The organism is Rhizohabitans arisaemae (assembly GCF_025996515.1).
Taxonomy (GTDB): Bacteria; Actinomycetota; Actinomycetes; order Streptosporangiales; family Streptosporangiaceae; genus Rhizohabitans; species Rhizohabitans arisaemae.
Window position 1 is genome coordinate 56,867 of sequence record NZ_BLRH01000014.1, and the last position, 57,671, is coordinate 114,537.

General features: G+C 70.0%; 44 protein-coding genes (1 of these 44 cut by a window edge). 25 read left to right on the forward strand and 19 right to left on the reverse strand.

Annotated elements, in window-relative coordinates; genetic code table 11:
- The 3 genes in view from RUR_RS06925 to RUR_RS06935 are tightly spaced (at most 28 nt apart) and all read left to right on the forward strand, a layout consistent with a single transcriptional unit that may run on beyond the window.
- Window positions 1–1,110, forward strand: the 3' portion of a protein-coding gene (locus RUR_RS06925; RefSeq protein WP_283134348.1) for a glycosyltransferase family 4 protein. The gene continues 138 nt to the left of window position 1, outside the view; only the last 1,110 of its 1,248 coding nucleotides appear in the window; its start codon lies off the left edge, out of view; the stop codon is at window positions 1,108–1,110.
- Between the two features lie 28 nt (window positions 1,111–1,138).
- Window positions 1,139–1,858 carry a class I SAM-dependent methyltransferase gene (locus RUR_RS06930; protein ID WP_283134077.1) on the forward strand — a complete coding sequence of 240 codons (720 nt, stop codon included), beginning with the start codon at window positions 1,139–1,141 and terminating at the stop codon, window positions 1,856–1,858.
- Complete coding sequence (locus tag RUR_RS06935; RefSeq protein ID WP_283134078.1) at window positions 1,855–2,886, forward strand: glucosidase family protein; 1,032 nt, start codon at window positions 1,855–1,857, stop codon at window positions 2,884–2,886. Before RUR_RS06930 ends, RUR_RS06935 begins: the two co-directional genes overlap by 4 nt.
- 113 nt (window positions 2,887–2,999) lie before the next feature.
- On the opposite strand, the gene RUR_RS06940 is transcribed toward RUR_RS06935, so the two are convergent.
- From RUR_RS06940 to RUR_RS06955, 4 genes are all read right to left on the reverse strand, one after another.
- On the reverse strand, window positions 3,000–5,261 hold the full coding sequence (locus RUR_RS06940) for a heavy metal translocating P-type ATPase (protein WP_283134079.1): 2,262 nt from the start codon (window positions 5,259–5,261) through the stop codon (window positions 3,000–3,002).
- A gap of 30 nt (window positions 5,262–5,291) precedes the next feature.
- Window positions 5,292–5,498, reverse strand: coding sequence for a heavy-metal-associated domain-containing protein (locus tag RUR_RS06945; RefSeq protein ID WP_283134080.1), 207 nt, complete (start codon window positions 5,496–5,498; stop codon window positions 5,292–5,294).
- 260 nt (window positions 5,499–5,758) lie between these two features.
- Entirely contained in the window at window positions 5,759–6,439 is a 681-nt protein-coding gene (locus RUR_RS06950) for a TetR family transcriptional regulator (protein WP_283134081.1), read from the reverse strand.
- Between the two features lie 155 nt (window positions 6,440–6,594).
- Window positions 6,595–7,743: an RNA polymerase sigma factor gene (locus RUR_RS06955; protein ID WP_283134082.1), complete on the reverse strand. Its 1,149-nt coding sequence runs from the start codon at window positions 7,741–7,743 to the stop codon at window positions 6,595–6,597.
- A gap of 317 nt (window positions 7,744–8,060) precedes the next feature.
- On the opposite strand from RUR_RS06955, the gene RUR_RS06960 reads away from it, so the two are divergent.
- The 4 genes from RUR_RS06960 to RUR_RS06975 are packed head-to-tail and all read left to right on the forward strand — an operon-like array spanning window position 8,061 to window position 11,412.
- Window positions 8,061–9,140, forward strand: coding sequence for an ABC transporter ATP-binding protein (locus RUR_RS06960; protein WP_283134083.1), 1,080 nt, complete (start codon window positions 8,061–8,063; stop codon window positions 9,138–9,140).
- Window positions 9,133–9,795 (forward strand): ABC transporter permease, encoded by a 663-nt coding sequence (locus tag RUR_RS06965; RefSeq protein ID WP_283134084.1) that lies wholly within the window; start codon window positions 9,133–9,135, stop codon window positions 9,793–9,795. Before RUR_RS06960 ends, RUR_RS06965 begins: the two co-directional genes overlap by 8 nt.
- The gene (locus RUR_RS06970; protein WP_283134085.1) at window positions 9,792–10,457 is read left to right on the forward strand and encodes an ABC transporter permease; all 666 of its coding nucleotides are present in this window, start codon (window positions 9,792–9,794) and stop codon (window positions 10,455–10,457) included. The genes RUR_RS06965 and RUR_RS06970 overlap by 4 nt, the downstream gene beginning before the upstream one ends.
- A 40-nt stretch (window positions 10,458–10,497) precedes the next feature.
- Window positions 10,498–11,412: an ABC transporter substrate-binding protein gene (locus RUR_RS06975; protein WP_283134086.1), complete on the forward strand. Its 915-nt coding sequence runs from the start codon at window positions 10,498–10,500 to the stop codon at window positions 11,410–11,412.
- Between the two features lie 604 nt (window positions 11,413–12,016).
- Here the strand turns inward: RUR_RS06975 and RUR_RS06980 are convergent.
- The 8 genes from RUR_RS06980 to RUR_RS07015 form a co-directional block, all read right to left on the reverse strand.
- Window positions 12,017–12,496, reverse strand: a complete 480-nt coding sequence (locus tag RUR_RS06980) for a flavin reductase family protein (RefSeq protein WP_283134087.1) — start codon at window positions 12,494–12,496, stop codon at window positions 12,017–12,019.
- 25 nt (window positions 12,497–12,521) lie between these two features.
- On the reverse strand, window positions 12,522–14,231 hold the full coding sequence (gene sppA / locus RUR_RS06985) for a signal peptide peptidase SppA (protein WP_283134088.1): 1,710 nt from the start codon (window positions 14,229–14,231) through the stop codon (window positions 12,522–12,524).
- A gap of 80 nt (window positions 14,232–14,311) precedes the next feature.
- Entirely contained in the window at window positions 14,312–15,082 is a 771-nt protein-coding gene (locus RUR_RS06990; protein ID WP_283134089.1) for a hypothetical protein, read from the reverse strand.
- A gap of 588 nt (window positions 15,083–15,670) precedes the next feature.
- Complete coding sequence (locus RUR_RS06995) at window positions 15,671–17,827, reverse strand: S8 family peptidase (RefSeq protein ID WP_283134090.1); 2,157 nt, start codon at window positions 17,825–17,827, stop codon at window positions 15,671–15,673.
- A 383-nt stretch (window positions 17,828–18,210) separates the two neighbouring features.
- Window positions 18,211–20,343 (reverse strand): 1,4-alpha-glucan branching protein GlgB, encoded by a 2,133-nt coding sequence (gene glgB / locus RUR_RS07000; protein WP_283134091.1) that lies wholly within the window; start codon window positions 20,341–20,343, stop codon window positions 18,211–18,213.
- Window positions 20,344–20,434: 91 nt separating this feature from the next.
- Window positions 20,435–21,733, reverse strand: coding sequence for a maltokinase N-terminal cap-like domain-containing protein (locus RUR_RS07005; protein WP_283134349.1), 1,299 nt, complete (start codon window positions 21,731–21,733; stop codon window positions 20,435–20,437).
- A gap of 152 nt (window positions 21,734–21,885) precedes the next feature.
- Window positions 21,886–23,592 (reverse strand): maltose alpha-D-glucosyltransferase, encoded by a 1,707-nt coding sequence (gene treS, locus RUR_RS07010; RefSeq protein WP_428846976.1) that lies wholly within the window; start codon window positions 23,590–23,592, stop codon window positions 21,886–21,888.
- Window positions 23,593–23,686: 94 nt separating this feature from the next.
- Window positions 23,687–25,855, reverse strand: coding sequence for an alpha-1,4-glucan--maltose-1-phosphate maltosyltransferase (locus RUR_RS07015; protein ID WP_283134092.1), 2,169 nt, complete (start codon window positions 25,853–25,855; stop codon window positions 23,687–23,689).
- 322 nt (window positions 25,856–26,177) lie between these two features.
- Between RUR_RS07015 and glgP the strand changes: the two genes are divergently transcribed.
- The 9 genes from glgP (at window position 26,178) to RUR_RS07060 (ending at window position 39,742) form a co-directional block, all read left to right on the forward strand.
- Window positions 26,178–28,763, forward strand: a complete 2,586-nt coding sequence (gene glgP / locus RUR_RS07020; RefSeq protein ID WP_283134093.1) for an alpha-glucan family phosphorylase — start codon at window positions 26,178–26,180, stop codon at window positions 28,761–28,763.
- Window positions 28,763–30,148 carry an FAD-dependent oxidoreductase gene (locus RUR_RS07025; RefSeq protein ID WP_283134094.1) on the forward strand — a complete coding sequence of 462 codons (1,386 nt, stop codon included), beginning with the start codon at window positions 28,763–28,765 and terminating at the stop codon, window positions 30,146–30,148. The genes glgP and RUR_RS07025 overlap by 1 nt, the downstream gene beginning before the upstream one ends.
- Before the next feature lie 77 nt (window positions 30,149–30,225).
- Complete coding sequence (locus tag RUR_RS07030) at window positions 30,226–31,107, forward strand: NAD-dependent epimerase/dehydratase family protein (RefSeq protein WP_283134095.1); 882 nt, start codon at window positions 30,226–30,228, stop codon at window positions 31,105–31,107.
- Window positions 31,104–32,510 carry a hypothetical protein gene (locus RUR_RS07035; protein ID WP_283134096.1) on the forward strand — a complete coding sequence of 469 codons (1,407 nt, stop codon included), beginning with the start codon at window positions 31,104–31,106 and terminating at the stop codon, window positions 32,508–32,510. The genes RUR_RS07030 and RUR_RS07035 overlap by 4 nt, the downstream gene beginning before the upstream one ends.
- Before the next feature lie 141 nt (window positions 32,511–32,651).
- The gene (locus tag RUR_RS07040) at window positions 32,652–33,674 is read left to right on the forward strand and encodes an iron ABC transporter substrate-binding protein (protein ID WP_283134097.1); all 1,023 of its coding nucleotides are present in this window, start codon (window positions 32,652–32,654) and stop codon (window positions 33,672–33,674) included.
- Between the two features lie 18 nt (window positions 33,675–33,692).
- Complete coding sequence (locus tag RUR_RS07045) at window positions 33,693–35,192, forward strand: ABC transporter permease (RefSeq protein WP_283134098.1); 1,500 nt, start codon at window positions 33,693–33,695, stop codon at window positions 35,190–35,192.
- 2 nt (window positions 35,193–35,194) lie between these two features.
- Complete coding sequence (locus tag RUR_RS07050; protein WP_283134351.1) at window positions 35,195–36,223, forward strand: ABC transporter ATP-binding protein; 1,029 nt, start codon at window positions 35,195–35,197, stop codon at window positions 36,221–36,223.
- Between the two features lie 131 nt (window positions 36,224–36,354).
- On the forward strand, window positions 36,355–38,460 hold the full coding sequence (locus RUR_RS07055) for an amylo-alpha-1,6-glucosidase (RefSeq protein WP_283134099.1): 2,106 nt from the start codon (window positions 36,355–36,357) through the stop codon (window positions 38,458–38,460).
- 58 nt (window positions 38,461–38,518) lie between these two features.
- A complete protein-coding gene (locus RUR_RS07060; RefSeq protein WP_283134100.1) occupies window positions 38,519–39,742 on the forward strand; it encodes a styrene monooxygenase/indole monooxygenase family protein in 1,224 nt (407 codons plus the stop codon).
- Here the strand turns inward: RUR_RS07060 and RUR_RS07065 are convergent.
- The 3 genes from RUR_RS07065 to RUR_RS07075 form a co-directional block, all read right to left on the reverse strand.
- Window positions 39,723–41,270, reverse strand: a complete 1,548-nt coding sequence (locus RUR_RS07065) for a sensor histidine kinase (RefSeq protein WP_283134101.1) — start codon at window positions 41,268–41,270, stop codon at window positions 39,723–39,725. The two genes, RUR_RS07060 and RUR_RS07065, sit on opposite strands and share 20 nt — an antisense overlap.
- Before the next feature lie 217 nt (window positions 41,271–41,487).
- Window positions 41,488–41,865, reverse strand: a complete 378-nt coding sequence (locus RUR_RS07070; protein ID WP_283134102.1) for a hypothetical protein — start codon at window positions 41,863–41,865, stop codon at window positions 41,488–41,490.
- 13 nt (window positions 41,866–41,878) lie between these two features.
- Complete coding sequence (locus RUR_RS07075; protein ID WP_283134103.1) at window positions 41,879–42,754, reverse strand: CdiA C-terminal domain-containing protein; 876 nt, start codon at window positions 42,752–42,754, stop codon at window positions 41,879–41,881.
- A gap of 193 nt (window positions 42,755–42,947) precedes the next feature.
- Between RUR_RS07075 and RUR_RS07080 the strand changes: the two genes are divergently transcribed.
- A complete protein-coding gene (locus RUR_RS07080; protein WP_283134104.1) occupies window positions 42,948–43,721 on the forward strand; it encodes an enoyl-CoA hydratase/isomerase family protein in 774 nt (257 codons plus the stop codon).
- Here RUR_RS07080 and RUR_RS07085 read toward each other — a convergent pair.
- Window positions 43,708–44,355, reverse strand: coding sequence for a response regulator transcription factor (locus tag RUR_RS07085; protein WP_283134352.1), 648 nt, complete (start codon window positions 44,353–44,355; stop codon window positions 43,708–43,710). The two genes, RUR_RS07080 and RUR_RS07085, sit on opposite strands and share 14 nt — an antisense overlap.
- The gene (locus RUR_RS07090; protein WP_283134105.1) at window positions 44,355–45,860 is read right to left on the reverse strand and encodes a sensor histidine kinase; all 1,506 of its coding nucleotides are present in this window, start codon (window positions 45,858–45,860) and stop codon (window positions 44,355–44,357) included. Before RUR_RS07090 ends, RUR_RS07085 begins: the two co-directional genes overlap by 1 nt.
- Before the next feature lie 168 nt (window positions 45,861–46,028).
- Here RUR_RS07090 and RUR_RS07095 point away from each other — a divergent pair, with 168 nt between their 5' ends.
- The 8 genes from RUR_RS07095 (at window position 46,029) to RUR_RS07130 (ending at window position 55,638) form a co-directional block, all read left to right on the forward strand.
- On the forward strand, window positions 46,029–46,922 hold the full coding sequence (locus tag RUR_RS07095; protein WP_283134106.1) for an ABC transporter ATP-binding protein: 894 nt from the start codon (window positions 46,029–46,031) through the stop codon (window positions 46,920–46,922).
- The gene (locus RUR_RS07100) at window positions 46,919–47,650 is read left to right on the forward strand and encodes an ABC transporter permease (RefSeq protein WP_283134107.1); all 732 of its coding nucleotides are present in this window, start codon (window positions 46,919–46,921) and stop codon (window positions 47,648–47,650) included. The genes RUR_RS07095 and RUR_RS07100 overlap by 4 nt, the downstream gene beginning before the upstream one ends.
- Before the next feature lie 359 nt (window positions 47,651–48,009).
- On the forward strand, window positions 48,010–48,537 hold the full coding sequence (locus RUR_RS07105; RefSeq protein WP_283134108.1) for a YbaK/EbsC family protein: 528 nt from the start codon (window positions 48,010–48,012) through the stop codon (window positions 48,535–48,537).
- 138 nt (window positions 48,538–48,675) lie between these two features.
- The gene (locus RUR_RS07110; protein WP_283134109.1) at window positions 48,676–50,514 is read left to right on the forward strand and encodes a serine/threonine-protein kinase; all 1,839 of its coding nucleotides are present in this window, start codon (window positions 48,676–48,678) and stop codon (window positions 50,512–50,514) included.
- 3 nt (window positions 50,515–50,517) lie between these two features.
- The gene (locus tag RUR_RS07115; protein WP_283134110.1) at window positions 50,518–52,350 is read left to right on the forward strand and encodes a serine/threonine-protein kinase; all 1,833 of its coding nucleotides are present in this window, start codon (window positions 50,518–50,520) and stop codon (window positions 52,348–52,350) included.
- Between the two features lie 16 nt (window positions 52,351–52,366).
- Window positions 52,367–53,590, forward strand: a complete 1,224-nt coding sequence (locus tag RUR_RS07120; protein ID WP_283134111.1) for a serine/threonine-protein kinase — start codon at window positions 52,367–52,369, stop codon at window positions 53,588–53,590.
- 298 nt (window positions 53,591–53,888) lie between these two features.
- A complete protein-coding gene (locus tag RUR_RS07125) occupies window positions 53,889–54,674 on the forward strand; it encodes an electron transfer flavoprotein subunit beta/FixA family protein (RefSeq protein ID WP_283134353.1) in 786 nt (261 codons plus the stop codon).
- Window positions 54,675–54,684: 10 nt separating this feature from the next.
- Window positions 54,685–55,638: an electron transfer flavoprotein subunit alpha/FixB family protein gene (locus tag RUR_RS07130; RefSeq protein ID WP_283134354.1), complete on the forward strand. Its 954-nt coding sequence runs from the start codon at window positions 54,685–54,687 to the stop codon at window positions 55,636–55,638.
- A gap of 253 nt (window positions 55,639–55,891) precedes the next feature.
- Here RUR_RS07130 and RUR_RS07135 read toward each other — a convergent pair whose 3' ends face one another.
- Together RUR_RS07135 and RUR_RS07140 are read right to left on the reverse strand one after the other, a co-directional pair.
- The gene (locus RUR_RS07135) at window positions 55,892–57,091 is read right to left on the reverse strand and encodes an MFS transporter (RefSeq protein ID WP_283134112.1); all 1,200 of its coding nucleotides are present in this window, start codon (window positions 57,089–57,091) and stop codon (window positions 55,892–55,894) included.
- Window positions 57,092–57,114: 23 nt separating this feature from the next.
- A complete protein-coding gene (locus RUR_RS07140) occupies window positions 57,115–57,633 on the reverse strand; it encodes a TetR/AcrR family transcriptional regulator (protein ID WP_283134113.1) in 519 nt (172 codons plus the stop codon).
- Window positions 57,634–57,671: the final 38 nt, after the last annotated feature.

Consider the following 57,671-nt stretch of genomic DNA (forward strand, 5'->3'; position numbering starts at 1 on the left):
CAGCCCTACCCCGAGCTCGACGAAGGCGTCGTCCTCAACAAGGTGCCCAGTCTCGACCTCTACCGGGACGAGGACCCGTTCCGGACCCCCGCCCTCGGCGAGTACCGGGACCTGATCGACCTCCTCGAGGTCGCCACGATGTGGACCGGCGGGTTCCCCGAGCCGCTCACCTTCAGCCTGCGGGTCCTGCGGGAACTCCGCAAACGCCGCGGCGACTTCGACGTCGTCCAGGACAACCAGGTCCTGGGCTACGGGATGCTCGGCATCGGCAAGCTCTTCCCGCTGGTGGGCACCGTCCACCATCCGATCAGCGTCGACCGCAGGATCGAGCTGGAGGCCGCCCGCGGCACCCGGCGCCTGAGCCTGCGCCGGTGGTACGGATTCGTCCGGATGCAGCGCCGGGTCGCCCCCCGGCTCAACCCCATCCTCACCGTCTCCGGATCCTCGCTCGACGACATCCACCGGGACTTCCGGGTGCCCCGGGAGAACATGCGCCTGATCCCGCTCGGGGTGGACACCCGGTACTTCCGGCCCCGCCCCGAACTCCCCAGGGTCAAAGGCCGGATCATCGCCGTGGCCAGTGCCGACTCCCCCATGAAAGGGGTGGCGACGCTGCTCCGGGCCGTCGCCAAACTCGCCACCGAACGCGACGTCACCCTCACCGTGGTCAGCAAGCCGACCCCCGGCGGCCCCACCGAGTCGCTCGTCTCGGAGCTGGCGCTCGGCGATCGGGTGCGGTTCGTGCACGGGATCTCCGACGACGAACTCGGCGAGCTCATCGCCACCTCGGAGATCTCCGTCGTCCCCTCGCTGTACGAGGGTTTCTCCCTCCCCGCGGTGGAGCACATGGCGTGCGGGACGCCGCTGGTCGTCTCACGGACCGGCGCGCTCCCCGAAGTGGTGGGGGACGCGGCCGTCCAGGTGCCCCCGGGCGACCCGGAGGAGCTCGCGGCCGCGCTGCGCGGGCTGCACGACTCGGCCGCGCTGCGGGAACGGGTGGGCCAGGCCGGATACCGGCGGGTCCAGGAACGCTACACCTGGCGCGCGGTCGCCACCCGGACCGCGGAGATCTATCACGAGACCATCAAGTCACGTACGGCTGACGCATGACAAACCTCTGAACGAAAGGATCGGTCTCGTGCTGACCGTCGACTTCGCCCATCTCCCGCTGGGGCCGGGCGATCGGGTGCTGGATCTCGGGTGCGGTGGCGGGCGACACGCCTTCGAGGTGCTGAAGAGAGGCGCCGACGTGGTCGCCTTCGATCAGGACCCCGAGGAGCTCGACAAGGTGGCCGGGATGTTCGCCGCAATGGACAAGGCGGGGGAGGTACCCGAGGGGGCGACGGCCGAGACGGTCGCCGGGGACGCGCTGAGCATGCCGTTCGAGGACGGCGGATTCGACTGCGTGATCGCGGCCGAGGTGCTTGAGCACATCCCCGACGACATGGCGGCCATGCGGGAGATCGTGCGGGTACTCAAACCGGGCGGCCATGTCGCGGTCACGGTGCCGAGCTTCCTCCCCGAGCGGGTTTGCTGGGCCCTGTCCGAGGCGTACCACACCGCCCCGGGAGGGCACATCCGGATTTACACCCTGGCGGAGCTCAAGGCGAAGCTTAAGGCGACAGGGCTGGAGATCGGGATCCATCACCACGCGCACGCCCTGCACACGCCCTACTGGTGGATCAAATGCGCGGTCGGGCTGGACAACGCCGACCACCCGATCGCCAAGGCGTACCACGACCTGCTCGTCTGGGACATCATGCAGCGGCCGGCGGTGACCAGGCTCGCCGAAACCGTGCTCAACCCCGTCCTCGGCAAGAGCGTCGTCCTCTACGCACGCAAACCGGAGACCGTGTGACCCCCGAGATACCCGGCATCGTCTCCGCCGCGGCCGTACGCGCCACAGCCGGGAGCATCGCGGCGGTTCAGGAACCGGACGGCGGCATCCCCTGGCCGGAAGGCCACGTCGACGCGTGGAACCACATCGAGTGCGCGATGGCGCTGACCGTGGGCGGCCTGCGGGACGAGGCCCGGCACGCCTACGACTGGCTGGTACGGCATCAGCGGCCCGACGGCTCCTGGCCGATCAAGGTGGTCCGCGGGGAGGCCGTCGAGCGGGGCGGGGAGAGCAACCACGCCGCCTACATCGCGGTCGGCGTCTGGCACGAGCTGCTGATCACCGGGGACACGGGGTTCGCCCGGCGCATGTGGCCCCATGTGCGGCGCGCGCTGACCTTCGTCGTCGGGCTGCAGACGGCCGAGGGCGACATCATCTGGAAACGCGACGAGGACGGCGCGCCGAGCGACCAGTCCCTGCTCACCGGATGCTCCTCGATCCATCAGGCGCTGCGCTGCGGGATCCTGCTCGCCGAATGCATGGGCGACCCCCAGCCCGACTGGGAGCTCGCCGCGGACCGGCTCCAGCACGCGCTCGTCGCCAGACCGGAACTCTTCGCCGACAAGAGCCGCTGGTCGATGGACTGGTACTACCCCATCCTGGGCGGAGCCGTACGGGGGGCCGCGGCGTTCGAGCGGCTGGCGGCGTCGTGGGACACCTTCGTCGTCCCGGGGCTCGGCGTACGCTGCGTCGCCGACCAGCCCTGGGTCACCGGGGCGGAGTCGAGCGAGCTGGTGATGGCCCTGGAGGCGATCGGGGACCGGGAGCGCGCGGTAAGGATCTTCGCCGAGATCCAGTACCTCCGGCACGACGACGGCTCCTACTGGACCGGGTACCAGTTCGCCAACGACCGGCACTACCCCGACGAGCGGAGCGCCTACACGGCGGCGGCGGTGGTGCTCGCCGCGGACGCCCTGGCCGGCGCCACCCCCGCGGCCGGCATCTTCCGCGAGGTCGTCCCGCTCTCCCGGCCCTCCCTCTCCTCCTAAAGCCCCGGCCGTCCCGCCGCGGACCCCGTTTCGGTACGGCGTCCGGGGCGGATCGCCGGCGCGGCATGGAACCGGCCCCCCACCCGGGCGGGTGGGGGGCCGGAAGGCCGGGGTCACTTGAAGCGTCGCAACCTGAGGCTGTTGGAGACCACGAAGACCGAGGAGAAGGCCATCGCCGCTCCGGCGATCATCGGGTTGAGCAGCCCCGCCGCCGCGAGCGGAAGCGCCGCGACGTTGTAGGCGAACGCCCAGAACAGGTTGCCCTTGATGGTGCCGAGGGTCCGCCGCGACAGCCGGATGGCGTCCGCCGCGGCCCGCAGGTCACCCCGGACCAGGGTCAGGTCGGAGGCCTCGATGGCGACGTCGGTGCCGGTTCCCATGGCCAGGCCCAGGTCCGCCTGGGCGAGCGCGGCGGCGTCGTTGACCCCGTCGCCCACCATCGCCACCGCACGGCCCTCGGATTGAAGCCGGCGCACCACGTCGACCTTGTCCTTGGGGAGCACCTCGGCGATCACGTCGTCCGGGTCGATCCCGACCTCGCGGGCCACCGAGGCGGCCACGGTCCGGTTGTCCCCGGTGAGCAGCATCGGCCGCAGCCCGAGGCTCCGCAGCTGCTCGATCGCCGCACGTGAGGTGGGCTTGATCGTGTCCGCGACGACCAGGACGGCGCGTGCCCGGCCGTCCCATCCGACCGCCACCGCGGTACGGCCCTCGGCCTGAGCCGACTCCATCGCCTCGGTGAGCTCGGCGGGGAAGTCCAGGCCCTCCTCCACCAGGAGCCTGCTCCGGCCGACCAGGACCCGGTGCCCCTCGACGACGCCGCGGACTCCCAGACCTTCGATGTTGGCGAAGTCCGACAGGCCGGGCAGGGTGCCCGTACGCTCGGCGGCGCCTTGGGCGATCGCCTGGGCGATGGGGTGCTCGGAGGCGTTCTCCAGCGACCCCGCGAGGCGGAGAACCTCGGCGGCGTCCTCGCCCGCCGCGGTGCGGACGTCGGTCAGCGCCATCTTCCCGGTGGTCACCGTGCCGGTCTTGTCGAGCACCACGGTGTCCACCCGGCGGGTCGACTCAAGCACCTCCGGACCCTTGATCAGAATCCCGAGCTGCGCACCGCGACCCGTCCCCACCAGGAGCGCGGTCGGCGTGGCCAGCCCCAGGGCGCAGGGGCAGGCGATGATCAGGACCGCCACCGCGGCGGTGAAGGCCGCGGTCGCCCCCGCCCCGGTCCCCAGCCAGAAGCCGAGGGTCCCCAGGGCGATCACGATCACGATGGGGACGAAGATCCCCGAGACCCGGTCGGCGAGCCGCTGCACCTGGGCCTTGCCGTTCTGGGCGTCCTCCACCAGCTTCGCCATCTGGGCGAGCTGGGTGTCGGAGCCGACCCGGGTGGCCCGGACCACCAGGCGCCCCCCGGCGTTGACCGTCGCACCCACGACGTGGTCGCCGGGACGGACCTCCACCGGAACCGACTCACCGGTGAGCATGCTCGCGTCGACGGCGGACGAGCCGTCCTCGACGACGCCGTCTGTGGCGATCTTCTCGCCGGGACGGACCACGAAACCGTCGCCCGGCTGCAGCCGATCGATCGGAATCCGCTGCTCGACCCCGTCCTTCAGGACGGCGACGTCCTTCACCCCCAGCTCAAGCAGGGCTTTCAGCGCGGCGCCCGCCCGGCGCTTGGATCGCGCCTCGAAGTAGCGCCCCGCGATGATGAACGTGGTGACACCGGCGGCGACCTCGAGGTAGATCGCGGCTCCGCCGTGCCCGGCGGTCAGGGAGAACCCGTGGGTGAGCCCGGGGACCCCCGCGCCGCCCACGAAGAGCGCCCACACCGACCACAGGAAGGCGGCGATCGTCCCCATGGAGACCAGGGTGTCCATGGTGGCCGTACCGAGCTTGAGGTTCTTCCACGCGGCGACGTGGAAGGGCAGGGCCCCCCAGACGATCACCGGGGCGGCCAGGACGAGGGACGCCCACTGCCAGTAGGTGAACTGGAGCGGAGGGATCATCGCGAACGCGATGACCGGCACGGAGAGCACGATGTTGACGAGCAGCCGGGTCCGCAGCGCCGAGAGCGCGCGGTCCTCCCCGGAGTCCTCGCTCTCGCTTGCCGCCTCGGGAGCCGCGGCCCGCGGCAACTCGGCCGAGTAGCCGGCCTTCTCCACCTCGGCGACGAGGTCCTCGGGGGAGTACGTGTCGGCAAAGGTGACCTTGGCCTTCTCCGTGGCGTAGTTGACGGTGGCGGTGACACCGTCCAGCTTGTTGAGGCGCCGCTCGATTCTCGACGCGCAGGATGCGCAGGTCATCCCCTTGACGGCGAGTTCGATCTGGCGGGGGGCCACAGCCCGTGCCTCTCCGGCGACCGTGGTCGTCATCGTGCTTCCTTCCGTGCAGGGTGGTGCTGGCTAGCCCACGAGCTGATAACCGGCCTCGGTGACGGCCGCGCGCACCGCGTCGGTGTCGACGGGGCCCTCGGAGACGACCTTGACCGTGCCGGAGGCGAGGTCGACGTCGATCTCCTTCACTCCGGGGATCTGGCCGACCTCCTCCTTGACCGACATCACGCAGTGGCCGCACGTCATCCCGCTGACCGTGAACTGGCTCTCGCTCATCAGATTGCTCCTTCAGTCGCTGACGACTCAAACCTATACCCCGATGGGGTGTGTTGTCTACCCCAGGGGGGTATCCCCCCTTCGGTTCGCACCCGACACCGTGGACACGCTGGAGACATCGACCCTTCTGTCGCCGTACGGGCTGCTGCGCTTTCGCACCTCAGAAGGCAGACATGCGGTACGGGGGTAAGCGAAAGGTCTAGGCCGCAGATGTGTGACATTCCGTACGGGCGCGATCCGGCTTAGGCCCGTACTTTCGCCTAGAGATCGGAGAAGAGGCGGTGCGCGATTATCTCGATGCGGGTTTGGACCTGGTCCATGGTGCGGCGGGCGCGGAGGAGTTCCAGGAGTTCGTGGAGCCAGACGCCGGCGAGTGAGCCGGCGAGGATGCGCTGCTCCTCGGAGGCCTGGCCGGTGGTGATCCCGCCCGCGGCCACGCGGAGCAGCAGGGCGGCCATCCGGTCGATGAAGGGGATGCCGTCCTCCGCCGTGATCAGCGAGCGGATGAGGGCGTCGGCCAGTTCGGGCTCGCGCATGAGCCCTCGGGTGGCGCGCATGAGGACGTCGACCGCGCGGCCGGAGGCGGTGGGGGCGCCGGGCGGGCGCCGTTCGATGCTCGCCTCCAGCAGGTCGATCTCTTCGGCGACGACGGCGACGACGAGGTCCATCTTGGAGGGGAAGTAGCGGTAGAGCGTGCCGAGGGCGACGCCGGAACGTTCGGCGACGGTCCGCATCTGCATCGCCTCGACGCCTCCCCGGGAGGCGAGGGCCGCCGCGGCGGCGACGATGCGTTTGCGGCGCTGTCGCTGGTTGCGGGATCGGGCTCCGCCGTGGGTGCCCGCGGTGGTCCCGGCTTCCGCATCGGTGCACACAGTTGTCGCGGCGGGGCGGCGCCGTGCCGCCGCCTCACCGTGGTCGGGCGCCGTATGCGGAGTGCGCATGAAAACACGTTATCTGATGGGGGCTCGCCCGCGAGTGGTTACCGATCGGTCACCAGACACCTGGCGATACCTGACTTGCCGACGTGGGCAGCGGGTCGGATGATCTGTCATGACAGGAAAAATGAGAATGTGTTCTAGTTCAGGGGCGGGTGCCGTCAGGTGTTGATGTAGACGATCGCCATCGCGGCGATGCCGAGACAGAGGATCAAGCCCACCGCCTCCCAGAGCCAGTCGATGTTCCGGTCGTCCGAGCGGAAGCGCGAGAACCACGACCGGTCGTCGTCGTCCTTCGCCGCGTCCGCCGTACCGAACTCCTCGGGTCGCGTCTTGGTGAACCAGCTGCCGGACTCCGGGCCGGACGAAGGCACGGGCGGGGCGGGGCGCACGGGGTCGGCCACCCGGTCGAGGCCCTCCGGCGCCGCCGCCGGGAGGTCGGCGTCGTGGATTTCGGGGACCGGCTGGGTGGACTCGTCGAGGCGGGGGGCGTCCGGATCCTGCCGCCGATACGGGTGCCTGGTCGAAGGGTTGCGCGACCGGGCCTGGTGGGGCGCGGCGGGTTCCCGGTCCCAGGGCGTGGGGGGCGCCGCGGGGTGCTCGTCGCCGGTGAGCATGTCCCCGCCGGCGGGGGAGCGACGGGGCAGGGGATGGGATGACGGCGGCGCCGGCGGGACGGCAGGGGGGCTCACCGTGACGGCCGGGGCGGCGGGGGCGGGCATGGCGGCCTGGTCGACGGCGGAGATCTCCCGCAGGATCCGGCCGCGGAGTTCCCGTGGGGGATAGGGCCAGGGGAGCCTGGCGAGCAGGGGGCCGAGCCCGGCCTGCGCGAGCCGGGCCACCGCGTCCGCGGCTCCGGGCTGCTCCGACCGGAGCATGACCACCAGGGTCTTGTCGAACCGGGACCGGGCGTTGGCCACGAGTTCGGCGGCGGTGTCCGGCGCCACGTCGAGGACCCGGGCCAGGGCGTCTCCGGTGATGTTCCACGCCAGGTGGAGCAGGAGGACCTCGCGCTGCCGCGGCCGGAGCTCCCGGACGACCCGGGCGATCAGAGCCCGGGCCGGGTCGTTCACGATGGTGAGCGGGGACGCGGCGGGCGCGGCACGTCGCTCGGCGATCTCCTTGCGCGTCCAGGCGAACAGGCTCTCCGCGTCGTCCCCGTGGGAGAACGCGGCGATGAGGCATTCGGCGGCGGTGCCCGGGTCGCCGAGCTGGTCGTGGCAGTAGGCGTAGAGAGCGCCGGCGTGCAGGTCGTAGAGTCCGGCGACGAGGTCTCGCCGTGGCCGGTGATCGGTGAGGGACGTGGCCACGTGACGGCTCCTCAAACAAAGACTCGGCGGGATTTCGGGCCAGGGCGGAACACGGAAACCCGCTGCCACCCCCATGGCGGTTCGGGATTTCGGCCGGTCCAAGGATCGACTTTGACGTGCCCATCATGCCAAGAGAATCAATTTCTTTGCAGCATGTACCGATGTTTACTGGCATATGAGGGTGAGTAGCCCCCGCATGCATGGGCAAGAGGGGACAGATCGTACGGCAGCCACATAGGCTGTTTGCGGATCACGAATGCCGTACCTGGTCGCACAGGTCTCGCTGGGCGGCACAAACCGGTAGGAGGACGACGTCTGTGATCACCTTCGAGGGTGTCACCAAAAGGTACGCCGGAGGCACGGTCGCCGTCGCGGACCTCGACTTGGAGGTCCCGAACGGGGAGATCACGGTCTTTGTGGGACCGTCGGGGTGCGGCAAGACCACCTCGCTCCGGATGATCAATCGGATGATCGACCCCACCGAGGGCAGGATCCTGCTGAACGGCGTCGACGTCGCGACGGTCGACCCGCCCACCCTGCGCCGCGGGATCGGATACGTGATCCAGCAGGCGGGGCTCTTCCCGCACCGCAAGATCGTGGACAACGTGGCGACCGTGCCCCACCTGCTCCGCTGGGACAAACGCAAGGCGCGGGAACGGGCGATGGAGCTCCTGGAACTCGTCGGTCTCGACCCCGGGCTGGCCGGACGGTACCCGTTCCAGCTCTCCGGCGGACAGCAGCAGCGGGTCGGCGTGGCCCGCGCGCTCGCCGCCGACCCGCCCGTGCTGCTGATGGACGAGCCGTTCAGCGCCGTCGACCCGATCGTGCGGACCAGCCTCCAGGACGAGCTCCTCCGGCTCCAGAGCGAGCTGCGCAAGACCATCGTCTTCGTCACCCACGACATCGACGAGGCGATCAAACTGGGTGACCGGATCGCCGTGTTCAAGGTGGGCGGGCATCTGGCGCAGGTCGCCGGCCCCGCGACCCTCCTCGCCGACCCCGCGGACGACTTCGTCCGGGAATTCCTCGGCCGCGACCGGGGGATCCGCCGGCTGTCCCTGGTCACCGCGGGCGAGGTACGGCTGCGCGACGACAATCTCATCGCGGAGCGGACCGACGTCGTCGAAGCCCGGGACCGGGACGCCCCCTGGCTGCTCGTGCTCGACAAGGACAGCCGGCCCCGGGGCTGGGCGCGGACCAGTGAGCTGCCCGCGGCGGGCACGATGGCCGAGGCCGCGCTCACGCCGTACCACGGCTTCGGCCGGGACGACTCGCTCCGCGGCGCGCTCGACGCGGCGGTCCTCTCCGTCACCGGGCTCGCCGTCGCCCTCGACGGGGACGGCCGGGCGGTCGGCACGGTCTCCCGTGAGGACCTCCTCGGGGGGCTGCATGGCTGAGGAGCCGTTGATCCGCTGGGACTGGATCGGTCGCAACGCGGATCGGATCGGGGGTCTCCTCGTCGACAACGTGGTGATGGGCCTGGCCCCGGTGGCCATCGGGCTCGTGGTCGCCCTGCCCGTCGGCCTGGCGTGCGCGCGCTGGCGGAGGCTCTACCAGCCGACGGTCGGGATCATCAACGTGATCTACTCGTTGCCCTCCCTCGCGGTCTTCGTCCTCCTCCTCAACGTGTTCATCCTCGCCACGATGCCGATCGTGGTCGTCCCGCTCACCTTCTACGCGCTGGCCGTCCTCATCCCCGCGGTCGTCGACGGACTCGGCTCCGTCCCCGATCCGGTACGGCAGGCGGCCACCGCGATGGGCTTCCGGCCGCTGCGCCGTCTGATCCAGGTCGAGCTCCCCATCGCGGTCCCCGTGGTGATCGCCGGGCTCCGGGTGGCCACGGTCTCCAGCATCAGCCTGGTCAGCGTGGGCGCGCTCGTCGGCAAGGGCGGGCTCGGCCACCTGTTCATCGACGGCTGGCAGCGCCAGTTCCCGACCCCGATCATCGTCGGGATCGTGTTGATCGTCGCCCTCGCCGTGCTGGCGGACGGGGTGCTCATCCTGGCGCAGCGGCTGCTGACCCCGTGGGCCCGGGCGAGGAGGACGGCGTGAACTTCCTGCTGGACTTCCTCGCGAACCCCGAGAACTGGTCGGGTCCGTACGGCATTCCGCAGCGCGTCCTGGAGCACCTGGAGTTCTCCGGGCTCGCGCTCCTGCTCGCCGCGCTCATCGCGCTTCCGGTCGGCATGCTCGTCGGGTACACCGGGCGGGGAGCGGTGATCGCCGTCGTCTCGGCCAACGCGGCGCGGGCGCTGCCGACCCTCGGCCTCGTCGTGCTGGTCGTCCTGCTGTTCGGGGTGGGGACGACCGCGCCGGTGCTCATCCCGCTGGTCGCGCTGGCGGTGCCGCCGATCCTGGTCAACACCTACGAAGGGGTGCGGGGCGCGGACGCCGATCTGCAGGACGCCGCGGTGGGGATGGGCATGACCGGGCCCCAGGTGCTGTTCCGGGTCTGCGTGCCGGTGGCGATGCCGCTGATCCTGCTGGGCATGCGCACCGCGGCGGTGCAGGTCGTGGCGACCGCCACCGTGGCCGCCTTCGTCGGTCTCGGCGGTCTGGGCCGGTTCATCATCGACGGGCTGCAGACCAGGGACTTTTCGAGCACCGTCGGCGGCGCCGTGCTGGTCGCCGTGCTCGCCCTCGCGGTTCAGGGGGCGTTCGTCGCCGCACAGCGCCTGCTGGTCTCGCCAGGGGTGAGGGGCCAAGTCGGATAAAGTCTGTAATACCTATAGGCATGGAAGGAAAAGTGGCGTCATGATACGTATTGTTCGCCACGCCGCGGTTGTCCTGGCCGCGACGCTGGCACTAGCCGCGTGCGGGGGTGGAGACCCTCTCAACACGCAGCCGACGGCGGGCGGCGGCACGACCCCGCAGCCGGACGCCACCAAGGTGATCATCGGTGGGTTCGACTTCCCGGGAAGCACGCTCCTCGCCTCGATCTACTCCCAGGCCCTCCAGGCCAAGGGGGTCCAGGTCGAGGAGAAACTCAGCGTGGGGGCCCGCGACGTGGTCTACCCGCAGCTGCAGAGCGGCGGTCTCACCGTGGTCCCCGAGTACAACGGCGCCCTGCTCGCCTACCTCGACCCGGAGAACAAAGCCGGGACCACCGACGACGTCAACACCGCGTTGAAGAGCAAACTCCCGTCCGGTTTGGAACTGCTCACGTCCTCGAGCGCCGAGGACAAGGACACCCTGACCGTGACGAAGGCCACCGCGACCAAGCTGGGCCTGGCCACGATCGAAGACCTGGCCAAGGTCTCCAAGACCCTGGCGGTCGGCGGTCCGGCGGAGTTCAAGAAGCGCCGCGAAGCCCAGTTCCAGGAGGTCTACGGCCTGACCTTCAAGCGGTGGGAGCCGACCGCCGCCGCCACGGCCGACGCCCTGCAGAGCGGGAAAGTCCAGGTCGGGAACGTCTTCAGCACCGACCCCAGGATCCTCACCGACGGTCTCGTCTCGCTCCAAGACCCTAAGAACGTCTTCAGCGCGCAGAACGTCACCCCGCTCGTCAACAAGGCGGGAGTGAACGACACGGTACGGACCACCCTCGACGCGATCTCCCAGAAACTGACCACCGAAGGCCTCGTGGAGATGATGAAGCGAATCTCCATCGACAAAGACGACCCCCCCGCCGTAGCCAAAGCCTGGCTCCAGGCAAACGGCTTGGGCTGATCCCCGCCATGAGGGGCCGAGCTTTGCTCGGCCCCTCATGTAGGACTGGGTGAATCAGGGGTGCCCACTCTTGTAAGCAGGGCCCAGGTGAGAACAACGGACTTGGGGACCGTGTTAAGAGAGGTCGCCGTTAAGGGCCTGTATTTTTTGGCCGAGCCTTCGCTCGGCCGGCTCGAAACGCCGGTAACCCGCGTCTTCCCTCCCGATCTTGCGCCGCCGGCGCGACGCAAGATCGCTCAGTCCAGATCGCGGGGGCGTTTCGAGCGCGCACGTGCCCACCCCCGGTAGGAACGATCCGGGTAAGGGAAAGCCGGTAAGTTCTTTTCAGGTTCCCCGGGTCAGGGTTGTAAGTACGGCTGGATCTTAGGGTCGGTCGCGCTACATCCGCACTTCTCGCGCCGCGTTCTTTGCGGCGCGAGAATGCGCGCGGCGGTTCGTGCCGCGCGCTTTTTGTGCGGCATGAACCGTCCGCGGTCAATGTTTAAAAATACTGTTCTTGTAGGCTCGGGCTCACTTAACGGGGCATCGCACGTCCAAGGTTGTCACCCGAGCAGCTCTTGCTTGCCCGGCCCCTCGCCCAACCGGGTAAATGAACCGACTGCCGTCAATGTTCAAAAGCGCGGTAACGCCCACGTAGTCGGATCAGGGGTTTGGCGGTGGGGGTGGCGTAGTCGACGGCGTGGACTTGGGCGATGAAGAGGGTGTGGTCTCCGGCTTCGAATTGCCGGACGGTTTCGCATTCGACGGCCGCCACCCCGCCGTCGACGATGAAGGCGTCGCTGTATCGGCCGCGGTGGTGCGGGACGCCGGCGAGGAGGAGCCGGGCGCTGGGGCGGCCGGGGCTGGCGAAGCGGCTGGCGAGGGTGGTCTGGCCGGCGGAGAGCAGGGTGGCGGCCCAGCGCCCGCCGAGGATTTCGCTCATGTAGGACTCGGTGGCCAGGCACGCGAGGACAAGTGGGGGGTCCAGGGACACGGAGGTGAAGGAGGTCACGGTGGTGCCGATGTCGTCGCGTCCGTCGCGGACGCAGACGACGGCGACGCCGCCCGCGAGCTGGCCCATGGCCTCGGTGAAGTCGTCGCTCATGGTCGGTCTGCCGGCTGTAAGTCGGTCAGCGGACGGTCCAGTTGCCGGGGAGGATGAGCGGCCCGGAGGCGGGGAGTCCGAGCTGGGCGGCCACGTGGGCGAGCGGTCCCCAGGCTTCGAGGCGTAGCCGGGAGAGTGCCGCGGATTTGTCGTCGCTGGAGTCCGGTTGGCGGAGCCGCTCCAGCGGGTGCATACGCGGATATGTCCGTACGTGGGCGTCGATGGGGAGGCCTGCGCGCTTCCGCGCGATGGACATGGCGTCCTCGAGTCCGCCCAGTTCGTCCACGAGGCCGCGTTCCCTGGCGTCGGCGCCGGTCCACACCCGGCCCCGGGCGAGATCGTGGGCCCGGTCCCGGTCCATCCCCCGGCCCTTGGCCACCTTGCCCACGAAATCCTCATAGATTCGGTCGAGCCAGGCGTTGATCCGCTCCCACTCGCCGGCGGAGAACTCACGGCTCGTGGAGAAGATGCCCGCGTTGGCGCCTTCCTCCACGAATTCGGATCCGATCCCGATCCGGTGGAAGAGCTCGGCGAGGACCGGCTTGCCGCCGTACACGCCGATGGAGCCGGTGAGGGTGCCCGGCTGGGCCACGATGGCGTCCGCGGCCATGGAGATGAAGTATCCCCCCGAGGCGGCCACGTCGCCCATGGAGACGACGACCGGCTTGCCGGCCTTCTTGGCGAGCACGACCTCACGCCAGATGGAGTCGGAGGCGACGTAGGATCCGCCGGGGCTGTCGACCCGCAGGACGATCGCCTTCACCTTCTCGTCGCGCCGGGCGGACCGCAGCGCCGCGCAGATCGTGTCGGAGCCGAGCGCGCCGCCGCCCCCCAGGGGGCTCCGCCCGCTCCGGCCGAGACGGATCATGCCGGTGCCGTGCACCAGCGCCACGACCTGGTCGCCGCTCCGGTGCGGGAGCTTCCCGGCGATCCCGCCCCGGTGGTACCGGGACACATAGAGGAGCTCCGGCTCCTCGGTGCGGCGGACCGAGGCCTTGACCTCGTCGTAGACCTCGTCGCGGTAGGCCAGTTTGTCGACCAGTCCGGCCGCGAGCGCCTCCGGGCCGAGGAACGGACCGCGGTCGATCAGCTCTTTGACCTGGTCTTCGGTGAGGCCGCGCGAGGTGGCGACGGCGGAGACGACCTGTTCGGTGACCGAGGCGGCGATCCGTGCGACGGACTCCCGGTGCGCCTCCGTCATCGTGCTCTTGGTGAACATGTCCGCCGCGGACTTGTACTCGTGGCGCTGGCCCAGCTGGTACTCCACGCCGAGCTTGCTCAGCGCGTCGTGCACGAAGCGCGCCTCGATCGACACCCCGGTGAGGCCGAGGTCGCCCGACGGCTGGAGATAGATCCGCTCAAACGCCGTCGCGAGGTAGTACGGGATGGTTCCGGCGCCGAACTCGCCGAAGGTCTCGCTGTAGGCGACCGTCAGCTTGCCGGCTTCCCGCAGGGCCTGTACGGCGGTACGCAGCTCCTGGACCATCCCGATGCCGAGCCGGTTTCCGCCGATCTTCACGATGAGCGCCGTCACCCGGTGGTCGGTCCGCGCCCGCTTCAACGCGGTGAGCACGTCGGCGAGGCGGGGCTTGCGCATCGACAGGAGCGCGGCGAGTGGGTCGGCGGGAGGCCCTTCGAGCAGACCTTCGGTGAGGTCGAGTTCGAGGACGAGCGGCGCCGTCCGTCGGCGACGTACCTTGCTGACCGTCTCCATGAGCACTTTCGCGGCTTCCATGGTGTCAGCCTATGTCGAACCGGAACGTAAGAGCGGACCGAACGGGGTGTCCAGCCGTCCGGCCCGCTCCTGGGGTCGGGTTACCGACCCGTCTTGGGGGTGTTGACGTACGTGCGGAGGAACTTGGCGTTCTTGAGCAGCTCGGCGGCGGGGACGGCGCGGTTCGCCCGGTTACGTTCGGCCAGCTTGATCGCCGACCCGAAGGTGGTCTTCCCGGTCAGCACGCTGTTGACGTTGTAGACGCCGTGTGCCCAGTTGAGCCAGGAGGCGAGCAGTTCCCGGTCGAGGATCCGACGCTTGGCGGTGCCGGTGTAGCCGAGCACCGCGGCGGCCCGGGCGAGCGAGCCGGCGTTCCGCACCTCGGCGAAGATCTCGCTCTGGTACTGGGCCAGGGCGAGGTAGCAGGAGACGCGGGCGTCGGTGAACGTGAGATTGCCGGGCTTGGCTTCCTTGGCCCATCGGGCGGCGGTGAGCGGCTGCGTGTCCGTACCGCGCGCGCACTGCGGCGGTACCGGCGCGGGGTTGACGGCCGGGCCCTTCGGCGGCGGGGACTGGGTCGGCGAGGGGGTGGGCGTAGGGGTCGGGGTGGGGGTTTCGCTTGGTTCCGGAGTGGGGGTTTCGGTGGGGTATTCGCTGGGGTCCGAGGTCGGGGTGTCGACCGAGGTCGGCCTGAGCGGCGCCGCGCCGAGGTCGACGACGGTTTGACCGGTGCTCGGGGCCGCCGTCGCGGCGGTGGTCGCCTGCGCGGCCGGTGCCACGGCGAGTGCCGCCACGGCGACGGCCATCGCGGTGAGCGTCGCCCCGGCCACGGCGGTCGCGGCGACGGCGCCGCGGGTCTTTCTGAGTTTCACCTTGAGGTTCCTCCTGGGGTGGTCGCCGGCGTCGCCGGCCCTTCCCCGTAACGCGAAAGTCGTCCGGTGCCCATGTGAGGATCGGTGGTCCGGGCCGGTTCGGCTCGCCGGACGCGGGCGGGGTACGGGCAAGGCCGGCGGCCTGGAGCCGTACCGGGGCCGCCGGGTGGGTTCGCGCGTCCGTCGGGGGGACGACGCGGCCGGCGGTGGATCACATGGGCCCCCTCACAGTGATTCGCCGCATACGCCGTACCAGGCATGGCGAATCATGGTTGATGCCTGGCAGAGCGCTAGGCGGCTTAAGAGTAAGCAGTGATTGATGGGGGTTTTGGACGCTGTGGCCTTTATGTGATCATTGTTCGAGATACGTAAGGATTTGTCGCCGGGTAGAGCCGGAGGGCTTCCCGGGCGGGCGGCGGTGAGCCGCCGTGCCCCACGGCGTCCGCCGAAGCGGAGGACCCGGCGGTTGAGCCCCTGCTCCGCGGACCTCTCGCCACCCCGTACTCAACGGTGTCGGCCGGGGCCGGACCGGAACGCAAGAGCGGACCGAACGGGATATCCGTCCGGTCCGCTCCTGAAGTGGGGGAGTTACCGCCCCGTCTTGGGGGTGTTGACATACGTGCGGAGGAACTTGGCGTTCTTGAGCAGCTCGGCGGCCGGGGTCGCACCGTTCGCCCGGTTACGCTCGGCCAGCTTGATCGCCGACCCGAAGGTGGCCTTCCCGGTCAGCACGCTGTTCGCGTTGTAGACGCCGTGCGCCCAGTTGAGCCAGGAGGCGAGCAGCTCCCGGTCGAAGATCTGCCGCTTGGCGGTGCCGGTGTAGCCGAGCACCGCGGCGGCCCGGGCGAGCGAGCCGGCGTTCCGCAGCTCGGCGAAGACCTTGCTCTGGTTCTGGGCCAGCGTGAGGTAGCACAGGACGCGGGCGTCGGTGAACCTCAGGGTGCCGCGCTTCGCCTCCTTCGCCCACTGGGCCGCACCCAGCGGCCGCGTGCCCGTACCGCGTGCGCATCGGGGCGGCACCGGCGCGGGGTTCGCCACGGGCCCGGTGTAGACGTTGCCGTTGGCGGGCCCCCGGGGAGGCGAGGACGGGGTCGGCGTCGGGGTCGGCGAGGGGGTGGGGGTCGGCGTAGGCGTCGGGGTGGGGGTGGGAGTGGGGGTCGGTGTCCGGGTCTCGCTTGGCTTGGGAGTCGGCGTCCCGCCGTTGGTCGGCTTGGGGGTCGGCGACTCGCCGTCGCTCGGGGAAGGGGTCGGGGTCTTGGTCGCCGTGGGGGTGGGCGTGGGGGTAGGGGTGGGGGTGGCCGTGGGGTTCGGCTTGATCAGCGCCGCGCCGAGGTCGATGCGCTTGGTGACGATCGGCCGGCCGTCGACCGTGTAGGCGATCGGCTTACCGGTCTCCTGCAGCTTGGCCAGCATGGCCGCGATCGTGGCCTCCGGGTTCGCCCGCCGGAGCAGGGCGAAGGCCCCCGCGACGTGCGGCGCGGCGGCCGAGGTGCCGTCCCGCGAGTCCCAGCCGCCGGGTACGGCGGAGACGACGTCGTCGCCGGGCGCGAAGAGGTCGAGCAGCGGGCCCCGGTTGGAGAAGCGGGCCACCCGGTCGTCGTCGTCGGTCGCCCCGACGGTGATCGCGTTGCTGAGGCAGGCGGGGGAGGCGACCCCGGTCCGGCCGTCGTTGCCGGCCGCGACGACGGTCGCCACACCCTTGGCGTAGAGAGCGTCGATCTCGGCCTTGAGCAGTCCGGCGAGGGGGTCGGTGTCACAGGCGCCGGTGTGCCGGCCGAGCCCGAGGCTCAGGTTGACCGCCGCGATCCGGTGGCCGTCCGTCAGCGTCGCGACGTAGGCGAGACCACGCTTGACGTCGGAGGCGAAGGCCATGACGCACTCCTGGCGTTCCCCGGTGTAGGGCTTGCAGTCGTCCTCGTCGAAGCGGCTGAACACCTGGATCGGGATGATGGACGCCCCGGGCGCGACACCGTCGCCGGACCGCCTGTGATCGCGGTCGTCATCGTCATCGTCATCGTCGTCGTCGCGGCGGGTGCCGGAGGTCCGGTCCCCGTCGTGTCCGCCGGATTCGCCACCCTCGCCCGCCGCGATGCCCGCGACGTGCGTGCCGTGGCGGCAGATGTTCGAGCGGCCGTGCTCGCACTCGTCGGTGTCCACGTCCGCGGCGTCCTTGCCGATGGACGAGCTCGCGTCCCGGGGGCAGAGGGAGGAGGTTTCGGCTTCGGAGTCCTTGCTGGAGAAGCAGGCTTCCTGGGTGATCCGGCCGCGGAAGGCCCGGTGGTCGGTGTCGATCCCCGAGTCGACGATCGCGATCGACTGGCCGGAGCCGGTGTTCCCCGCCTTGTGCACCTTGTCGGCGCCGATCAGCTTGACGGTGGAGCTCACCGCGGCGGGGATCGGCACGTCCGGCAGGATCGAGGTGACGGCGGGCTCTTTCTTGAGCTGGTCGAGCGCCTTCTTGTCGAGCTGCATGACGAAGAACGGGTTGTTCTCGGCCTGGGTGGCCACGAACGACTTCTTGGAGACGGCCTCGGCCCGCTCCATCACCCCGGATTTCGCGGCGGCCGAGTTGAGGTGGACGATGGCCCGGATCAGGTTCTTGTCCGTGGCACGCTCCAGAACCGATTCTCCGATGATCGGTACGGCCGTGCCGGCGCTGGCCGCCTGTGCCGTCGGCACCGCGCCGAGCGTGGCCGCGGCGACGGCCGTCGCGGCTATGACGCCGAGTGTTCTGCTGAGTTTCACTGGATGGTTCCTCCTGAGTGGCCGCCGGCGCCTGCGGGCGCCGACCTCTCCCCGCCACATGAAAACGTCTGATTCCCCTGCGAAGACCGCCGGCCTGAGCCGGTGCTAGCCGCGCCCGGTACGGGCGGAGCCGGCGGCCTGTGGCCGTACCGGCCGAAGGTCGCCTGGGTTCGCCCGGGTGGCCGTCGTGGAGTCGGCGCGGCCGGCGGTGGATCGCATGGGCCCCCTCACAGCGATTCGCCGCATGCGCCGTACAAGGCGCGACGAATCTAGATCTCGCGCCTGGCCAAGGGCCGGCGCGGCTCAAGAGTAAGTGGTGATTGGTGGGGCTCCTGAGACCTGTGACCTACCTGTGACTGTCTTTGAGAAACTGTCAGGATTTGTCACTTCGCCGGGCGGAACCAGAGGACGCCCAGCGGGGGCAGGCGGAGCTGAACCGAGCAGGGGAGGCCGTCCCACGGCTCGTCGTCGGCCACGACCGAGCCGAGGTTGCCCACCCCGCCGCCGCCGTACTCCAGGGCGTCGGTGTTGAGCAGTTCCTCCCAGACGCCGGGGCGGGGAAGGCCCAGCCGGTACGTCTCGTGCGGGACGCCGGCGAGGTTGGCGACGCAGACGACGATCGAACCCTGGTCGGAGTAGCGCACGAAGGAGAAGACGTTGCCGGAGGCGTCGTCGGCGTTGATCCAGCGGAAGCCGTTCGGCTGGCAGTCCAGCTCCCAGAGCGCCGGGCTCTGCCGGTAGATCCGGTTGAGGTCGGCGGTGAGCCGCTGCACGCCCCGGTGCCCGTCGAAGTCGAGGACCCACCAGTCGAGCCCGCGCTCCTCCGACCACTCGCCGCCCTGGCCGTACTCCGAGCCCATGAAGAGGAGTTTCTTGCCGGGGTGCGCCCACATGAAGGCGTAGAGCGCCCGGAGGGTGGCGAACCGCTGCCACTCGTCGCCCGGCATCTTGCCGAGGAGCGAGCCCTTGCCGTGGACGACCTCGTCGTGGGAGAGCGGAAGCACGAAGTTCTCGCTGAACGCATACATCAGCGCAAATGTCATCTGATGATGGTGGTACTGCCGATAAATCGGCTCGTGCGAGAGGTACTGGAGCGTGTCGTGCATCCAGCCCATGTTCCACTTGAACCCGAAGCCGAGCCCGCCCAGCTCGGTCGGGAGCGTCACCCCCGGCCAGGCCGTGGACTCCTCGGCGATCGTGACGATGCCGGGGACCTTGCGGTAGCAGACCGCGTTCAGCTCCGTGATGAACTCCACCGCGTCGAGGTTCTCCCGGCCGCCGAAGACGTTGGGGGTCCACTCGCCCTCGCCCCGGGAGTAGTCCAGGTAGAGCATGGAGGCGACGGCGTCCACCCGCAGGCCGTCGACGTGGAACTCCTCCAGCCAGTACACCGCGTTGGCCACCAGGAAGTTGCGCACCTCGCGGCGGCCGAAGTCGAAGACGTAGGTCCCCCAGTCGGGGTGCTCCCCCCGCGAGGGGTCGGCGTGCTCGTACAGGGGGGTGCCGTCGAAGCGGGCCAGGGCCCAGTCGTCCATCGGGAAGTGGGCGGGCACCCAGTCGAGCAGCACGCCGATCCCGGCGGCGTGCAGCCGGTCGATCAGGTGCCGGAAGTCGTCGGGGGAGCCGAACCGGGAGGTCGGGGCGTAGTAGGAGGTGACCTGATAGCCCCAGGAGCCGCCGAACGGGTGCTCGGCGACCGGGAGGAACTCCACATGGGTGAAGCCCATGGAGGTGACGTAGGCGACGAGCTCGGTGGCGAGGTCGACGTAGGTGAGGCCGGGGCGCCACGAACCCAGATGCACCTCGTAGACGCTCATCGGGCCGGTGGTCGGGTCGATCCCGACCCGGCGGCGCATCCACTCGTCGTCGGTCCAGGTGAAGCGGGAGGTGTGGACGATCGAGGCGGTCGCCGGGGGCCGCTCGGTGGCCCTGGCCATCGGGTCGGCCTTGCTCCGCCAGATCCCGTCGGCTCCCAGCACGCTGAACTTGTAGCGGCTGCCCGAGGCCAGGCCGGGGACGAAGAGTTCCCAGACCCCGGAGGACCCCAGGGAGCGCATGGGGAAGCCGGCGCCGTCCCAGTGGTTGAAGTCTCCGACGACCCGGACGCCCCGGGCGTTCGGCGCCCAGACCGCGAAGGCGACGCCGCCGTCGCGCTCGTGCGCGCCGAGCGCCTCCCAGAGCCGCTCGTGCCTGCCCTCGCCGATCAGGTGGAGGTCGATCTCGCCGAGGGTGGGCAGGTGCCGGTAGGCGTCGTCGGTCTCGGTCGTCTCCTCGCCGTACACGGTCCGCAGCCGGTAGTCGGGCACCTTCTCCAAGCCGGGGACGAGGACCTCGAAGACGCCGTCGACGACATGCTCAAGAGGGTGGACGGCGCCGTCGTCCAGGATCGCCTCGACGGAGTCGGCCAGCGGTCGCAACGCCCTGATGGTGACACCGTCAGGCCCGGGATGGGCGCCGAGCAGGGAGTGCGGGTCGTGGTGCGCTCCACCGGCGAGGCGCTGCAGATCATCGCGCATGGCTACCCCTCTTCGCATGTAATTCTGAGCTTGCCCTAACCAGCGGGTTTTTCACCTTTGATCTTTAATCCGGTGGTTTGGTGTTTTCCCGTCAGGTACGGAAGGCGGCAAGCGGGATGGAGACCCAGGACGGGCGGTGCCTGGCCTCGTAGACCACCTCGTAGACCGCCTTGTCGAACTCCAGCGCCCGCAGCAGGATGAGATCCTCCCGGGCGTCCCGGTGCACGGTGGCGTACCCGTCGAGGAACGCCTCCCGGTTCAGGGTGGCCCACTCCTCGGCCCTGCCGTGCAGGCCGCCGTACTCGGCGAACCCCGAGAGCAGGTGCCGGGCCGCGTAGTCGAAGGACCGGAGCATCCCGGCCACGTCCCGCAGCGGCGACGCCAGCGCGCGGCGCTCCCAGAGCGGCTGTCCCGGCTCCCCCTCGAAGTCGAGGATGATCCACTCGGTGAGGGTCCGGAGGACCTGCCCGAGGTGATAGTCGCCGTGCACGCGCTGTACGGCCACGGGCTGGTTGAGCCGGGCGAGTTCGGCGAACGCCTCGGCCGGGAGCGGCGCCAGCGGCGCGAGCGCGGGCACCGCCTCCACCGCTCGGTCGAGCCGGTGCAGCATCGCCTCGGCCATCCGCTTGACCTCGGTCCGGTCGACCGTTTCGGTGGGGAAGGCCGTCGCCAGCTCGGTGTGCATCTCCCCGGTGGCCCGGCCCAGCCGTTCGGACTCGGCGGAGAAGTCGCCGCCCGCGTCGCTCGCCGAGAGCTCCTCTTCGGAGGCGTAGAGGTCGCGGACGCTGGTGAGCGCCAGCGACCACCCGTCGCTGGAGGTGGGCAGGAACCGCTGCAGGATGCCGAGCGTGGTCGGATGGCCGTCCAGCCGGGTCTCGATCCAGCCGTACGGCTCGGCGACATGGGTCGAGCCCGCTTTGGCGAGCGCGGTCACGATCTCCAGTTCGGGGTTGACGCCCGGTACCAGCCGGCGGAACAGCTTGCAGATGTACTCCTCGCCGTAGACCAGCGAGGTGTTGGACTGCTCGGCACCCAGCACCAGGCTCCGGGGCGTGGGGTCGATCTCGGCTCCCTCGACGTGCCGGAAGTCCAGGGAGCCGACCGTGGCGCCGGCGGCCATGGACTCCAGCAGGTGCGCGGTGAGGTCGGCGTCGTGTACGGCGTCGTAGCCGATCATCGAGTCGACCGGTCCGATCACCGCGTGCTTGAGCCGGTCCGGGATCTCCGCGCGGAGCCCGAGCAGAAGCTGGTACCGCGCTTCGTGGACCCCCTGGCGGACGGCCGCGATCAGGTGGCGAAGCCCCGGCTCGGTCTGGAGTTCGACGTCGGAGACGATCGACAGGCTCTCGATGTCATGGCCCTTCCCGGCGAACCAGCGTTGCCCGCCGATCCAGCCCGCGAGGAGCTCCTCAAGTGGTTGCGTGGCCCCTCCCTAGGGAAAGCGCTCTCGGCCGGCGAGAGCCGCCAAGCGCACGCACCGGTCCCGAGCGCGGCCCTCGGTACCGGTGTGTGCGATGGTCTCGTGCGGTGGACTGTGAGGTGTTATACCTCTTCTTCTGCTGTGGCGGGTGTCAAGGTGAACCAGTAGAACCCGTGCCCGGGTAGCGTCAGAAGATAGGGCAATTCCCCAATCGCGGGGAAAGGAACGCCACCCATGCACTCAACTGGCACTACCCCTTCAAAGCGTCTCAAATCCAATTCGACGGGTTGCGGGAAGCGGGACAGGTTGTTCACGCACAGCACCCGGTCGTCCCCGAACTCGCGGACGAAGGCGAGCACGCTGGGGTTGGAGGAGTTGAGCTCGGTGAAGTCCCCCAGGCCGAAGACCGGGTGCCGCTTCCGGATCTCGATCATCTTCCGGGTGAAGTGCAGCAGGGAACCCGGGTTCTTCTGCTGCGCCTCCACGTTGATCGACTGGTATCCGTAGATCGGATCCATGATCACCGGCAGGTAGAGCCGGGCCGGGTCGCACTCGGAGAAGCCGGCGTTGCGGTCCGGGGTCCACTGCATCGGGGTACGGACGCCGTCGCGGTCGCCCAGCCAGATGTTGTCCCCCATGCCGATCTCGTCCCCGTAGTAGAGCACCGGCGAGCCGGGCAGGGAGAGCAGCAGGGCGGTGAAGAGCTCGATCTGGTTCCGGTCGTTGTCCAGCAGCGGCGCCAGCCGGCGGCGGATGCCGACGTTGGCCCGCATCCGCGGGTCCTTGGCGTACTCCGCGTACATGTAGTCGCGCTCTTCGTCGGTGACCATCTCCAGCGTCAGCTCGTCGTGGTTCCGCAGGAAGATGCCCCAGTGGCAGTTCTCCGGGATCTTGGGCGTCTGCGCCAGGATCTCGGAGATGGGGTAGCGCTGCTCCCGCCGTACCGCCATGAAGATCCGCGGCATGAGCGGGAAGTGGAACGCCATGTGGCACTCGTTGCCGCCGGTCATCGGGTCGCCGAAGTACTCCACCACGTCGGCGGGCCACTGGTTCGCCTCGGCCAGCAGCACCCGGTCCGGGTAGAGCCGGTCCACCTCGTGGCGCACCCGCTTGAGGTAGTCGTGGGTCTCCCGGAGGTTCTCGCAGTTGGTGCCGTCCCGCTCGTACAGGTACGGGATGGCGTCCATCCGGAACCCGTCGATGCCGAGGTCCAGCCAGAAGCGCAGCACCTCCAGCATCGCGTCCTGGACCGCCGGGTTGTCGTAGTTGAGGTCCGGCTGGTGGGAGAAGAACCGGTGCCAGTAGTACTGGCCGCGCACCGGGTCGTGGGTCCAGTTGGACGTCTCGGTGTCGATGAAGATGATCCGGGCGTCCTTGTAGAGCTGGTCGTCGTCGTTCCAGACGTAGAAGTCGCCGAAGGGTCCGTCCGGATCGCTCCGGGAGGCCTGGAACCAGGGGTGCTGGTCGCTGGTGTGGTTCATCACCAGGTCGGCGATGACGCGCATCCCTCGTTTGTGCGCTTCCTCAACGAGCTTGATGAAGTCTCCGAGATCCCCAAAGTCAGGGAGGATCTTCATAAAGTCCGCGATATCATAGCCGCCATCTCTTAATGGCGACTGATAAATCGGCAAAAGCCAGATGCAGTCCACGCCGAGCCACTGGAGGTAGTCCAGTTTCTCGATGAGGCCACGAATATCGCCCGTCCCGTCCCCGCTGGAGTCGTAGAACCCGCGGATAAGCACCTCGTAGAAGACGGCGTGCTTGTACCAGTAAGGATCTCTGGGCGTTTCGTGCGTGAACGTGTTGGGAACCGGCTCATGCTGGATCACCTGTGGCTCCACAGTGCTCGAAGTGCTCTGAATATGCGGCGGGTGTTCAGTTGTCGCCCACCCGCCACACCCCCCGACGTCGTGACCGACAAGATCACAGCGAGGAGGTGAGGGCGGCTCTCACGGTGAAGACGTGGGCGGGACTGATGTGCGGGTCAAGACGCACATAGTTGGCCCTGGTCCACCGATATGACGCGCCCGAAAGTTCGTCATCAACGACAAACCCGGCATGCCAGTCAAGGCCGAGCGCGGGCATGTCCAGAGATACCGTCGCCTCGCGGATGTTGTGCGGGTCGAGGTTGACGACGGTCAACACCACGTCGCCGAGCTCTCGCCGTCGTGTGACGAGGTCCTCGGTACCGGGCTGCCGGCTGGTGAAGCTATGACGTTTCGAGAAGCACAGCAGTTCGGGCTGGTCGACGTCGTGGAAATGCAGGTTGCGCAATTCTTGCAGAGCCGGGTGGGCTCTTCGCAACAGATTCAACTGCGTCAGGAATGGGGCAAGACTACGCCCATCCCGTTCGGCTGAGGCCCAATCCCGAGGTCTGTACTGATATTTCTCGCTATCCAGATACTCTTCGCTGCCGGGCCGAATTGGGAGGTTCTCCGCGAGTTCATAGCCGGAGTAGACCCCCCAGGAGGGGGACAGCAGGGCGGCGAGGACGGCCCTGATCTTGAACGCGGGCACCCCGCCGTGCTGGAGGTACTCGTGCAGGATGTCCGGCGTGTTGACGAAGAGGTTCGGGCGGAGGAAGTGCGCGGTGTCGTGCGCCAGCTCGCCCAGGTAGTCCTCGATCTCGGCTCGGGTGTTCTTCCAGGTGAAGTAGGTGTACGACTGGTCGAACCCCACCGCCGCCAGCGTTCGCATCATGGGCGGCCGGGTGAAGGCCTCCGAGAGGAACAGCACGTCGGGGTCGGTCTCCTGGATGTCGGCGATGAGCCGCTCCCAGAACGCCACCGGCTTGGTGTGGGGGTTGTCCACGCGGAAGATCCGCACGTCGTGGTCCATCCAGTACTTCACGACCCGCTTGACCTCGGCGTAGATCCCCTCCGGGTCGGTGTCGAAGTTCAGCGGGTAGATGTCCTGGTACTTCTTCGGCGGGTTCTCCGCGTAGGCGATCGTGCCGTCCGCGCGGATGGTGAACCACTCCGGGTGCTCCTTCACCCAGGGGTGGTCCGGGGAGCACTGAAGCGCGAGGTCGAGCGCGACCTCCATCCCCAGTTCCCGCGTCTGCCGTACAAAGTCATCGAAGTCCGATATGTCGCCCAGGTCTGGGTGAATCGCGTCGTGACCCCCATAGGCCGATCCGATCGCCCAGGGCGATCCGGGATCGCCGGGTTCCGCATGCAACGTGTTGTTGCGTCCCTTGCGGAAGGTCTCGCCGACCGGGTGGATCGGGGGCAGGTAGACGACGTCGAAGCCCATCCGGGCGATCGCGGGCAGCCTCTTGGCCGCGGTCGCGAAGGTGCCGGACCTGGGGAGGCCGGCGCCGTCGAGGAGCGCCCCCTCGGACCGGGGGAAGAACTCGTACCACGAGCCGTAGAGGGCGCGCCGCCGGGCCACGCGCACCCGGAACTTGGGCGAGCGGGTCACCAGCAGCCGGTACGGGTGCGCCGCCAGGAGCTCGACGGTGTCCCGCGCGGTCGCGAGCCTGGCCCGGGGATCGGTGTCCCCGTCGCGCAGGCGCGCCACCACCGCCATCAGGGCGGCCCGGTGGCCGCACGCGGACCTGGCGAGGTCGTTCGGGGCCGAGTCGGTGCCCGCGTCCGTCGCCGTACGGCCGTTCTTCTTGGGTTTTTCGGAAGTCTGTTCGGGTTCGGCCTGGGCAGGGGCGGTGGCCCGGCCTTGGGTGATCGAGCAGTCGCCGGCCCGAACGGCCTTGGCGGCGCGTTCGAACAGCCTGGCCCCCTCCTCCAGCATCAGATCCACGTCGATGGCCCGGGGGATCTTGATGGTGGCGTGGTGGAGCCAGGTCGCGATGGGGTCACTCCACGCCTCGACGTGGAACCGCCACTCGCCCTCGTCGGGCAGCGTGACGTCGACGCTCCAGCGGTCGGTGCTGGGGCCGTTCTCCCGCATGGGGAACAAGCGGCCTTTCAGCCCGTGTGGGTCGGTGAACACGACTCCGGCCGCGACGGCGTCGTGGCCTTCGCGGAAGACGGTCGCGCTCACGGTGAAGGTTTCACCGGCAGCCGCCTTGGCGGCCCGTCGTCCGCAGTCGACGACGGGGTGGATGTCCTGAATTGGGATTCGGCCGATCATCGTGACTTACGGTAGCGGCGACACGCCGGTGTCGCCGGAGGATTCGGGTAAGAATTGATCAAGTGGTCGAGCTTGGTGGCATGGATAGGGTTACCGGTTATCAAGGACGCGCGGCAGCCCGAACGCCCACTCTCCTAAGAGCGGTGTGCCCCAAACTTCCCTCTTCATCCTTGCCTATAAAAGTTGATGATGCGTCACAGTTGCTCGCCTTGCCGGATACGGGTTTTCGGACAGGCTCTCCGGCGGCCGGACCGGAGCCGCCGGAGGATGTCCGGGCGTTTCGGTCGCGGGAGGCGCCATCGAGTAATTAGGGTCAGGCTATGTGAGAGCTATTCGCCGCTTCACCGTGCGCACCGTTCTGCCCGAGCAGCTCGCCCCGCTGAGCGAGCTGGTCCAGAATCTGCGCTGGTCATGGCATCCCGAGACGATGGATCTGTTCGCCGAGGTGGACCCGGAGACCTGGCAGCGGGTGGGACACGACCCCGTCGCCCTGCTCGGGGCCGTCGAGGCCGACCGTCTCGCGGAGCTGGCCCGGGACAGGAGGTTTCTCCGCAGGCTCGCCGATGCGGCCGACGACCTACGCGACTACATAAAGACCCCACGGTGGTATCAATCACTACCAAATCCACCACAAGCGATCGCCTATTTCTCCCCCGAATACGGTGTCGCCGCCGCGCTCCCGCAGTACTCTGGCGGCCTGGGCATTCTTGCGGGTGACCATCTCAAGGCGGCCAGTGATCTCGGCGTCCCCATTGTCGGCGTCGGTTTACTGTATCGACACGGATATTTCACCCAGTCACTCTCCGCTGACGGGTGGCAGCAGGAGGACTACCCCTCGCTCGACCCGGGCGGGCTCCCGCTGACGCTCCTCCGCGAGGAGGACGGCTCGCCCGCACGCATCAGGATCGGGCTGCCCGAGGGCCGGATCCTGCACGCCCAGATCTGGGTGGCCCAGGTGGGCCGGGTGCCGCTGCTCCTGCTCGACTCCTCGGTCGCCGACAACGACGTTCTCGCCCGGGACGTCACCGACCGCCTGTACGGCGGGGGCACCGACCACCGCCTCATGCAGGAACTCCTGCTCGGCGTGGGCGGCGTCCGGGCGATCCGCGCCTACTGCGCGCTCACCGGGCACCCCGAGCCGGAGGTCTTCCACACCAACGAGGGCCACGCCGGTTTCCTCGGCGTGGAGCGCATCCGCGAGCTGACCGAGGGACGCCTCTCCTTCGACGAGGCGCTCGAGCTCGTCCGGGCCGGGACGGTGTTCACCACGCACACCCCGGTGCCGGCCGGGATCGACCGCTTCCCGGTGGGCATGATCGAGCGGCAGTTCGGCGGGGAGAACTCCTGGCCCACGGTTCCGGTGGAGCGGATCGTCGCCCTCGGCGCCGAGCCGGACAGCCCCGGGACGTTCAACATGGCCGTCATGGGCATGCGCCTGGCCCAGCGGGTCAACGGGGTGTCCGAGCTGCACGGCGAGGTCAGCCGGGATATGTTCCAGGCCCTGTGGCCCGGCTTCGACCTGGACGAGGTGCCGATCGGCTCGATCACCAACGGGGTCCACGCGCCCACCTGGGTCGGCCGCGAGCTGATGGAGCAGGCCGGCCGGGAGCTGCCGAACCTGATCACCGAGAAGCAGGGCTGGCAGGGCGCGCGGGAGCTCCCCGACACCGACCTGTGGGCCTTGCGCGGCGTGATGCGGCGGCGTCTGATCGAGGGGGCCCGGGCCCGGTTGCGCGGCTCGTGGCTGGACCGGGGGGCCTCCCGGGCGGAGCTGGGCTGGATCGACGAGGTCCTGGACCCGGAGGCGCTCACCATCGGATTCGCCCGCCGGGTGCCTTCGTACAAGCGGCTCACCCTGATGCTCTGCGAGCCCGGCCGGCTCCGGGACCTGCTGCTCGACAAGGAGCGCCCGGTCCAGATCGTGATCGCCGGGAAGGCGCACCCCGCCGACGAGGGCGGGAAGAAGCTCATCCAGCAGATCGTGGAGTTCGCCGACGCCGAAGAGGTCCGGCACCGGATCGTCTTCCTGCCCGACTACGACATGGCGCTCGGCCAGCTGCTGGTCCAGGGATGCGACGTGTGGATGAACAACCCGCTCCGTCCCCTGGAGGCCTGCGGCACCAGCGGCATGAAGGCGGCGCTCAACGGCGGGCTCAACCTGTCCATCCGCGACGGCTGGTGGGACGAGTGGTACGACGGCGAGAACGGGTGGGCCATCCCCACCGCCGACGGGGTCGTCGACCCCGAGCGCAGGGACGACCTTGAGGCGGCGGCCCTCTACGACCTGATCGAACGTCAGGTGGCCACCCGCTTCTACGACCGGGGCCCGGACGGCCTGCCGGCCCGGTGGCTGGAGATGGTCAAGCACACCCTGCGCACCCTCGGCCCCAAGGTGCTCGCCGGTCGTATGATCCACGACTACGTCACGGATCTCTACGTCCCGGCGGCCCTCTCCGCGCGGGCCCTGACGGGCGACGACCACCAGGCGGCCAAGTCCTTCGCGGCGTGGCGGCTGCGGGTGGCCGCCGCCTGGCCCGGGGTCCGGGTGGAGCACGTGGAGGGGGCCGGGGCGGGGGAGGCGCCGGAGCTCGGCACGGTGCTGCAGGTGGAGGCGACGGTCGCGCTCGGCGACCTCGATCCGCGCGATGTGGCGGTCCAGGCGGTGTACGGCCGGGTTGAGGCGCACGACCAGCTGGTCAAGCCGGCCTACGCCCCGCTTGAGCTGCAGTCCTTCGGCGACGACGGGCGGGCCCGCTACGCGGGGCAGGTGGTCCTCGACCGGACCGGATCCTTCGGCTACAGCGTCCGGGCCGTTCCCGACCACCCGCTGATGGCGTCCCCGGCCGAGCTGGGGCTGATCGCGGTTCCGGAGGAGCCCGCCGGGATGACAAACGGTACATTGCGCTAGTGGGCGACAGTGCGGATCTCGTCATTCTCGGGGCGGGCCCGGCCGGGCTGGCCGCGGCCTGGCGAGCCGCACGTCGTGGCCTCCAGGTCGTGGTGCTGGAGCGTGCGGAGCGGCCCGGCGGACTGTCGGCCGGTTTCGAGGTCGCGGGCGTCCGGGTCGACCACGGGAGTCACCGGCTGCACCCGGCCACCCCGCCCGCGCTCCTCGCCGACCTCGCGGGGCTGCTCGGGGACGACCTCCAGCTCAGGCCGCGGAACGGCCGCCTGCGGATGGCCGGGCGCTGGGTCGGCTTCCCGCTGAAGGCCGGCGAACTCGCCCGTACCCTGCCGAAGGGTCTGCTGCTGCGGGTGGGGCGCGACGCCCTCGCCTCACCCCTGCGCGGCGGGCCGCGCCGGGACACCTTCGCCGAGGTGGTGTGCAGCGGACTCGGCCCGGCCCTGTACGACGCGCTGTACGCGCCGTACGCCGAGAAGCTCTGGGGTCTGCCGGGCGAGCGGATCGACGGGGATCAGGCACGCAAACGCGTCACCGCGGACTCCCCGTGGAAGATGGCCCGCCGGGTGCTGGTCAAGAGCGCCGGGCCGCGCGGCCAGGGCAAGGTGTTCCACTACCCGCGGCGCGGCTTCGGCCAGATCGTCGAGGCCCTCGCCGACGCGGCCGTCGAGGCCGGCGCCGACCTGCGGCTGGGCGTGGCCGCCGGCGGGATCGTGCCCGGGGCCGACGGGGTCCGGGTGGACGGCGTCGAGGCGGACCAGGTGTTCTCCACGATCCCGATGCCGCTGCTGGCGCGGATCGTCGAACCGGGTCCGCCGGAACCGGTGCTGCAGGCGGCCGGTCGGCTGCGGTTCCGGGCGATGACCCTGGTCTACGTGGTGCACGAAGGCGGGCGGTGGACCGGATTCGACGCCCACTACCTGCCGGGGCCCGAGACGCCGGTCACCCGGATCTCCGAACCGGCGAACTACCGGGTGAGCGCCGACGACCCGGTGGACCGGACCGTGCTCTGCTTCGAGATCCCCTGCGCGACGGACGACGAGATCTGGCGCTCCGGCGACGAGGAGCTCGGGGCGCTGGCGCAGGAGTGCCTGGCCGTGACGGGTCTGCCGCCGGTCCGCCGGTCCGCCGTCGTCGTCCGGCGGCTGCCGCACGTCTACCCGGTCTACGAGCTCGGTTACCGCGAGTGTCTGGCCGGCCTGGACGCGTGGGCGCGGACGATTCCCCGGGTGACCACGTTCGGGCGGCTCGGGCTTTTCGCCCACGACAACACCCATCACGCGATGACGATGGGCTACGACGCGGTGGACGCGCTCGGCGTCTCCGGGGTGGACGGCGCGCGATGGAGCCGGGCCCGGGCGCGTTTCGCCAGGCACGTGGTCGAGGACTGAGACCCGCCTTCTGATCTGGGCATAGTGAGGTTAGGCTACCTTTACTAACGTTGTGTGCTCGTTGGGAAGGGGCTCGGGTGGCCGCCATCGTCACCGGATCAGCCGGATTCATCGGCCGCTCCCTCGTCAGGGCATTGCTCGATCGCGGGGAGCACGTCGTCGGCATCGACCGCCTGCACCAGACGATCGAGCCCGGCTTCACCCCGATCACCGCCGACCTGCTGGACGGAGACCCCCGGGTCTACTCCGCGCTGCGGGACGCGGGCGCCGTCTACCACCTGGCGGGCTGCCCCGGGGTGCGCGACCAGGGCGTGGGCATCGGCCGCCGGCGGACCAGGGACAACGTGCTCGCCACCCGGCTGGTCCTCGCCGCGGTGCCCATCGGGGTGCCGCTCGTCGTCACCTCCTCCTCATCGGTGTACGGCGGGGCCCGTGACGGGCGCCCGAGCCTGGAGACCGACCGGATGGACCCGATCGGCGGGTACGCCCGGAGCAAGGCCGAGGTGGAGCGGCTCTGCGCGGTCCGCGGCGGGGTCACCGTGGTGCGGCCGTTCACGGTCGCCGGCGAGGGACAGCGGCCGGACATGGCGCTCTCCCGGTGGATCGCCGCGGCCCGGGCGGGCCGCCCGCTGCGGATACTCGGCTCGCCGGAGCGCACCCGCGACATCACCGACGTCCGGGACACGGTCCGGGCTCTGATCGCCCTGGCCTGGCGGAACGTGGGCGGTGTGGTCAACATCGGGACCGGGGTGGGCCACACCCTGCGCGCGATGGTCAAAGCGGTGGGCGACGCGCTGAACATCCGGCCGGACTGGTACGTCGAGCCCGCCGCGGCGGAGGAGGTCAGCGACTCGCTCGCCGACATCCGGCGCCTCCGCGAGCTCGCCGGCTTCACGCCGGTGACCGATCTCACCGCCGTGGTGGCGCGTCAGGCGGCGTGCCTGGTGGACGCGCGGTGAAACGGTTCGTCCTGGTCGGCGTGGTGGCCACGGTGTCGGCGGCGCTCGGCATCGGGGTGCGTGCCCGGTTCGGCGGCCATGTCGCGGTGGACGAGCCGCAGTACCTGCTTACCGCGCTTTCGATCTTTGAGGACTTCAGCCTCGACATCTCCGACGAGCTCGCCGAACGCCGCTGGGAGCCCTGGGCGGGGTCGTCGCTCCCGGTGCAGACCGAGGTGCTCGCCGACGGGAGCGAGATCAGCCCGCACGACCCGCTCCTGCCGCTGATCCTGGCCGTGCCGATGGGGCTGGGCGGCTGGGTGGCGGCCAAGGCGACGCTCGCCCTGCTCGCCGGGGTCCTCGCGGCGCTCACCCTCTGGACGGCCGAACGGCGGTTCGGGGTGCGGAGCCGGATCGCGGTGCCCGGGGTGGCGATCGCCTTCGCCTCGGCGCCACTGGCGGTCTACGGGCAGCAGGTCTATCCCGAACTGCCCGCCGCGCTGGCGGTGGTGGCCGCGGTCGCCGTGCTCACCGCGCCGGGACCGCTGGCGATCAGGCCGGTCCTGGCCACGCTGGCGCTGCTCACCGCGCTGCCGTGGCTGTCGGTGAAGTACGTCCCGGTCGCGGCGGCGCTCGCCGTGCACGCCCTGATCCGGGTACGCGGACATCGGATCGCCCTGGTCTCGGGGCTGGCGGTGACGGGCGCCGTCTACCTGGCGGTCCACCGGCTGGTCTGGGGCGGCTGGACGGTCTACGCCAGCGGTGACCACTTCCAGGAGTCCGGGGAGTTCGGGGTGATGGGGTTCGAGCCGAATTTCGTCGGCCGGGCGACCCGCCTGGTGGGCCTGCTCGTGGACCGGGGTTACGGCATCGCCGCCTGGCAGCCGCTCTGGCTGCTGCTCCTCCCGGCCGCGGCCGCCCTGCTCCGGTACGGCCGGGGCCGGGTGCTCCTGGCGCCGCTGGCGGCGGGCTGGCTCACCGCGACCTTCCTCGCCCTCACCATGAACGGGTACTGGTGGCCGGGGCGGCAGCTCGTCGTGGTCCTGCCGCTCGCCCTCCTGGCCGTCCTGTGGTTCGTGGACCACTTCCGGCCATGGCGGCCCTGGCTGCCGTGGGTCGCCCTGACCGCCGGTCTGTCGGGTACGGCGGCCTACGCCTGGCTGCTTGCCGACGGGTTCGCCCGGCGTATCACCTGGGTGAGCGGCTTCGAGGACGTGGGTTACCCGATCTATCGGCTCCTCCGTCCGATTCTTCCGGACTACCGCTCGGGGTGGTCGGGCTTCTGGGCCCTCCACCTGCTGTGGATAGGCCTGTCTCTCCTGTTGATCTGGTACGGCCGGCGCGTGTCAGCCGTACTGAACCGAAAGGAACCCGGTAAATGCGAAAAATCGCCCTCTCTGTCATCGCCCTCTTCAGCGCGATGAGCCTCCTGCTCACCGGCTGCGGCGGCGGGGACGACGGCAGCGGCAGCAGCTCCTCCAGCTCATCCCAGTAGACGTTCGAAACACACCCGATCTCGCGCTCAGTCCTGAGCGCGAGATCCGCACGAGAGAAAGCAGTACAAGATGCGCAGGCTTCTGGCCACCGTTCTCGCGTCGGCGACACTTCTGATCAGCGCCTGTGGCGGCGGCGGAGGCGGCGGCGGTGAGGAGAGCTTCGACGACGAGTCCGTGGTGATCTATTCCGGACGCAACAAGAACCTCCTCGGACCCCTCATCGACAAGATGAAGACCGCCACCGGCGTCAACGTCCAGGTCCGGTACGGCGACAGCGCCGAACTCGCCGCCCAGCTCCTGGAGGAGGGCGACCGCACCCGGGCCGACGTCTTCTTCTCCCAGGACGCGGGCGCGCTGGGCGCACTCGCCAAAGAGGGCAGGCTCACCGCGCTCCCGCAGGGCTCGCTGGACAAGGTCCCGGCCAAGTACCGCGCCGCGGACGGCACCTGGGCAGGTGTCTCCGGCCGGTCCCGCGTGATCGTCTACGACCCCCGTGTCCTCCCCGAACAGCCCAAGAGCGTCTTCGAGCTCACCGACCCCAAGTGGTCGGGGAAGGTCGGCTGGGCCCCGACCAACGCCTCCTTCCAGGCCTTCGTCACCGCCCTGCGCGTCGTCCAGGGTGAGGAGAAGGCCAAAGAGTGGCTGACCGCGATGAAGAACAACGGGACCAAGACCTACCCCAACAACGTCGGCATCCTGAACGCGGTGGACGAAGGCCAGATCACCATGGGCCTCATCAACCACTACTACTGGTACGAGAAGGTGGCGGAGAAGGGCGCCGCGGCCGTCCCGTCCAAACTGGCGTTCCTGCCCGGCGGCGACCCCGGCGCCCTGGTCAACGTGGCGGGCGCGGGGATCGTCAAGACCTCCAAGCACGCGGCGAACGCCCAGAAAGTGGTGGACTACCTGCTGGGCGCCGAGGCCCAGAAGTACTTCGCCGACGAGACCAAGGAGTACCCGCTGGTCGCCGGGGTCGCCGTCGACCCGGGCCTGCCCGCGCTGGACTCCCTGAAGGGACCCGAGATCGACCTGGCCCGGCTCGACTCGCTGAGCAAGACCCTGGATCTGCTCAAAGAAGTCGGCCTCGTCTGACCCATGGTCGCTCAGCGCGTGAGGACGGCCCTCCGGCCACCGCCGATCCTGGTCGGTCCGGCGGTGGTCACGGCCGTCCTCGCTCTACTTCCCCTGGTCTATCTGGGCGTCCGGGTGGCCGAAGGCGGCCCGGGCGTGGTCGCGGACGTCGTGCTCCGGCCGCGCACCTTCGAGCTGGTCGCGGCGAGCCTGGGTCTGGCCGCGACGGTGACCGCGCTCTGCGTGGTCCTCGGCGTCTCGCTCGCCTGGCTGGTCGTCCGGACCGACCTGCCGGGGCGCCGGATGTGGTCGGTGCTGGCGGCGCTGCCGCTCGCCGTGCCGAGCTATGTGGCCGCCTACACCTGGGTCGCGGCGTTCCCGTGGCTTGAGGGGTTCGCCGGCTCGGTGCTCGTCCTCACCCTGGTGAGCTACCCGTACGTGTACCTGCCGGTCGCGGCCGCGCTCGCCCGGCTCGATCCGGGGATGGAGGACGTGGCCCGCTCGCTCGGGCGGAGCCGCTTCGGCGTCGTGATCCGCCAGCTCCGTCCCTCCGTCGCCGCGGGCGGGCTCCTGGTCGCGCTCTACGTCCTGGCGGAGTTCGGCGCGGTCTCCATCATGCGGTTCGACGTGTTCACCACGGTGATCTACACCTCGTACCGGGCGAGCTTCGACCGGACGCCCGCGGCCGTACTCGGCGGGGTCCTCGTGCTGATCACCCTTGTGATCATGATGTTGGAGGCGAGGTCCCGCGGGCGCGCGGCCTACGCGTCCAGGAGCGGCACCCCGCGGCGGCCCACCCCGATCCCGCTGGGCGCCTGGCGCGGTCCGGCGCTGGCCTGGTCGGGCCTGGCCGCCGCCCTCGCCGTCGCCTTCCCGCTGGTCAGCATCGGCTACTGGCTGCTGCAAGGGTCCTCCACCCGGCTGGATCCGGGCGCGCTCGGGCAGGCCGCGATCGCCACCCTCGGCGTCTCCGCCGGGGGAGCCCTGCTCACCACCGTCCTCGCGGTACCCGTCGGGATCCTCGCGGCGCGGTACCGCACCCGGTTCGCCGCCTTCCTGGAGCAGTCCACCTACCTGGTGCACGCCCTTCCCGGGATCGTGATCGCCCTCGCCTTCGTGTTCTTCGCCGTCCGCTACGCCTACCCGCTCTACCAGCGCACCCCGCTCCTGGTGCTCGCCTACGCGGTGCTGTTCCTGCCCGCGGCCGTCGGAGCGGTCCGGGCCTCGGTCATGCAGTCGCCTCCGGTCCTTGAGGAGGTGGCCCGATCCCTGGGCCGCCGCCCGTCGGCCGTGGTGCGGACGGTCACACTGCCGCTCGCGCTCCCCGGCGTCCTCGCCGGGGCCGCCCTCGTCTTCCTCACCTGCATGAAGGAGCTCCCGGCGACCCTCATGCTCCGGCCCACCGGGATGGAGACCCTCGCCACCGAGCTGTGGACGCAGACCGGGTCGGGGGCGTACGGGGCCGCCGCGCCGTACGCCGCCCTGCTTATGGTGCTCGCCGCGATCCCCGGCTACCTGCTTGGACGGAGAAGTCATTGAGCATGCTCGTCGCCCGGAACATCACCAAGCGGTTCGGCGCCGTGGAGGTCCTGCGGGGGGTGGGCCTGACCGTCTCCGACGGAGCCTTCGCCGCCGTCCTCGGCCCGTCCGGCTGCGGGAAGACCACGCTGCTGCGGATCGTCGCGGGTTTCGAACGGGCCGACTCCGGCTCGGTGTCGATCGGCGGCCGATCGGTGGGGGACCTGCCGCCCGAGCGGCGGAAGGTGGGGATCGTCCCGCAGGAGGCCGCCCTCTTCCCGCACCTCACCGTGTCACGAAACGTCGGGTACGGGCTGCCGCGGGGCTCCCGGGAGCGGATCGAGGAGATGCTCGGCCTGGTGGGCCTCGCCGGGTTCGGCGACCGTATGCCGCACGAACTCTCCGGCGGCCAGCAGCAGCGGGTCGCGCTCGCCCGGGCCCTGGCCCCCGGCCCCGGGGTGGTCCTCCTCGACGAGCCGTTCAGCGCGCTCGACCGGGGGCTGCGCTCGGTGGTCCGCGACGACGTCCGCGACGTGCTCAAACGGGCCGGGGCGACGGCCGTGCTCGTCACCCACGACCAGGAGGAGGCGCTCTCCATGGCCGACGAGGTCGCGGTCATGCGCGAGGGCCGGATCGTCCAGGTCGGCACACCCGCCGCGGTCTACGGGACCCCCGCCGACCTGCGGGTGGCCACCTTCGTCGGCGAGGCCGTGGTGCTCCCCGCCTCGGCTTCCGGCGGCGCCGCCGACTGCGCCCTCGGCCGGATTCCGGTACGGACCGGAGCCGTGGCCGGGAACGGAGGCACCTCGCCCGCTGCGGGCCACGTCGCGCTCCGGCCCGAGCAGTTCCGGCTCGGGCACCCGGGCGACGACCGGCTGCGCGGCCGGGTGGAGCGGGTGGAGTTCTTCGGCCACGACGCGGTCGTCACCGTCCGGCTCCCGCAGATGCCCGCGCCGGTTCGGGCCCGTACGGCCGGCGAGGCGCCCTACCACCCCGGGGACGAGGTCGGGGTGCACGTGGAAGGGGCCGCGCTCTTCTACCGGGAGGGGTGAGGCCACGACACATCGTGGGCGGATCTCTCACCTGGGCGTGATGACGGTTATGGTTACGCCACGTGGCGGGGCCCGGCGGGACGGGCACGACCATGAACTCCAGGCACCGGGCGTTCGGAGGAGAATCGGTCGTGATCGGGACTGGCGGGGTTACCTTGATCGAGGGAGCGTCCTTCTGCGTGTCGACGCAGAACGGCGACATCCTGCCCGGCACCGCACAAGGGATCTACTACGCGGACACCCGGGCGCTCTCCCGGTGGCAGCTCAAGATCGACGATGGCCCGGTGGAGGCCCTTCAGGTTCTCACCGCGGAGCCGTACCACGCGACCTTCATCGGCAGGGCGTGCCCGTACCCCGGCCGGTCGGAGAGCACACTGCTGGTCAAGCGGGACCGATACGTCGGATCCGGGATGCGGGAAGACCTCGTGCTGAGCAACCTCGCCGGGGTCGGCACCGAGGTCACGCTGGTCGTCCGGCTCGACTCCGACCTCGCCGACCCGGGTGACGTGAAGACCGCGCGGCTGCCGCGTGCCGACGAGACCGAGTGGCGGACGACGGCGCCGGGCGAGCTCGTGATCATGTCGCGGACGCGGCCTAGAGGGGTGCGGATCTCCGCGCCCGGGGCGCAGGCAGAGGCCGGGTCGCTGACCTTCCGGGTACGGCTCGCGCCGCGGAGCAGCTGGACCACGACGATCCAGATCCATCCGGTGATCGACGAGGTGGAGGCGCCGTCCCGGTTCCCGAGCAAGCAGCCGCTCGATGAAGCCGAGCCGGCCCGGCGGCTCGCCGACTGGCGGCGGCACAGCCCCACCGTCAAAACCCCGCACGACGGGCTCGCCGCCGCGCTCCGCAACTCACTCCGCGACCTCGGCGCCCTCCGCCTCTTCGACCGGGCGCACCCCGAGGACCCGCCGTCCATCGCGGCCGGCGCGCCCTGGTCCATGACCCTGTTCGGGCGGGACTCCCTCATCACCTCCTGGATGGCGCTCCCCCTCGACCAGTCGCTCGCCCTCGGCACCCTGCGCAGACTCGCGCGGCTCCAGGGGCAGAAGGTCGACCCGGCCACCGGGGAGGAGCCGGGCAAGATCCTGCACGAGCTCCGGTCCGGGGTCCGGTCCGGCGGCGCCTACTACGGGTCCGTCGACTCCACCCCGCTCTTCGTCATGCTCCTCGGCGAGCTGCGCCGGTGGGGACTGCACCCCCGGGAGGTCGACGACCTGCTGCCGCACGCCGACCGGGCCGTCGCCTGGATCGAGGAGTACGGGGACGTCGACGGGGACGGGTTCGTGGAGTACGCCCCCGGCACCGAACAGGACGGGGTGAGCCAGGGCTGGAAGGACCAGTTCGACGCGATCACCTTCGCCGACGGGCGGATCGCCCGGGCCCCGATCGTCCTCGCCGAGGTCCAGGGGTACGTCTACGCCGCGTACATGGCCTACAGCCACTTCAACCGGGAGAACGGGAACCCCGCCAGAGCCGCGAAGTACCGGATGAAGGCCATGCGGCTCAAGCAGCGGTTCAACCAGGAGTTCTGGCTCCCGGACCAGAAGATGTTCGCCATCGGCCTCGACCGCGACAAACGGCCCATCGACGGGCTCGCCTCCAACATGGGGCAGTGCCTGTGGACCGGGATCGTCGACTTCGACAAAGCCGACGCGGTCGCCGAGCGCCTCATGTCCCCGGAGATGTTCAGCGGCTTCGGCGTCCGGACCCTGGCCACCACCATGGCTGCGTACAACCCGATGAGCTACCACAACGGCTCGATCTGGCCGCACGACAACGCCTTGATCGCCTCCGGGCTGATGCGGTACGGCTTCGCGGCCCAGGCGCAGCGGATCGCGATGGGCCTGCTCGACGCCACCACGGCGTTCGACGGGCGGGTGCCCGAGCTGTTCTGCGGGTTCGACCGGACCGAGTACCCGAGCCCCGTGCCCTACCCCACCTCGTGCATCCCCCAGGCCTGGGCGGCGGCCGTCCCCATCCAGCTGCTCCGGGTGCTCCTCCGCTTCGACCCCTGGGTGCCCTACGGCAAGGTCTGGGCGAGCCCCGCCCTGCCCTCCGCCCTCGGCGACCTCACCATCAGCCAGGTACCGCTCGGCGGCGCCCGGATCGACCTGGTGGTCCGCGGGGGAGAACTCCGCATCCGCGGCCTCCCCAAGGGCTTCGAGCTCATCGCCGAACCCCGGTACCCCCTGGCCGCCGAAGACCAGCCAGCCCCGCTCAACCCGCATTTGTAAAGGCTTGTAAAGATCCTTTTTTCGTGTCATAAACAACTTTGACGCGAGGGAGGCACACTTGGGCGGCGTAGGGATTGTCGGCACTGGGATCTCCGGACTCATCCTCGCCCTCCGATTGCAGCGGCTCGGCGTCGACGCCACGATCTACTCCGAGAGCGGCGTCGACGAACTCGGCGGAGGCCGGCTCCCCAACACCGTGGGCTTCTTCGAACGGACCGTCGCCCGAGGTCGTGAACTCGGCGCCAAACACTTCACCGGCGACGGCTGCGAGATGCAGCGCATCGACTTCTCCATCACCGGCGCCCCCGCGATGCGGTTCACCGGCCACACCACCCGGCCTTTCCGGGCCGTGGACTTCCGGGCGCTGCTCCCCGCCCTCCTCACCGACTTCCTCACCCGCGGCGGCCGGCTCGAACACACCCGGGCGGCCCCCACCGCAGCCGAGATGGAGACCTGGTCGGACCGCCACGAATTGATGGTCGTCGCCACCGGACGGGAGTCCGTCGCCGAGCTCTTCCCCCGAGACCCCGCGCGATCGCCGTACGACCGGCCGCAGCGACGCCTCTGCGCGGCGCTGTGCACCGGAATCACCCCGGTCGAACCCAGCGGCTTCAACTTCTCCGTCTCACCCGGCGTCGGCGAGATCTACCAGATGCCCATGGAAGGCAGGTACGGCGTCGTCGCCGGGCTCCTCATCGAAGCGATCCCCGGCGGTCCCCTCACGCCGCTCACCGAACGCGGCACAGCCGACGACCTCCCCGCCTACAACGCCACCCTGCTCCGGCTGCTCCGCGAACACGCGCCACCCGTCGCCCGGCGCATCGACCCCGGCGCCTTCGGAATCCTCGGACCCGACGACATCCTCCAAGGAGCCGTCATCCCCACCGTCCGCCACCCGGTGGCGGAGTTCGGCAACGGCCGGATCGCCCTCGCCGTCGGCGACGCCTGGATCACCAACGACCCGATCACCGGCCAAGGCGCCAACCTCGGCTCCCACTGCGCGTGGATCGTCGCCGAAGAGATCGCCAAAGGCGGCCCGTACGACGCGGCCTTCGGCCGTCGGGTCAGCGAAGAGCTGTGGACGTACGCCCGGTATGTGACCGAGTGGACCAACGCCTTCCTCCAGCCGCCCCCCGACTACCTCCTCGCCCTCCTCGCGGCCGCGTCCGCCGAGCAACGGCTGGCCGACACGTTCAGCGACTTCTTCAGCGACCCCGTCCACGCCTGGACCATCCTCTCCGACCCGGCGAGAGTGCAGGCGCTCATCGGGGGGACCGGCTAGCGGCCCCTATGCCGTCACGGTGAGCTGGGGTCAGGGCTTTCCGCTGTGCGTGGCTTACCCCGTGGTTGACACGAATGTAGAACGCCGTCCCATAGAGGGCGGTGCCGAGGAGAATCATCGCCACGATGAACGGCCACTGGACGGCTTCCGGCAGATAGAGCGCGAGTATCCAGGAACGATCCTCGACTTCGACGGTCTTCAAGATCCCGGCCACGACACCTTGCGCGACGCCGGGCAGCCAGGCGATCAGCAGGCATAGCGTCATGATCACGACCTGCTTCTTGGGGGGTTTGGGCTCGCCATCGTCCAGGCAGCCGCTGCTGAGCGGGACCTCGATGGAGGCCATGGTGGGGCCGCCGGCCGGGCTGCTCACCGCGAGGACCCCGTCGAAGGGGGCGAGCCTGCGTTCCAGCCCGTTCAGCCCGCTGCCCCGGGCGGGGTCGGCTCCGCCGCGGCCGTCGTCGGTCACGGTGACGCGCAGCATGCCGTCCCCGTCCCGCAGGTCGATCCAGACCTGGCCCGCCTCGGAGTGCTTGGCCGCGTTGGTGAGGAGCTCGCAGACGCTGAAGTAGACCGCGGCCTCGACCGCGGCGGCGGCGCGGCCGGTCAGCTCGACGTCGACCTTGACGTCCAGCCGGCTGTCCAGGGCGAGTGCCCGGACGGCGTCGCCCAGGCCGCGTTCGGCCAGGACGGGCGGGTGGATGCCGCGGACCACCCGGCGGAGTTCGCGCAGCGCCTCGGCGGAGGCGTCCCGGGTCTTGGCCAGGAGTGCTTTGGCCGCGTTCCCGTCTTTGTCGATCAGTTCCTCGGTGGCGCCCAGGGTGAGGCCGATGGCGACGAGCCGGGCCTGCACGGCGTCGTGCAGGTCGCGTTCGATGCGGCGCAGTTCGGCGGCCTGCAGGTCGGTGGCCTCGGTCCTGGTCTCGGTGAGCCTGCGCACCCGCTGGGCGAGGCGGGCCTTCCTGGTGGGGGAGAGCAGCAGCCGAGCCCAGTGATCGTGGACCTGGATGGCTTGCGGTGCCTCCAGGAAGGCGATCAGAGCACCGACCACGCCAACCAGGATCAGGAGAGGGTTCCTGGAGATCACTGTGGAGAGGCCGAGGGCGATCAAGGCGGGAGGAAGCAGCCCGAGGCCGATCCCGACCACCGGCTGACAGACAAGCCAGGCCAGGTCACGCCAGGTGGCCGGGTCGCTGAAGATCCACTGGAGGCGGAAGTGGAAGTTCGGCACCTTGGCCGTCTTGTAGAGCTTGCGGTCGTGCCGGTACCAGCCGTCGGCCTGGGGTACGGCCGGAGGCGGCTCCGGCAGATACGGCTCCGGGATTTCGATGCCGGACCACGTACGGGCCAGCCGCCGGGCGAGCTGTGCCGGTCTCCTGGCCAGCATGAGCGCCCACGGGATGACGAAGTAGAGACCGACTCCGGCCAGGAGCGAGGGTGCGATGATCACCACGCTCATGAGGAGTGCGGCGATCCCGAAGAGCGCCAGGAGGACACCCCTGCCGAGCGCCGTGAACTGTGTCCGCATGTCCTCAAGTCTCGCTGGGTCGAGGTGTGGGCGCAGTCCCCCTGGGACCACATCGGGGTGGGGTTAGCCCCACCCTGTACGGGTCCAGGTGAGGCGAGGTTCCTCGCGGAAACGGACGAATGCCACCGTCACCCCCAGACGAACTCCGCATAGACGAACAGGATCGGCGGGCAGAGAAGGAACGCCTGGCTGGTAACGGTCGCGACGACGGCGAGACTCAGGTTTCTGTGCCAGGTCGATAGGCGACTTCGTCCTCGCCCTCGTTCAACCCGAGGACCAGACTCCATTTAGTGCCGTTCGCAAGTAGGTTATATATTCTGTACGCAGTATCTGTCTGTGTCTGTGGGCCGTCTTGATTGACGCGTGTATCTTTAATTATGACGAGAAATCGGGAGGCTGCGACTTCTGGTGAGTCGTAGTCGTAAGGTTCATATTCATCAACCTGAAGCCAGACTCGGCCGCTGGTGTCGAACGGGAAGTATATCTCGCGCATCGGGGCATCCATCGGAGCGGCTTCAAGGATGGCTGACATCGTGTCCCGAACCTGGTCGATCGAGTCTTTGGTGCCTATATAGATGAGTTCTGAGCGGGACATTGTCTGCAATCTCCTATTGTGGCCATGATATTTCGAAATCGTTTCCGATTATGAGTACTTCGTTGAGATTTTGTCCGGCCTTGCGGAGCGCTTCCGACAGTCCGGATATTGCTCTTTCTCTGCTCATTCCGCTTGGTCTGACGTCCACCACAACGTTCCGAGACTGTCTTGTGGCAAGAATGATGCGTGTGGCCATCTTTGAAGGGTTGCTGGAGTTGATGCTCTTCATCTCGACGGTTGATTTTGTGTCATCGTGTATTGCGTCAGGTGAATTTTGGGCAGTTATGTGCTGTTGTGCCTCGTCTACTGAACGTAGGTTGATTTTGTGTCGGTCTCTTAGGTGCTCGGCTATGGTGCGCTCGGGTTTGTATTTGAAATACTTATAGGGATTGTCTGTTGGGGCAACCCGTCCGCTGGTCAAAACACTTTCATACGAAGGGGGCGGGTCGTCCGTGCGATTTCCCTGTGTTTCGCGCGTAGGGAGGGGGATCAGCTCCTCGTCGGTCAGGGGTGCTTTTGTAAATATTCTGGATGATTGGGGGCGGCCCGGTTTCTGATTCCCCCGTTCGTCGATGTCGGCTGTCGGCCGGGTTGGCGTGAAGGGGATGGGCCCAATGGAGGGGGGAGGGGTGCCGAGGTGGTGGAGGTAGGTGTGGAGGGTTTGTTCGGCTTGGTGGAGGGTGGTGTGGAGGTCGTCGAGGGCTTTTCCAGCTACGGCAAGGAAGGCGAGTGCCTCGTGGGCTTCGGGGGAGGTGGAGCCGTGCAGGGTTGCGATCAGGACCGTGTGCATTTCGTGGAGCGCCTCGCCGGCGTTTGCCGCGTGGCGGCGGGTCTGCTCGGAGCCGCTGACCGCGGCTTCGAGCAGGGATATCACTTTTCCTAGCGACACGGCGGTCTCCGGGGGAAGGCAATGTCAAGTGATAGGTCAGAAGAATCCTGGATGAGCCGTCAATAGTGAACAATTAGCGGATTGTGGCTGTCAACTGACTTTCCGTGGTCGTGGTGGACCCGAGCCGCGTTCGGTGGCTTGATCGGGGCGGAGTAGCCTCGGGCGTGGTGAGACCGCGAGGGAAGGGATGGACGTGGGCGAGTTTGTGCGCGTAGAGGTGGCGGATCGGATCGCGACGATTCGGCTGGACCGGCCGAAGATGAACGCCTTGAACAGCCAGGTGCAGAGGGAGATCGCCGAGGCTTCCGCGCAGGTCGACGCCGATCCCGAGGTGCACGCGGTGATCCTCTACGGCGGGGAGCGGGTCTTCGCGGCCGGGGCGGACATCAAGGAGATGGCCACGGTGACCTACGTCGACATGTCGGCCCGGTCGGTGGATCTGCAGGACTCCTTCACCGCGGTGGCGCGGATCGGCAAGCCGACGATCGCGGCGATCACCGGGTACGCGCTCGGCGGCGGGCTGGAGCTCGCCCTCTGCGCCGACTTCCGGATCCTGGGGGAGAGCGCCAAGGTGGGGCAGCCGGAGATCCTGCTCGGGATCATCCCGGGCGCGGGCGGCACCCAGCGGCTGCCCCGGCTGATCGGACCGGCGCGGGCCAAGGACCTGATTCTCACCGGCCGCCATGTGGGTGCAGCGGAGGCGCTGGCGATGGGCCTGGCCGACCGGGTGGTGCCGGACGCCGAGGTCTATCAGGCCGCCCTGGAGCTGGCCGGGCGGTTCGTCGGCGGCCCGACCGCGGCGGTGCGGGCGGCCAAGCAGGCGATCGACCGGGGTCTTGAGGTGGATCTCGCCACCGGTCTGGAGATCGAACGGCTGCAGTTCGCCGGGCTGTTCGCCACCGAGGACGCCAAGGAGGGCATGCGGGCCTTCGCGGAGAAGGCCAAGCCGGACTTCACCGGTCGTTGAGATAGGCGAGTACGGCGAGTACGCGGCGGTTGTCGTCCTCGGACGGCGCGAGGTCGAACTTGGTGAAGATGCTCGCCGTGTGCTTGCCGACGGCTCCCTCGCTGATGTAGAGCCGTGCCGCGATGGCGGCGTTGGACCGCCCTTCGGCCATCAGGGTGAGCACCTCGTGTTCCCGGGGGGTGAGTTTGCCGAGTGGCTTGTGCACGGCGTTGCTGGCCAGCAGTTTGGCGATCACTTCGGGGTCCATCACGGTGCCCCCGGAGGCCACGCGGCGGACCGCGTCGACGAACTGCTCGGCGTTGAACACCCGGTCCTTGAGCAGGTATCCGATGGCGCCGGTGCCGTCGGCGAGCAGTTCCCGGGCGTAGAGCTGTTCCACGTGCTGGGAGAGGATGAGCACCGGGAGCCCGGGGATCGCCCTTCTCGCGGCGAGTGCGGCCTGCAGGCCTTCGTCGGTGAAGGTGGGCGGGAGCCGTACGTCCACCACGGCCACGTCGGGGTGTCGCTCCACCAGGGCGCGGAGCAGCTCGGGCCCGCTCTCCACCGCCGCGACGATCTCGAACCCGTGTGCCTGCAGCAGATGGGTGAGACCGTCCCGCAGGAGGAAGAGGTCTTCGGCGAGCACCACGCGCATCATAGGGTGAGGGCTTTCCGTTTCGCTTCGCGGAGCTGGTGGTTGACCGGGATGAAGATCGCCGTGCTGTACAGGGCCGCTCCGATGAGGATCATCGCCACGATGAACGGCCACTGGACGGCTTCCGGCAGGTAGAGCGCCAGCAACCAGGAACGGTCCTCAGCGTTCACGAGCTTCATGATGCCCGCCACGATTCCCTGCGGAAACGTCGGCAACCAGGCGATCGACAAGCATATCCCCATGAGGAGGAGTTCCCTGCGGGGCAGCTTGGACTTGAATTCCCGCGAGCAGCCGCTGTTGAGCGGGACTTCGACGGAGGCCATGGTGGGGCCGCCGGCCGGGCTGCTCACCGCGAGGACCCCGTCGAAGGGGGCGAGCCTGCGTTCCAGCCCGTTCAGCCCGCTGCCCCGGGCGGGGTCGGCTCCGCCGCGGCCGTCGTCGGTCACGGTGACGCGCAGCATGCCGTCCCCGTCCCGCAGGTCGATCCAGACCTGGCCCGCCTCGGAGTGCTTGGCCGCGTTGGTGAGGAGCTCGCAGACGCTGAAGTAGACCGCGGCCTCGACCGCGGCGGCGGCGCGGCCGGTCAGCTCGACGTCGACCTTGACGTCCAGCCGGCTGTCCAGGGCGAGTGCCCGGACGGCGTCGCCCAGGCCGCGTTCGGCCAGGACGGGCGGGTGGATGCCGCGGACCACCCGGCGGAGTTCGCGCAGCGCCTCGGCGGAGGCGTCCCGGGTCTTGGCCAGGAGTGCTTTGGCCGCGTTCCCGTCTTTGTCGATCAGTTCCTCGGTGGCGCCGAGGGTGAGGCCGATGGCGACGAGCCGGGCCTGGACGGCGTCGTGCAGGTCGCGTTCGATGCGGCGCAGTTCGGCGGCCTGCAGGTCGGTGGCCTCGGTCCTGGTCTCGGTGAGCCTGCGCACCCGCCGGGCGAGTACGGCCTGCCGGGTGGGGGAGAGCAGCAGCTGGCTCCAGCGGTTGTGCACCTCGATCGCCCGGGACGCGTTCAGGAAGGTGAACAGCGCGCCGGCGACACCGATCACGGCCAGCAGGGGGTTCCCGGAGGCCAGGCCGAGGACGAACAAGGAGATCAGGAGAAGCGGCAGCATTCCGACGCCGATCCCGACGACCGGCTGCCAGAGCAGCCAGAGCAGGTCGCGCCAGGTGGCCGGGTCGCTGAAGACCCATTGGAGGCGGAGGTGGAGGTTCGGCACCTTGGCCGTCTTGTAAAGGGTGCGGTCGTGCCGGTACCAGCCGTCGGCCTGGGGTACGGCCGGAGGCGGCTTGGGCAGGTAGGGTTCGGGGATCTCTATGCCCGACCAGTCCCGGGCGAGCCGCCGGGCGTACCGGGCCGGACCTCTGGCCAGCATGAGCGCCCACGGCATGAGGAAGTAGAGGCCGATCCCGACCAGGAGCGACGTCGTCAGGATCAGCACGCTCGTGAGAAGCGCGCGGATTCCGAGGAGCCCCAGCAGGACTCCTCTGCCCAGCGCCGTGAATTGTGTCCGCATGTCCTTCAGTCTCGCTAGGCCGAGGCGCCGGCACAGTCCCCCTGGGACCACAACAGGGTGGGGTTAGCCCCACCCGCATATGGGAGGCCAGGTGGGGTGGGCCACCGCCACCGGATTGGGGAGCCAGTCGGATACCCGTGAACCGGCCGTCTTTCTAGCGTTTTTCTCGTGATTGAAGTCAAAAACCTGCACAAACAGTATCCAAACCATGTTGCGGTGCACGACGTCTCCTTCTCCGTCGCCGAAGGCGAGATCTTCGGGATCATCGGCCCGAACGGTGCGGGAAAGACCACCACCGTGGAGTGCGTGGAGGGGTTGCGGGTACCCGACGGCGGAACCGTCTCGGTGCTGGGGCTCGACCCCCGGCGGGACGCCAAGGAGGTACGGCAGAGCCTCGGGGTGCAGCTCCAGGAGAGCTCACTGCCCGACAACCTGAAAGTGTGGGAGGCGCTCGACCTCTACTGCTCCTTCTACCGCAAGCCCGCGAATCCGGACCGGCTGCTGGAGGACTGGGGGCTCACGGAGAAGCGGAACTCCCCGTTCGGGAAGCTCTCGGGCGGTCAGAAGCAGCGGCTGTTCATCGCGCTGGCCCTCGTCGGAAATCCCAGGATCGCCATCCTGGACGAGCTCACCACCGGGCTCGACCCGCAGGCGCGGCGGGACACCTGGGACCTCATCGAGGGGATCAGGGACTCCGGGGTGACCGTCGTGCTGGTGACGCATTTCATGGAGGAGGCCGAACGGCTCTGCGACCGGGTCGCGGTCATCGCCAAGGGCCGGGTCGTGGCCCTGGACACCCCGGCCGGCTTGATCGCGCAGGTCGAGTCCACCCAGCGGCTCCGGTTCCGGGGCGAGGTGGACGAGCGGATCCTCAAGGACCTGCCCGAGGTGAGCGAGGTGCACCGGACGGGTGACCAGGTGGTCGTCTCCGGCACCGGGGAACTGCTCCAGGTGGTGAGCCTGGTGCTCGCCCGGCACCGGATCGGCGTCCGCGACCTTCGTCTGGAGCGGGCGAGCCTGGACGACGTCTTCACCCACCTGACCGAGGGACGGACCTCATGAAGAAGATGACCTTCGTCGAGCTGAAGCTGTTCCTCCGCGACCCGACCGCGGTCTTCTTCGGCCTGTTCTTCCCGACGGCGCTGCTGTTGCTGAACGGGCTCCTCCCGTTCAGCAAGGAGGCCAGCGAGGACCTGGGCGGTCTCCGGGGCATCGACATCGTCACCCCGATCATGGTCGGCATGGCGATCGCCCTGGTCGCCATCACCGTGCTCCCGGTCCACGTCGCGCAGTACCGGGAGCGGGGGGTTCTGCGCCGGATGGCGGTGACCCCGTTCCGCCCGTTCCTGCTGCTCGTCGCCCAGGTGGCCGTCCAGCTCTGCGCGATACTCGTCTCGGTGGGCCTGGTGATTCTGGTGGGGTGGCTCGCCTTCGACGTGAGCCCGCCGAAGAGCCCGCTCGCCTTCGTGCTGAGCCTGGTACTCGGCGTGGCCTCGCTCTTCTCCGTGGGATTCCTCGTCGCCGCGCGGGTCTCGACGGCCAAGTCGGCTCAGGGGATCGGCTCACTGGTCTTCTTCCCGATGCTCTTCTTCGCCGGGGTGTTCTTCCCGGTGGAGTTCATGCCGGAGATCGTGCAGCGCATCGGGGACTTCACCCCGCTCGGCGCGGTCGTCCAGGCGATGCGTGACTCCTGGACCGGCGCGTCGCTTGAGCCGCTGAACATCGCGGTCATGATCGGCATGGCCCTGATCGCCACCCCGGCCGCCCTCCGCCTGTTCCGCTGGGAGTGATCCCGCGTTCGCCGTCTCACCGGCCCTTGTGGTGTGCGCTGTTGGGGGGCGCGCACACCACAAGGGTCATTTCCTGCGCGCGGTACGGGCTGCGCCGCTTTTCCCCGGCTTTCCCCGGCCCGTGTACCGGATCGCCGCTCGGATGCGCGAACAGGCCCGGTCACACGGCATGGGCGGCCCGTAAACCCCGGCTCCGCCCGTACACCGCCCGTGTTCGGGTTGTCGGTGAGGCGTGGTGTTTCCAAGTCGGGCGGCGGCCGGTGCGGCGAGGCGGGTGAACCGGCGGCGCCCGTTCCCCGTGGAGGAGGGGGAGCAAACCGACCCGCGCCGAGTCGCGTGGGACGACTTAGGGTGGGGCCATGGGTTTGGGCACTCTGGAGTGGACGCCGGCCGTGACACGGGCCGATCTCCTCGCCGAGCCGGTCGCGAAGGCCGTCCACGACGCGGGGATCCTCGTCGCGGAGATCGATCCCGATCTGGCGGACACGGCCGCGTTCTGCGAGCGGTACTCGGTGGGGTTGGACGTCTCGGCGAACTGCGTGGTCGTCGCGGGCAAACGCGGAGGTGAGCTCCGGTACGCCGCCTGCCTGGTGCTCGCCGACTCCCGGGCGGACGTCAACGGGGTGATCCGCCGGGAGCTGGAGGTGCGGAAGGCGTCGTTCGCGCCGCGGGCGGACGCCGTACGGCTCACCGGGATGGAGTACGGGGGGATCACCCCGCTGGGCCTGCCGCCGGATTGGCCGGTCTTCGTGGACGCCGAGGTCGCGAAGGCGGACGAGCTGGTGATCGGCAGCGGGTTGCGCCGTTCCAAGCTGGCGGTCTCCGGGGCGCTGCTCGCCGCGCTGCCGTCGGCGACCGTCGTTCCGCTGACCTTACCGATCGATTAACGCCATGGGACTCTCCAGGCCCGTGGGTTATGTTGGGGTGGGGGAATCTCTCCGTCTGCGTGAACCTAATGAGAGTGGGAATGTGGCTGCACAGGTCATCTCATCGGGTGGGTATCAGCCGGTATGGTGCTGCGTGCCATGAATCAGGACGATCGACTTGGCCCCTACCGGCTGCAGCGGCAGCTCGGCGAGGGCGGCATGGGTGTGGTACACCTCGCGACCGATCCCCGAGGCCGGGAAGTCGCCGTCAAGGTGCTCCGGAACGCGATCGCCGGTGACGACATGGCCCGGCGCCGTCTCGCCCGCGAGGTGGAGACGATGCGCAGGGTCCGCAGTCCGTTCATCGCCGAGGTCGTCGACGCGGACGTGACCGGCAAACGCCCGTACATCGTGACGCAGTACGTGCCCGGCCGTCCCCTGGACGACGTGGTCAAGGAGGACGGGCCGCTGGAGGGACCCGCGCTGGTCCGGGTCGCCTACGGCATCGCCAAAGCCCTTGAGGCGGTGCACGCCGGCGAGGTGGTGCACCGGGACCTCAAGCCGAGCAACGTGATGATGCTCGACGGAAGTCCGGTCCTCATCGACTTCGGCATCGCCCAGGCCGTCGACGCCACCCGGCTCACCCAGACCGGGATGTTCATCGGCACGCCCGGCTACCTCGCTCCGGAGATCATCGAGGGACACGAGTCCGGCCCCGCGGTGGACGTGCACGCCTGGGCGGGGACCGTCCTGTACGCGGCCTCGGGGCAGTCGCCGTTCGGCGCGGGCACCCTGGAAATGATCTTCTACAACATCACGGCCGGCAAGGCCGACATCTCGCCCGCGCCCAAAACCCTGCGGCCGCTGCTGAAGGCGGCCTTCACCCGCGACCCGAGGCGGCGGCCCACCGCCGGTCAGCTCGCCGCGCAGATCGAACGGCTGCAGTCGCCGGTCCCGCCGTCCCCGCCGCCGCAGCCGGCCGACGAGGGGATCCCCACCAAGCCGAGGTTCGACACCGATCAGGCGGCCCGGCAGGCCCAGGCGGACATCTCCACCGGGACCTACTCCCCCGCGGCGGACTCCGGTCAATACGTGTCCCTGCTCGGCGGCGAACAGAGCGGCCGGACGCCGGGTGCGGCCTGGCCCACCGGCCGGGCCGATCCGGTGGCCACGCCCGAAGGCGACATCCCCACCCACCGCGTCCGCCCCGACCATCCGCCGATCCAGCCCCAGTGGGGCATCGGCCGGCAGGCCCCGCCGCCTTCCGCCGGGCAGCCCTACGACCCGGCGCTGCCCACCATCGCCAAGTTCGACGGCACCGCCGCGCAGCAGGGCAGGCCGCAGACGGCCGGGCAGCCGCCGCCGGCTCCGCCGGGCGGGTTCGGATTCCCCCAGCAGGGCTATCAGCCGCCGGCCCTGCCACGGCGGGGCGGTGCGGCCAACACCGCGGTGAAGTGGTTCCTGCTGCTGGCGTTGGTCGCGGCCACGGTGCTGATTCCGGTGATCGTGATCGTCCTCGTGCTTCCGTTGATCGTTTTGCTCCGCGCCTCGGACATGGCGCGGGACAAAGGCCCCGGTGGGGGCGGGCTGGGGCTCACGATCACCCCGGGCTCGGTGTTCGGCTCCCTCGGGGTGACCTTGGCGCTGGTCCCGTACGGGGCGATCCTCGGGCTTCCCGTGACGCTGCTGCTGGCGATCCTGGTCAAGGACATGCCGGCCGGCTACGCGTTGAGCTGGGGCGCCGCCACGTTCGTCTGGACGCTGAGCGCGGGACCGGGGGTCGAGGGACCGAGCCGTCAGATGGATCGCACGCTGGGCGCGCTGCTGCCGGGCAGGGGCTCGGCGATCGCCGCCGCGTGCGTCGCGGGCGTCGTCGCCTGCGCGCTCGCGGCCCTCGCCGTGAGTTCGGTCGTCGGGGGGACGTCCGACGCGATCTGGGCGCCGTTCGATGTAGGTGTGGTACTGGATGAGCTGGTGAGACTACGAGCTCAGACCTGAGTGATGGGGGGACTTTTGACCGGCACCGCTGCTGACGCCCCCGAGAGGCTGGGGCCGTATCGGCTCCTGCGCCGTCTCGGTCAGGGCGGAATGGGCGTCGTCCATCTAGGGGCGGACACCGAGGGGCGCGATGTGGCGGTCAAGGTGTTGCATCCGCACGTGGCCGGGAACAGCCAGGCCCGGCAGCGTCTCGCCCGCGAGGTGGAGACGATGCGCAGGATCCGCAGCCCGCACGTGGCACGGGTGCTCGACGCCGAGCTGTCCGGGCCCAACCCGTACATCGTGACCAGCTATGTCAGCGGGCGCACGCTGGAGGAGACGGTGGCGGAGGAGGGGCCGCTCTCCGACGCGGCGCTGATCCGGCTCGCCCGCGGCCTGGCGGACGCGCTCGTCGCGATCCACGCCGCCGACGTCATCCACCGCGATCTCAAGCCGGCGAACGTGATGATGGTGGACGGGGAGCCGCTCGTCATCGACTTCGGCATCTCCCACCTCGTCGACGCGATGCGGCTGACCCAGACCGGCATGTTCATCGGAACCCCGGGCTACCTCGCCCCCGAGATCATCCAAGACGGGGAGATCACCCAGAAGGCCGACGTGCACGCCTTCGCGTCCACGGTCTTCTTCGCGGCCACCGGGCGGTCCCCGTTCGGCAGCGGCACCTTCCAGTCGATCTGCTACAACGTCACCTCGGGCCGGGCCGACCTGGAGCTCGCCCGGCCGTGGCTGCGACCCTTCCTGCATCGGGCGCTGGACGTGGACGCCGCGTCCCGGCCGTCGGCCGGGACGCTGCTGCAGCAGGCCGCCGCGCTGGACCCCCGCGTCGCCGAGTTGCGCGAGGAGCCCCCCGTGGTGACGCGGCCGGAGCGGCCCGTCGAGCGGACCAGGGCGTTCACGGCCGGCGACGACTTCGCCGATCTGCTGCCCCCGGTGGAGTACGCCCCGCCGGAGCGGCTCCCGCGGACCCGGCAGGCACCGGCTCCGCCGCCGAAGGCGGCCCCACCGCCGCCGCCCCCGCGTCCGGACACCCGGGTGGCCGGGTATCCGCCCCCCGCGCCCCCGCCGTACGTCCAAGGGTCCGCGCCGCCGCCCGCTCCGCCGCCCGCTCCGCCGCCCGCGGCACCGCCCCCGGCGCAGCAGCGGCCCCCGCAGGCACGCCGGGAGGCCGAGCCGGATCGTCCGCCGTACCGGGCCAGGCACCCGATCCTGTCGGGCCTGCTGCTGGTCGGGGCGGTCGCGCTCGCGGTTCGGACACCGGTGATCGTGGGCGCGCTGGCGGTCGTGGTCGTCCTGTGCCTGCGCGTCGGCGAACGCCTCTACAGCAACCTGGTGCAGCGGCGGGCGGTACGGGGCGCCGCCGGATCGGATTCCGTGGTGACCCTGCTGGGCACCCCCTGGGCGTTGATCCGCAGCACCCTGGTGACCGTCACGGTGACCCCGCTGGCGGTGATGTTCGGCATGTGCGCCTGGGGCGTCTTCCGCTACCTCGGCGGTCAGGACACCGACACCTCGGCCGCCTATGCCGCGGGTGCCTTCGTCGCGGGCCTGTTCGTCCTGCCCGGTGGCGGGGCGCCGCGGCGGGCGGTGGCGGCGACGCTGACCGGGGTGATCCGCAGTCCCGGCGCCGCCATGGTGGTGGGGATCGCCTTCGGCACCCTGGCCTTCCTCGCGGTGGTGGGGGCGATCGCCTCGGAGCCGTCGTTCCTGCCGTGGGAGGCGCCCTCGGTGGTGATCGACCGGCTCGTGGACCAGGGGCGGGATACGGCGATGGGTCTCTTCGGCGGCCTCGTGGACGATCTGATGTCGCGGTTTGGGATGGGTTTCTTTAATTTCTGAGCGGCGGAGAGGTGAGATGGCGGAGACGCTGGGTTCCTATCGCCTTCTTACCCGTCTCGGCGCCGGTGGGTTCGGCGAGGTGCACCTCGCGCTGGACCCGCAGGGCCGTACGGTCGCGGTGAAGGTGCTCCACCCGCACATCGCGGCGGACGCGGGCGCGCTGGCCCGGCTCGGCCGGGAGATGGACACCATGCGCCGCGTCCGGGGACGGCACATCGCCGAGGTCCTGGACTTCTCCGCGGACCCGCCCTACCTGGTGACCCGGTACGTCCAGGGGCGGCCGCTCACCGCGGTCGCGCCGCTGGCCGCGGGGGACCTGCTGCGGCTGGCCCGCGGGCTCGCCTCGGCGCTCTCCAGTGTGCACGTCGCCGGGGTGGTGCACCGGGATCTCAAACCGGCCAACGTGATCCTGGCCGACGGCGAGCCGGTCGTGATCGACTTCGGGGTCGCCTTCGCGCTGGACTCGCCCTCGGTCACCGCCTCGGGGACGATGCTCGGCACCCCCGGGTACCTCGCCCCCGAGGTGCTGCAGGGCAATCCCGCCGGGCCCGAGGCCGACGTGTTCTCGTTCGCGGCCACGCTGGCGTTCGCGGCGACCGGTCGTCAGCCGTACGGGGTCGGACCGGCTCCGGCCGTGGCCTACCGGGTGGTCCACCGCGCACCGGATCTGGACGGGGTGCCGGCCTGGCTTGAGCCGTTGCTGCACGACTGCCTGGCGGCCGACCCCTCGGCCAGGCCGAGCGCCGCGGAGGTCTGCGCGCGGGTCGGTGCGATCCCGGAGCCGCCGGCGGCGGTGGGCTCCCCGTCCCGGCCGGCTTCGCCGCCGGAGCGGGAGGCGGCCGGCCGGGGCGAGGGCGTCCACGGGCCGGAGACGTCCGAGTGGCGGCCGGGGGACCGGGCCCCGGCCCCGGTGATCACGCCCTCGGACAAGCTGCGCAACCGCTGGGTGATCGGCGGCGGGGTTTTCGTCGGGCTGACGGCGGCGACCGCGTTCGGGTACATCAACGAGCTGGGCTGGCTGCTGCTCCTCGGCTACGCCGGTGCGGTCCTCGCCGACATCGGGGCGGCCGCACTGTCCAAGACCACGGACACCAGGCGGCGTGTGATCGTCGGGGTCTCGTCGGTGGGCGGCACGGTGGCGCTCGCCGCGCTGCTGAGCGCGCTGTTCAGCCCGGTGACCCTGGCGGTCGCGCTCGGGGTCCTCCTCGCCTTGCTCGTGCTCCTCAGCATGATCGCCTAACCCGCCCGGCTTCCCTGCGGGATGGACGCGTTCCGCAAGCTACTAGTGGGTAACATATGTCGTGGAGCCGCGGAGAGCCCGATCCACCTGGGGAAATCTCTCCGGGCCACCCGCTGTCGGGCGGCGTGAAGCCGTTTGGCAGGCTGTGAGAGGCGCCAAAGCCGAATTCCATTCGGCTGGAAGCGCCGGTATGGAGCACGCGCGTCCCGCGCGTGCTCCGCTCGGAGACGGCGCCCGCCGTGGCGAACGGCAGGCGCGCGTGAACACGGGAGGTCGTCGGCTGACCATGAAATCGGGAATCAACATCGTCGTCTGCGTCAAGCAGGTCCCCGACACGGCGACCGTACGCAAGCTGAGGGCAGAAGACTCCACGATCGACCGTGAGGATCCCAATTCCAGCGGGGTCCTGAACGAGCTGGACGAGTATGCCATCGAGGAGGGGCTCCGCCTCAAGGAGGCACACGGCGGGGAGGTGACCATCCTGACCATGGGCCCGGCCAAGGCCGCCGAGACGATCCGCAAGGCCCTGGCCATGGGAACCGACAAGGCGGTGCACCTCATGGACCCGGCGTTGCACGGCTCCGACGCCGTCCAGACCTCCTACGCGATGGCCCAGACGCTGAAGAAGATCGGCTTCGACCTCGTCATCCTCGGGTCGGAGTCCACCGACGCCCGGACGGGTCTGCTCGCGGCGATGCTGGCCGAGCGGCTGGGCGTCCCGCAGCTCTCCCTCGCCAACAAGGTCGTGGTGGACGGCTCCGCCATCTCGATCCACCGGGTGACCGACTACGGGTACGACCGGGTGGAGTCCTCGCTGCCCGCCGTCGTGTCGGTGGTCGAGAAGACCAACGAGCCGAGGTATCCGCGTCTCAAGGAGATCATGGCGGCGAAGAAGAAGCCGGTCACCACGTTCGGCATCGCCGACGTGGAAATCGACCCGGGCAGGATCGGACTGGCGGGCGCCTACACCGAGGTGGCCGAGTTCGCGGTGGCTCCGCCCCGTGCGGCCGGGGTGGTCGTCAAGGACGAGGGGGACGGCGGCGTCAAGGTCGCGGACTTCCTCACGTCGAAGAAGTTCATCTGAGGGGGCGTGGCTGATGGAGATTCTGGTACTCGTCGACCACGTCGACAACGAGATCAAAAAGGTCACCCTGGAACTGCTGACCCTCGCCCGTTCGCTGGGGTCGCCCGCCGCGGTGTGGGCGGGACCGGGCTGGTCGGAGGAGGCCAGGACCAAGCTCGCCGAGTACGGCGCGGACAAGGTCTACGTGGCGGACGACCAGGCGATCGCCGACCACGTGGTCGCGCCGACCGCCGAGCTGCTGGCCGGCCTGGTCGCGGACAAGGCGCCCGCCGCCGTCCTGATCGCCTCGACCGGCGAGGGCAAGGAGATCGCGGGGAGACTGGCGATCAAGACCGACTCCGGCGTCCTCACCGACGCGGTCGGGCTGGGTGAGGGGTTCGTCGCCGAACAGCCGATCTTCGGTGGCGGTGTGAACGTGCGGAGCCGCGTGGTCAAGGGCACCCCGATCGTCACGGTGCGCCTCAACTCCACGGTGCCCGCCGCCGCCCCGGCGGCCGGGGCCGAGGAGCGGGTGAGCGTGGCACTCTCCGAATCCGCCCGGTCCGCCCGGGTGGTCGAGCGGGTCAAGGAGGAGAAGGGCGCCCGGCCCGAGCTCGCCGAGGCCGAGATCGTCGTCTCGGGCGGCCGGGGCGTCGGAAGCGGGGAGAACTTCGCGATCATCGAGCGGCTGGCCGACTCGCTCGGCGCGGCGGTGGGCGCGTCCCGAGCGGCCACCGACGAGGGGTGGTACCCGCACCAGTTCCAGGTCGGCCAGACCGGTAAGACGGTCTCGCCGCAGCTCTACATCGCGGTCGGCATCTCCGGTGCGATCCAGCACCGGGCCGGGATGCAGACCGCCAAGACGATCGTGGTGATCAACAAGGACGAGAAGGCGCCGATCTTCGAGATCGCCGACTTCGGCGTCGTCGGCGACCTCCACACCGTCACCCCGCAGCTCACCGAGGAGATCATCAAGCGCAAGTAGGTCGCCTGGCCCTCCTCACGTGCCGTCTGGCACGCGGCGCGTGCGGGCGTCGGCCCCGCCCTCCCGGCGGGACGGCGGGATGTGTGAAGACCCGGTACGGTCTCCTTCGAGACCGGGCCGGGTCTTCCCATGACCCGGTACGGGCCGCAGCCGGCCCGGGCGCCGGACGGGCCGACTGCGATCCGCCGTACCCGGTACGGACGACGGTCGGCTCAAAGGCCGGCCCGGCGAAAGCCCGTACCGGCAGGGGGGCTTAGGCGGCCACCTCGACCCGGACGCGCGGGGCGGGCTCGGCCATGGGGACGACCCGCGGGGTGAGCCGGTCGATGAAGCGGGCGGCGACCGCCACGCCGACGCCGAGGGCGACCGCGATGAGGAGCGCCGCGCGCAGGGTGGCCAGGTCGGAGAGGAGCCCGATGACCACCGGGCCGAGGAGCAGCCCCGCGTACCCCATCGCCCCGGTCTGCGCGATCGCCGGACCGGACCGGGCCGGGTCGGCCGAGCCGGCCAGGGAGAGCGCCAGCGGGGAGACCATGGAGATGGCGAGCCCGACGAAGAGCATCCCGCCGAGCGCGACCGCGGTGATCGGAGCGGCGACGACCAGGCCGAACGCCGTGGCGGTGGCCAGGCCGCCGACGCCGATGAGCGCGCTCGCGCCGTACCGGATCCGCAGGCGGTCCCCGAAGAGCCGTCCGAGGAGCATGCCCGCCTCGAAGATCGGGTATCCGAGCGCGGCGACGGCCTCGGGGGCGCCGAGCACCTCGCTCAGGTAGATACCGTTCCAGTCGGCGATGGTCCCCTCGATCATGAACGCGGCGAAGGCGATCGCGCCGAGGAGGTAGACGATCCGGGGGAGCCGGCCCGTCCTGGCGGTCCCGGCCTCGGCGCGGACGGGCGCGTCGGGGAGGTAGGTCCCGCTGAGCAGGACGGACGCGGGCACCCCCAGCAGCGCGATCAGGGTGAGGTGGGCGGTGAACGAGAGTCCCGCCTGGATCGCGAGGGTGCCGAGGAGGCCGGCGGCGATCGCGCCCACGCACCATCCGGCGTGCATCCCGTTCATCGCCGGTCGCGCGGCGGCCCGCTCCACGGTCGCGCCCTGGGCGTTCATGGCGATGTCGACCATGCCGAACGCCATCCCGAAGAGTGCCGCGGCGGCGAGCGTCAGGGTGAGGGAGGGGGCGAAGGCCAGCGGGATCAACGCGATCGCGCAGGCCGGCGCGGCGAAGCGGAGCACCTGGCGGCTGCCGAACCGCTTCATGATCGGGCGCATGCCCTGCATCGTGACGAGGGCGCCGAGCCCCCAGACGAGCAGGACCAGGCCGACCTCGGTCTTGGAGATGTCGAGGCGGTCGGCGAGGGCGGGGATCCGTACGGTGAACGTGCCGCACAGGATCCCGGCGAGGACGAAGGTGAGGGTCGCCCCGACGCGGGCTCTCATCAGGTGGCGGGTCATCGGGGCGCGATCCTCTCTCGGCATCAGGGCGGCAAAAGCGCCAGTAGCCGTCGTTTCAGCTGCTCGTAGTCGTGGTGTTGGTACAGGTCGGGGTCGTGTGCGGCGACCTCCCAGAGGCCTTCGGCGGCGAGCCGGACGATCCGGGCGGCTCCGGGGTCCGGCTCCTCGTCGAGCCCTTCCCGATGCCAGCGGGCCATCGCCTCGCGGATGCGGGCCAGGAGCCGGGGGTCGCTCGCCGCGCCTTGGACGGTCGCCCATCGTCGCAGCGTGGTGGGGCGGCTCTCGGCGGTCAGCACGTCGAACGTGGCCTCGACGTAGGCCCGGGTGTAGTCGCCGTCCCGGTGTTTGCCGACCAGGGCGTCGAACTCGGCGATGAGCCGCTCCACCAGGGCTTCGATGAGGGCTTCCTTGGTGTTGAAGTGGTACAGCAGCCCGCCCTTGCTGACTCCGGCGCGCTGTGCGACGGCGGCGAGGGTGAGGGCTCCGGTGCCCTGCTCGCAGAGGACCGCCTCGGCGGCGTCCAAAAGTTCGTCCCGCTTCACGACGTCTACTGTACCGTCCGGACGGTACAGTGTCCAAC

Excerpts from the sequence above, each read along its gene's own strand:
- RUR_RS06945 (WP_283134080.1), bottom strand. The coding sequence starts at position 5,498 with ATGAGCGAGAGCCAGTTCACGGTCAGCGGGATGACGTGCGGCCACTGC.
- RUR_RS07015 (WP_283134092.1), bottom strand. The coding sequence starts at position 25,855 with ATGATCGGCCGAATCCCAATTCAGGACATCCACCCCGTCGTCGACTGC.
- RUR_RS07105 (WP_283134108.1), top strand. The coding sequence starts at position 48,010 with ATGGGTTTGGGCACTCTGGAGTGGACGCCGGCCGTGACACGGGCCGAT.
- glgB (WP_283134091.1), bottom strand. The coding sequence starts at position 20,343 with ATGCGCGATGATCTGCAGCGCCTCGCCGGTGGAGCGCACCACGACCCG.
- RUR_RS06940 (WP_283134079.1), bottom strand. The coding sequence starts at position 5,261 with ATGACGACCACGGTCGCCGGAGAGGCACGGGCTGTGGCCCCCCGCCAG.
- RUR_RS07135 (WP_283134112.1), bottom strand. The coding sequence starts at position 57,091 with ATGACCCGCCACCTGATGAGAGCCCGCGTCGGGGCGACCCTCACCTTC.
- RUR_RS06965 (WP_283134084.1), top strand. The coding sequence starts at position 9,133 with ATGGCTGAGGAGCCGTTGATCCGCTGGGACTGGATCGGTCGCAACGCG.
- RUR_RS07115 (WP_283134110.1), top strand. The coding sequence starts at position 50,518 with ATGGGGGGACTTTTGACCGGCACCGCTGCTGACGCCCCCGAGAGGCTG.
- RUR_RS06980 (WP_283134087.1), bottom strand. The coding sequence starts at position 12,496 with ATGAGCGACGACTTCACCGAGGCCATGGGCCAGCTCGCGGGCGGCGTC.
- RUR_RS07065 (WP_283134101.1), bottom strand. The coding sequence starts at position 41,270 with ATGCGGACACAGTTCACGGCGCTCGGCAGGGGTGTCCTCCTGGCGCTC.
- RUR_RS07040 (WP_283134097.1), top strand. The coding sequence starts at position 32,652 with ATGCGCAGGCTTCTGGCCACCGTTCTCGCGTCGGCGACACTTCTGATC.
- RUR_RS07100 (WP_283134107.1), top strand. The coding sequence starts at position 46,919 with ATGAAGAAGATGACCTTCGTCGAGCTGAAGCTGTTCCTCCGCGACCCG.
- RUR_RS07090 (WP_283134105.1), bottom strand. The coding sequence starts at position 45,860 with ATGCGGACACAATTCACGGCGCTGGGCAGAGGAGTCCTGCTGGGGCTC.
- RUR_RS07050 (WP_283134351.1), top strand. The coding sequence starts at position 35,195 with ATGCTCGTCGCCCGGAACATCACCAAGCGGTTCGGCGCCGTGGAGGTC.
- sppA (WP_283134088.1), bottom strand. The coding sequence starts at position 14,231 with ATGGAAGCCGCGAAAGTGCTCATGGAGACGGTCAGCAAGGTACGTCGC.
- RUR_RS07110 (WP_283134109.1), top strand. The coding sequence starts at position 48,676 with ATGAATCAGGACGATCGACTTGGCCCCTACCGGCTGCAGCGGCAGCTC.
- RUR_RS06950 (WP_283134081.1), bottom strand. The coding sequence starts at position 6,439 with ATGCGCACTCCGCATACGGCGCCCGACCACGGTGAGGCGGCGGCACGG.
- RUR_RS07070 (WP_283134102.1), bottom strand. The coding sequence starts at position 41,865 with ATGTCCCGCTCAGAACTCATCTATATAGGCACCAAAGACTCGATCGAC.
- RUR_RS06975 (WP_283134086.1), top strand. The coding sequence starts at position 10,498 with ATGATACGTATTGTTCGCCACGCCGCGGTTGTCCTGGCCGCGACGCTG.
- RUR_RS07085 (WP_283134352.1), bottom strand. The coding sequence starts at position 44,355 with ATGCGCGTGGTGCTCGCCGAAGACCTCTTCCTCCTGCGGGACGGTCTC.
- RUR_RS07120 (WP_283134111.1), top strand. The coding sequence starts at position 52,367 with ATGGCGGAGACGCTGGGTTCCTATCGCCTTCTTACCCGTCTCGGCGCC.